Origin of the sequence: Streptomyces canarius (assembly GCF_014650735.1) — a bacterium.
Taxonomy (GTDB): domain Bacteria; phylum Actinomycetota; class Actinomycetes; order Streptomycetales; family Streptomycetaceae; genus Streptomyces; species Streptomyces olivaceoviridis.
Genome location: NZ_BMVN01000030.1, coordinates 1 through 56,897 on the forward strand (window position 1 = coordinate 1; position 56,897 = coordinate 56,897).

Sequence of the window (56,897 nt, forward strand, 5' to 3'; positions counted from 1 at the left end):
CGCGCGGTCTGCTCCGCAGACACGACGCGCCGCCGCTACGACGGCGGCAACTCCCCGGCTCCGCCGGGGAGTTGATACCCCGAAACTCCGTTCCGGGGTATGGAATTGCTCCGCAATTCCAACCAGGAATTCGCTCCGCGAATTCCTGTAAAGCGCGGCTAAGCGGTGCCGGCGGGGTCGGATCGAAAGGATCCGCAGAGAAACTGACAGCCCCTCAGAAACCAGGTAACTTCACGGAGACCGAATTCTTCGATCCCCCTCTCGCCCTGAATACGCCCGACACAACATTCCCGACAACCCATGGCCACAGTCCACGCCTAGCGCGGTACGAACCCAGCTCCACCCCATCAGCAGCCCCACGGGCCTATCCGGGCCCACCTAAGCCCCAGCCCAGCGCGGCGGCGGAGCCGACGCGCAACAGCCACCCAGGCCGCCCCGATCCCCGAGCCGCCACCGCACCCGCACCCGCCCTCATTCCTCACTCATCCTTCAACCCGCGTGGGAGAAGTGGCAGCAGAGGGGATGCCAGCAGGCCGACCACGGGCCCGCAGGGCCTTTACCTGGGGTGACGTAGAAGCCGGCCACCAGGCCGCGCAACCTCCAGCGCAACACCTGACGCAACATCAGGCGCAACGCTGTACGCAACACGGGGCGCAACAGGTCTTCCAATCACTCTTCACATCCACTATTATTTGAAGTCCTGGGGGAGGCGACCCCTGGGAACCGCAGAAGTCCGACGAAGGGGAAGACGTGGAGATCCAGATCTCTGATGGAATCGTCCGCCGGGTGCACGGTGGTAAGGACGCGCCCATGACCGGCCTTGCAATTCAGGCCCGTACGGTCGCAAACTTCCTGCCCCTGCTTGTTCAGCGGGTGGGCGCGAACATCGTGCACAACTCCGACGCCAATTACACGGGAATTCGGTTCGACACCAAGGTTGGCCCGGTGGTGCTGGAAATTCCGACGGGTGACCGTCCTTACCGGCTCGTTCACGAACTCCCGGAGCCGGACAAGAACGGGCGCACCGAAGTGGAGATGCGGCGATTTCCGCAGATCTACAAGCCGCAGGGAATTGCGCACATCACGGCCGAGTTCCTCCGGTCGCGTGGGTTCCTGAAGTAATCCACTCGGGGGTGCCCCGACTGGGGGCACCCCCTCCAACCGGCATCATCGAGAAGAGAGAGGGACAACCGTGGAGAGCACGCGGATTGCGGGGCAGCCCGAGGAGACCAGAGCGCCGCTCACGGACGCGGAGCGGGAGCAGGCGGCTTACGCGCTGCTGGACTTGGCGCGCAGCGAGAGTGCCCCGGACGCGCTGAGGGTGCCGAGTGAGCAACTGGAGTTGATCCGGCCGTTCTTCGAGTTGGGTTGGGCGATGGGTGTGCGCACCGGTCACACGGGCCCAGCCATGACTGACGTACTGGTAGACCGCACCACGGTCGCGCGCGCGTTCGTCCTGCTGATGTCCGAGCGCGTGGCGGATCCACTGGTGATCGCGGTTGCGCGGAGTCTCGACCCGCAGCACGCCGGACCGGTGCTGTGGCAAAGGGTCCAGTACCACGGCAGTATGAGGCATCGTCACGGGGCCTACTGGGTGAACGCGATTCACGCCCACGCCGACCCGTTCGGCGAGGCCCCGGAACTGCGCTACGACCTGTGCGAGATGCACGGTGTCACGCCAGTGCCGATGGTGACGAACGTGCGCCGAACGAGCCTGACGCCGTTGCCTGCGTACCGCATGGGCTAGTGCGCTGGTCAGGGGTGGATTCACTCACCCCCGAAACACACTATTATTGAACTTGTTCGGGGGGTGGTGGCCCGCCCCCCGAACCGCAGAAGCCAACACGAAGGGGAGAACACCACATGACTCAGCAGTTCGCCGAGCGCGCCACGAACGTGGCCCCCACCGGTGCCCGCAACGCCGACCTCTCCGACCTGGTCCGCATCCTGGAGGACCAGAACCGGCGCAAGCTGGACGTGATCGCCCCCGCGTCCGCGCTGCGGTTCCGGGAGGGAAGCGTGCACGTCGAGGGTGTGGAGTCCCTGATCACCGAGGACGGTGTCACGGACGTGGACGGCATCTACCGGCCCACCGCCGTGGCCGATGAGGGGATCGCGGACAAGCTCCGTATCCCGCTCGCCTACCTGCGCCGCATGCGCGCCGAGAACGTCCCGCTGCTGGACGAGAATGTGAACGCGTGGCTGCGTGAGGAGCCGCAGCGCCGTTTCATGCTCCGCGCGTTCCGGGGCGAGGGCGGCCCCGGCATGCCGCCGGCCGAGGGCGTGGCCCGCGCGCTGTTGTCCGACAGCTACAAGCTGATGGACAACTTCGACATGCTGCTGGCCGCCCTGGACGGGGTGCGGCAGTCCGGCCACCCCACGCGCGTCACGGGGTGCGACCTGACCGACCGGCGCATGTATGTGCGCGTCGAGTCCGAAGCCGTCGCCATCCAGGCCCCCGAGTTGCTGCGTGGCTACCGCTCGCCGTTCGACGACCGCAGCGGTGACGAGCTGCCAGTGATCTCCGCAGGGTTCGTCATCACCAACAGCGAAGTCGGTTCCGGGGCGTACACCATCACCCCGCGCGCCGTCATCCAGGTGTGCCGCAACGGCCTGACCGAGACCAAGGACGTCATGCGCGCCGTGCACCTCGGAGGCAAGCAGGACGAGGGCGTTGTGTCGTGGTCCGGGCAGACCCAGCGCAAGACGCTGGAGCTGATCACGTCCAAGACCGCTGACGCCGTGCGCACCTTCCTGTCACGGGAGTACGTCGAGGCCAAGGTTCGCCAGGTGGAGGCCGCCGCCGGGAAGACGCTGGACGAGCCGACCAAGACCATCGAGCACGTCACCAAGACGCTCAGCATCGGTGCCGAGGCCAAGGACATGATCCTGTCGCACTTCGTGCGGGGCGGTCAGATGACGGCCGGGGGCGTGATGCAGGCCGTCACGTCGACCGCGCAGACCCTCACCGACGCCGACCAGGCCGCCGCCCTGGAAGCGCTCGCGCTGCCCGCCCTGACGGCCGCAGCCGCGCACGGCTGACAGACCCCCGTGCGGGCCGGGAACCTCCCCGAGCCCGGCCCGCACGGGCCCCACGCCCCGCTCAAGCGGCGGGCGGGCTTCCTCCCGGACCGCCCGGGGGTGCCCGCCCGGCCCCAGAGCGCGGAGCGCTCCCCCAACCCGGCCATGGAGCGCGCCCGCCCCACCGTCTGCCGCGTAGCGGCAGCGCGACGCGTCTGCGGAGCAGACCGCGCGCCCAGAAGAAGCCCCGCCGCGCCACGAGACACGTGCGCCGGCCCCGGTGCTCACCGCCCCGTCCGCAAGGAGTACCCGCATGCCCGCACGCCCGGAGCTCACCCGCCCCGACGACGCCGCCATAGCGGCCGCCATGAGCCGCACCCTGACCGCGCTTGCCGCCCTGCTCCAGGCACTCGGCGACGGCGAACACACGCTCAATCTCGTGGCCGAGCGCACCGACGACACGTTCGTCTGGGCTCAGGCCGACCTCTCTATCGGCACCGCCCCGCTGCGCCTGGCCGTGCTGGACGAAGACGACTACTGCGCGCTGCGCACGCTGCTGGTGTTCGCGCTGGAGGGCAGCACCGTACGCAGCGCCGTCCTGATCGCCACCACGGCCACCGAGCCCCACCCCCGCGCGTGCGGCTGGACCGTGCGGAACGGATGGCTGCACCCCATGGACACGGCCGAACTCCGGCAGGCCGTCATCCCGTGCCCCGGCGTCCCCACCGTACGACGGGAGGTCTACGACGCGCCGGTCCTGCCCCAGATCACCGACACCGACGAGGAGGGCCCCCGTGGCTGACACGCCCGCCGTCACCGCCAACGGCTACTGCACCAACACCACCCCGGTCCCCGGCACCATCCGCACCGTCAACGCCAAGAACACCGGCCCGAAGTTCTTCCACCTGCACGGCCGCCGCTACGGCGAATGCCCGTGCGGAAAGGAAGTGTCCCTGACCGAGCGGGACAACCTGCGCCGCCACAAGCCGCCGCAGGAGTAACCCACAGACGCCGTCCGCCGCCCCCGTCCCCCCGGCGGCGGACGGCCCGCCCCGGCCAGAGCGCCACTGGCCGAAGACCTGCCGCCCCGCCGCCCGCGCCCTCCCCTTCGGCGAGCGCGGGGCGGCAGGCCCCCGCTCACCGAACCGAACCGCCGAGGAGCCGCAGCCCATGACCAGCCCGAGCCTGACCGTCGACACGCCCGCCGGCACCGTGCGCGCCACCGCCGGCCCCCGCCAGGACGACGCCGTCGTCTTCGAGCTGGGCGGGGCGATGCGCGGCAGCGTGCACGTCACCGGCACCCACCACCCCCACCACTGGGACCAGTTCACCGCCGTACGCGCCTGCCTCGGTCCCGTCAACGCCTACCAGACCACCGCCCCCGACGACGCCCTACCGCGGCTCACCCGCTACCACGGCAGCCTGACCCTCTACCCCGACGACTACGCCGACCGCCCCCAGGTCAGCGTGTACCCGATGACGTCCGCCGACGGACACGAGCCGCCCGAGAAAACGGCAGCGACGCTCACCGCCGTCCTGCGCGCCTGCGCCGCCCATGTCGCACAGCGCGACGACCTGCCCGTGATCCTGGACGTCTCCCGGCAGCGGGACACTGCCGCCCTGCTGCGCTTCCTCACCTGGTCGGCCGCCCACCACCAGGCCGAAGCCGCCCGCTTGGAGCGGGAGGCACGCGCAGCCCAGCCCGCGCGGCGCGCCGCCGTGGCCGCCTGGTGGACCGTCGCCCGCTGGTTCCTCGCTTCCCCACACCCGGTCCTGCTGCTGATGCTGGCCGACCTCCCCTACTCGGTACTCCCCAACTCGCTGGCCCGCACCGTCGCCGTGAAGCAGTGGTGGGCCCCGTCCTGCCTCACCGCGGCCGCCCGAGAGCACGAGCACGCCCGCCGCGCCCAGGCCGAAGCCGACTCCCTGCGTGCCCAGCAGCGCTCACGGCGCCCGGCCCGCCGCCCGCAACTGTCCGCGCACGCTGCCCCGCACGCGGCGCGCCTGGAACTGGAGATGTCGTGACGATGCGCTGGTTGATGACCCTTGGAGAGCGCACCCGCCCCGAGACGCCCACTTACGCCGAGTGCCCGGGCCCGAACGAGGCCCGCGCCGTCGCCCTGGTCGACGACTGCGGCCAGCTCTTCCCCGTCCTGCTGGCGTGGCGGCGGGCCCTCGGCTGCGAAGTGACCGGCTGGGCCGAGCAGGTCGAGGCGGACGACGTCGAGAACCTCCCCCAGGACGTGACCGACGACTGGGGGCCCGGTCTGCGGCTGGACACGATGCCCGGCGGGTACGTGAAGGTCTCGGACTACCGCGACCACCAGCCGCCCGACGCGGTCACCGCCGGTCCCCGCATGCTCATGCGTTGATCTCGGCCTCAAAAGCCGCAGGTCAGGGGCGGGTTCACACCACCCTAGATCACACTATTATGGATGTTGCGGGAGGGGGGTTTTCTCCCCCACACCGCCCCCTCCCGCACCCAAGCGCCGACCGAAAGGGCCGCGATGCCCGAGGAGTTCACGTTCCCCCGCAACACCGGTTCGTACGGCTACCAGGTCCTCGACCGCCAGGACCCGAGCACCAGTTACGGCGTCGTCTGGCACGACCCGGAAGTGTGCCAGTGGGTCGCCGAGTATCCGTGCAACCGCCCGGGCAGCGGCGGCGGGATCCCCGGATTCGCCAGCCGGAAATGGGCCGCGCGCTTCCTGTACCGCTACCGCAAGCCCCAGCCGTCCGGCCGCACCTGACCGGCCGCCCGCCCGCCGCACACCGTCGCCAGCCACAGAAGGGACCGCGCATTGGCCACCTTCGGTCACATCACCCGCGAGCGCTGCGCCCAGCTGGGCCGCGCCCTCACGGCCGCCGGCCTTTCCTGGAGGGACAACGGCCGCCAGGACAAGCCCGAGTTCCTGACCTACACCGCCACCGACGCGCACGGCCGCGAGTGGAGCATCAGCCCGGCCACCAGCAACCAGATCACCCCGTCCCGGCCCGCGAGTATCTGGCAGGCCCGGTGCACCGAGCCGATGCACCGGTCTCCGGTCCTGTCCGCCCGGGCGGTCGTCGACCACATCCGGGCGTTCCCCGCGTGACCGGCCCGCTGCGGCCGTGGCGCCCCGAAGACTTCGACGACTGGTGCGAGACGTGCGGCGCAGCACCGGGCCAGTTCTGTAAGCCGGCGTGCGACACCGGCTACACCGCCGAGGACTTCCGCCGAGACGCCGAGCCCCGCGACCAGGACGCGCCCGCGCCGCCCGAGCCGGGCACCCACCACCCTCCCGAAGGAGTGAAGACGCCGCCATGCCGCAGGAGTTGACCACCCAGGAGCAATTCGACGCATTCGCCGACGATGTGGCGCGGGAGCTGGGCACGCACTGCCGGACCGCCCCGCTGCCCGAGTACTCCCGCGGTCTGGCACGGCTCATCGTCGACGGCGACGGCCGCGCCGTACGCCTGTGCCAACCCGACGACGAGCAGCCCAGCAGACTCAAGGTCTACGCGGCCCTCCCGGACGAGGCCCAGGTGCAGACCCCGTCGATCAGGGTCACAGCGATCAGCGCCCGCCATGTGGCACGCGAGATCACCCGGCGGCTCTACCCGTTGCACGCCGAGGCCGCCGAACTGGCCGCCCAGATCGCCGCCCGGCAGCAGGCGGAGGCCAGCGCCCGCGCCGCAGTCGCCGAAGCCGTGGCCGGCGCGCTCCCCGGCGCCCGCATCGAGGAGCAGTACCGGCGCACACGGATCATCTGGCAGCACGACGCCCGCCCGCCCGGACAGCAGGGCCCCGTCCAAGTGGACAGCGTGTGCGTAATCGTCGGAGCCTCCGGGGAGTCGGTGACCGTCGAAGTATCCGGCTGCCCCGCCCGAGTGATCTCCATGCTGGCTGCGTTCGCCCAACCCACGCGGGAGTGAACAACCAGGTCAGGGGTGGGTTCCCAGCCCCACTAAACACACTATTATTGAATATGCGAGCCCCGGGGGCCCCATCCCCGCAGGGACCGCCGCCCGCCCGCCGCACGCCCCCGACGACCGGCCAACGCGAGCGGGCCGCTCCTGCCATCCGTCCCCGCAGAGGCGGTCCGCTCAACTCACCCACGAGAAAGGCGCGCACGTGACCTACACACCCCCGCCCTCCGAGTGCCACCCGAACGAGCCGGACGTCGACCGATCAAGCACGGGAGGAGACGCGGCGCGTACCGACCGCCAGACGATGCGCCGCGTTCTGCGCCGCGAAATCTCGGGCACCATCGGGCTGCTCACCGATGAGCACGACTTCCGCGCCATGCGGCACTACCGCAGCTTCGCCTTCGACGACTACGCGACCTACCTGGCAGGGGTTGAGGACCTTCTCAAGGCCCGCGCCTCGCAGGGCATGCACACCATGCTCGCCCTCTTCGACCCCGAGGAGTACGCCGACTTCTGCGCCGACACCGGCCTCGACCCCGACAGCCCGTCCAGCCGCGCCCGCTTCACCGCCGAGACCGCCACCACGGGCCCCACCATCCCGTACGACGGCGAGCCCCTGGCCGACCTCGTCCCGGCCCTGATCGACGAAGCCGTCCGCAAGGCCACCTGGGAATACGCCTCCACACTCCTGGCCCGCCTCGGCGCCTGCGCCGCCTGCGGAAAGGACGTCGGCCACGAGGCCTTCGCCCGAGCCCGAGACCCCCTCGTCCGCATCCTCGACACCGCCGACCCGGGCCACCGCCACTTGGTATGCAGCGTCTCGGCCACGCCGGAGACGCTGGTCTCCGTCCTGCACGCGGACACGGACCCCGACGGTGCTACCCACCTCGACGACACCGAGGCCCTCGAATTCACCACGGTCCTCGCCCTCGGTCTCGCGGCCCTGCCCGGCGCACTCGTCATGAGGACCCGCAGCCCAGGCGCCCCGGACCGCGTCTACGGCTGGCGGCTGCGAGCGGGAGACCTCGAACCCCTCACGGCCGGAGAAGTCTTCGACGCCTACTGCACCGACATCGACTCCGGCGACCCCATCTCCCCGGAATCGGACGTCGACTACTGCGCGCCGCCCGACCTCAGCCCGGACGGCCCGACGCCGGGCCACCACCACTGAACGAGCCGGGCCGCCGCCGGCACTCGCCCGCCAGGGCGACGGCCCCAGTTCTCAGGAGTACACCAGGGCGGCGCCCAAATCCCTGGCGTCGCACACACGCCGAGGCTCTGACCTCGCGCACTCCCCTCGTTTACGCAGGTCAGGGGTGGGTTCACACGCTCACAACTCACACTATTATTAGTAGTGAGGTTCCGGGGTCGTCACCTCACTCATTCCGTGGCGACCCCCTCCCCCTTCCAGCCCCAGGAGTTGCCATGCTTCGAACGCTGCGCCGCGCCCTGCGATCGGCACGCCTCCGGATTCCCGCCCGCCGGTTCAGCGCCGGGATCGCGGCGCTGCCGCCCACCGCACGGGAAGCGCTCGGCACCGACGTCACTGCCGAGGAAGCCATCGCCTACAACCGCAGCCGCGTCGCCACCGCAACCGCCGTCGCCCTCTACCGCAGCGGATACACGCCGCCCATGCGCGACCTCGACCTGGACGACGCCGTGCACGCCCTGGACTTCCCCCACTCGGTACCGAGCCAGGAGACCCGCGCCGCCATCCGTGCCGCGCTCGCCGTCCTGGACGCCGACTACACCGTCACCGTCACTCACTGACCAGCCGTCAGCCCTGACCTGCGGGCCGCCCCGTCCGGGTGGCCCGCGCCGGAAGGAGACCCGGTGTTCCTGGTCGTACCCGACCATGCCCACGGACTGGTCGCCGCCCCAGGTCCTCTGACGACCTCACGCCCGGCACCGAGGAGACCCTCACAGCCCAGGGATTCGCCTGGAACAGCGAGATCGAGGCGTACACCCGCCCGACCGACAACAGCCCCGCGGCCGTGGAACTCACCGCCGGCGCCCTGCGCGAACTGGGCCACTACGTCTTCTCCTCCTACACGCCGCTGCCCACCGCCTGACCGGCGGCCCTCCCCGGCCGGGCAACTGCCCCGACCCCGCAGGCCCCTTGCACGGATGGAGTTCCGTCATGCCCCGACGCCGCCCCCAGCCGCCCGTCCGGTACGCCGTCACTGGGCACGAGGGAGCCCACCAGGTCGTGGACCAGCTCCACGGGTACACGCTCAGCAGCCACACAACCCGCCCGGCCGCGGAGGACGCAGCGCGCGAACTGGCCTGCAACCCCACGGCCGCCATCGCGGCCGTGGAGGCACTCGACGCCGCCCAGAACGGCCCGGCGGCCACCGAGCGACGCATCCTGCGCCGGTACGGGTACGCCTGGAGCCTGCGCCAGGACGAGATGCTTTCCCTGATGCGGGAGTTCAGCCACCGCCGCCTGGAGACGCTCGTCTCCAACGGCCACCTGTCCATGGTGTTCACTCCGGCCGGCCAGCCGTACTACACCACGCCCGAGCGCTTCGATGAGCTGTCACCGCGCTGGGTGCGCGACGGGGACGAGTCCTTCCCGGCCGCCGAGCCCGCCCGTCTCGAGCGCCCCCGCCCAGCCCTTGAGCTGCTGCCGCAGCGCAAGCGCTGGGAACTGTGCGAGCTGCACGGGATCGCCCTTGGGCGCTGCCTGCTGTGCGGGCCGCGCGAGGACTTCGAGTGCCAGTGGGGCGAGTGCACCGCCAACCGCGTAACGGCGTACTGCGAGCGGTGCGTGCGGCTCGACCCCCGGCGCAGCTTCCCGCTGCCGCCGCACGGGGACCGCGAATAGCAACAAAGCAGCACGTCAGGGGCGGGTTCACATCCGCCGTAACCACACTATTATTGACGTTGTTGGAGCTCTGATGGCGAGCACGGCCACCCAGCCGCATTCGAGGAAGGACACCGCCGATGAAACCCCTCGATCTGGCCCAACTGCTGGCCGCGCCGACCGATCCTCCGGTGCGCGACGCGCTCCGCCGTCTTGCACCCAGATCCCTGGATGCGCTGATCATCGAAGCCCTCTCAGCTACCGAGGAGGCGTGGCGGCAGGTCGCCGTCGACCGAGTCCTGGAGTTCGTGGCGGAGCAGCCCGGCGACGGCCGCCCGGTGGTCGCCGCGTACTTCACGACGACGGAGCGCCGGACCGCGGACGGCATGCACGTCGGATGGAGCCCGTTCGTCGCGGCGCTCGCGAGCACCGAGGACGTTCCGGATCTCAGGCACACCCGCACCACGGCGGTGGCCGTGCCGGTGGGCGAGGCGGCGCTGGCCGAGGAGGTGTTCGCCGACCCGGAGTTGACCGATGCACTCAACCGGCTCGCGGCACTGGACCCGCCCGGGCACGAGGACGTCCTGCGCATCCACCTGCCAACCCGCCAGGTCACCCGCGTGAAACCCTGACTGTCGATCCGTGCGGGCGCTGCGGCGCCCGCACGAAGGAGGTCCGCGCCATGCCGGTTCCGATCCTCTGCCACATCTGCCACGGGGGCCGCTACGAGCCCCGGGATCCGGGGTCCTACGCCTGCCGGTCCTGCGGCAACCGCGCCACCGAGTCGACGTTCCCCGTACAGAGCGACGAACGGCTCGTTGTGCTCGCGGGCGTGCTCCAGGTCCTCGCCGTGCCGGACGGCCACCAGGTGATCACGCCCACCCGGCGCTGCCACGCCCCGCACCTCGGCGCGAGTCTGGTCCTCGCCCTGCGGCTCAACCGGACCCACCCGGTGTACCGGCGTGCTGAGGACGTCCAGGCCGTCGAAGACTTGCTGGCCGCCCTGGACGCCGACGAGCAGGGTCCTTGGGTGCTGTCCCCCGCGCAACTGGGCGTCCTCACCCGGGCTATGGACGTCCGCGATGCACTGCTGCCCTCGGCATCCCGGCAGCACCCGGACTTGGACGCCGAGATCCGGGCCGCCCACCTCCGCAGCCAGCGCCCGTCCACTGCCTGAACCCGGCCGCCGGCCACCCCCGGACGCCCCACGCCACCCGGGCACCGAACGGACGCCGCTCGCAAGGCAGTTCGGAGGCGCAGGTAGCACACCAGACCGGCATTTCCGCTGGTCAGGGGGTATCTAGCCCTCACCAAGAACCACACTATTATTTGTACTACAAGGGAGTTGGTTCCCTCCAATTCACCGATGAGGCAAGGAGAAGGAGAGCCGCATGGCCACCGCCGTCTCGACCCCGACCGACAAGAGCGACGAACACGAGGAGGCCGCGCCGCAGGTCGTCAAGCTCGACCCGGCACTGCTGGTGCGCGACGAGTGCAACGCGCGCGAGCACGACACCGAGCCGGACGAGAAGCTCATCGCATCCGTCAAGGAACTCGGCGTCGAGGAGCCCATCAGTGTCCGGCCCCGGCCTGACGGGACCTTCGGCGTCTTCAAGGGCTGGCGGCGCGCCCAGGCGGCGCAGGCCGCGAACGCCGCCGCCGAGCAGGACGGCCGCCCCGTACGCCTGGTCATGGCATACGTGCGGGAGGACCTGGTCGGCCGCGACGGCTGGACGCGGTTTCTGTCCCTGGTCGAGAACGACCACCGCGAGGGCATGAGCGAGCGCGACACCCTTCGGGCCCAGGAACTCGCCCTGATCGACATGACCGACGTCGACCGGCGCACGGCCGCCAAGGCCCTCGGTGTGGGCCGCAACGCAGCCAAGCAGGCGAAGGCGGCGCAGAAGCTCAACGACGCCGTCCTGCGCCGGACAGCGGCGGCAGGCATGGACCTGGAGCAGACCGCCCAGCTCGCCGAGGTCGCGGGCGTGCGGGGCGCGGAGGACCGGCTCATGCGTGCGCTCTCACGCGACCACGCCGAGGGCAAGGGCGGGCGCGGCCACTGGGATCAGGAGATGGCCCTGCTGCGCGCCGAGCAGGCCGACGCCAAGACCCGTGCCAAGGCCGAGGAGGAGCTGAGGGCGGCGAACATCCCCCTGCTGGGCAGGGTGCCGTCTTACGAGAAGGACCCGTCCCGTCCCCTGACGGAGCTCACCAGCGGGCTGGGCAACCCGCTCACCGAGGACAACCACAAGAACTGCCCCGGCCACAGCGCTCGCCTCGACGACGAGCACCGGGCCGTGTGGCACTGCGCCGACCCGGCCGCGTACGGCCACAAGGTCCGGGCCCAGCCGAAGAAGCCCAAGACCGAGGAGGACGAGCACAAGGCCGAGGAGCGGGCCCGGATCGTGGCGTGCAACCGGGCCTGGAAGGCCGCCGCCGGACCGAGGCAGGAGTTCGTCAAGCGGCTGGTGCGCGGCAAGACCCTGCCCGACGAGGCCCGGCTGTTCGCCCAGCAGATCCTGATGGACCTGCCCCGCTTCTACGGCAAGTGGGCCGACAAGCAGCGCACCCAGACCGTGGCGCTGCTGCTCGGAGCCAAGGACCCCGAGAACGACTCGGCCTCCGAGACCGCCGCCAGCTTCCCCAAGAACCGTCTGGCCAACGTGCTGTTCGCCCAGGTCGCCGCCGCGTTCGAGGACGCCATCCGCGAGCCCAAGCAGTTCGACACCGCCCGGATGACGCACGTCTACCTCTGGGAGTCCCCCGACCGGCTCCAGGCCGCCTACCTGCTGCTCCTGGAATCCCTCGGACAGGCCGACGACGGCAGCTACCAGCTGTCCGAGGTCGAGCAGCAGGCCGTCGCCAGCCACCGGCCCAAGGCTGCGGCCTGACCCACGCGGATCCGGCGGGTGCCGACATCCGGTGCCCGCCCCGGAACGCCAGACCGACCCCTCGGCCCCATCACGAACCAGGAAAGAGGCGCCCCATGCCCACCCTTGCCGAAATCCGCACCTTCGTCAGCGGACTGTCCGACGTCGGAGCTGTGGTCGCTCTCCAGGAGGCGGCGGCCACGCGTCTGATCGAACTGGACGCTGCCAAGCGCCCGGTCCTCCTCCCGGGCCGCATCGGCCGGATCAACACCACGATCACTCCTGCCTGCCTGCGCCGCCTGACCGGCACCGTCGGACAACCCAACAAGACCCGCAGCCGTTTCGACTTCCTGCTGGACGAGGACTCCACCGACCAGCTGCGCCGCGACCCGCACAACACCCGCTTCACCGTCCCCGACGGCGAGAAGCGCTATCGCATCCCGAAGGTCCCGGCCTTCTGCATCGAACTCACCGACATCCCGGCCGACTCCTAGACCGCCCGGACTGGGGCTGAGCCCGCATACCCGCCCCACCGCGCCGCCTCGAATGGCTCCTCCACCCCACGGCCGGGCACACCCCGTGCCCGGCCGGTTGTCCACCCCTCCACGCAGAGAGGCGAACCAGCATGTCCATCACCATCGACGACGTCCGGGACTTCATCCGGCAGTTGCCCGACGCGGCAGCCGTCGCACAGGTACAGGAAGCCGCCGCACAGCGGCTCCGCGCCATCGACAAGGCCGCGTTCGCTCACATCCAGTCCGGGCGCCGGGCCCGCATCACCCCCGCCCTGCGCTCGAAGCTACTGCGCGGCCTGACCGGCGCCGTGCAGGAACGCAACCGCACCGGCAGCCGTGCGGGCTTCCTTCTCGACGAAGAGTCGACCCGGCAGCTGCGCGCCCACCCCCGCAACAGCCACTACCGCATCCCGCAGAACGTCCGTCGCTTCCGGATTCCCGGCAACGGTGTCCCGATCTCCTGCCTGGAGCTGATCGAGGACTGACCCGCGTGCCTGCGTCGCACCGCCTCGTGCGGCGCAGGCGGATCCGGACCCGCGCGAGGCGGGACAGCCCGTCTGGCTATCCCACCCCCTCACGAAAGCGACGTGTCACCCACCATGTCCGCCTCCGCACAGGCCTTTGAGGAGAGACCCCACCAGCCGGTGCTGGTCATCAGCGACCGCCTCGACGACGACCCGATCGGGTTGCTGCCGTGCCCGGTCCCTGTGAAGCACTTGCCCTCACCTCTGTTCACCTCCGAGGAGTACCAGAGCGCTCCGCTCGTGCTCCTGGATGACCGCAGCTACACGAGCTTCACGCTCCGCCACATGCCCCACCGGCCGGGCCTGATCGTGGCGGCCGCCGACCCCGATGACGGCACGGCGTATCCGCGGGCCGCGGCCATCGGCGCCGAAGCCGTCCTGCGGGCCGGGCAAGACCTGGCCTGGCTGCACCTGCGCCTGCACGCCGCCACCGACTGCCGCTACGCCCACTGGGAAGCGCTCCTGACCGGTCCGCCCCCTCCGGAGGACAGCTGATGCCCGGCCGTCGTCGCTCCCAGCCGACCCACATTCCCGCGATCCGAAGGACGTCACCGATGCACCCGATCCCTCAACGCTGTGCGCGCCGGCCGCTGGCGGGCGGGCTGGTAGTGCCGTGGGTGTCTCTGATCCACGGCGGCCACGCGGCATTCGGCAGTCTCGACGCCGAGCGGGCCCGTACCGCGTTCCTGCACCGCCTGTGCCAGATCTGTGGCCAGCACCTTGACGAGCGGTGCTTCCTGATCGTGCGCCCGGCCGACGTGACCCAAGGTTGCTCGCCGGAACCGGCGCTGCACCCCGAGTGCCTGCCGTACGCCGCCGCGCACTGTCCCATGCTCAACGGCACGGCCACGCACTACCGGCAGCGTCCCGTCCTGGCCAGCCACCCGGCCGGGCGGCCTTGTACCGATCCATCCTGCCCGTGTCCGTCGCTCTCGCCCGACGAGGGCCACGCCGCCCGCAGCGGCAGCCCGGCCGACCGGTACGAGGCATGGATGATCCACACCCGGAACTACCGTCTGGTCTTTCCGCCGGAGCAGCCCGATGTTCCCGCCGGCATCAGCCTCGACGTGCCCGTACTGCGCAGGCGCGTCCTGCGCACCGCCCAGCTCACGGCCGAGCAGGAACGCCTGATGGGGCTGGTGCGCAGCCTCCTGGACGGCAACCCGTGACCCCCACTCGCCCCACCATCCCTTCGTTGAAGGAGGCTTCCGTGATCACGCCCGACCCGGCCACGCCCGAGGGTGCAGCCGTCATCGACCTGTACGAGCAGATGAACGCGCTTCATGAGCGCACCGACGAGTGGCCCGGTGCGGACACCGTCGACATCCTCGGCAAGTGGCTCGCCCGCTTCGACTTCACCGGCCCGGTGCCCCGCACGCGGCTCGTCGCGGGCAGCGTCTGGGTGCTGCGCCGCCAGGACCGTCACGAGGACGAGGTGACGCTGTGGAACGACGAGGACTCCGCGCTGGCCGCCCTGGCCGGGCACGTCCGCAGCAGCTGGGACAACCTGCTCGGGGACGACGGCATCCCGGAGCGCCCACCCCTGAACGACCGTGAGGCCGTCGAGCTGTACTACGGGGCGGACCAAGAACGTGGAGACGAGCACTACTCGCTGTACGCCAACGAGGTCGGCCGGCTGGTGCGGACCCTGCCTGCTCCGGACGGCTTCCGCTTCGCGGACGAGGACGTCTGCGTTAAGGTCAACAGCGCAGCCGTCTTCCACCCGATGGCCAGCCCCGACGACGAAGGCCTGCCCTGCATCGAGATCGCCGGAGTCCTGGTCTTCGCCTACCTGGACGCCGACATGCAGGCCGTGCGGGTATCGGTTCACCTCGACACCACCGACGAGTTGCTCGTCCAGCCCGGGCAGACGGTGCCTTTGCACGTGGAGGTCGAGGACTCCACGGTGTTCAGCGGGAGCGCCACACCGGCGCCAGCGGCAGCCGGAGGGTGGCGGCAGTGGCTGCGACGGCTGGGCCGCTGGATGCAGCGGACGAGGGGGGATTGACCCACCCTCAGAACACACTATTATTTGAGATAGGAGGTGTTCGCATGGCCCCGTCGATCACGCACGTGTCCGGCACCGTCACCAGCGACGTCGAATGCCGCTTCACCGAATCCGGCATCGCCGTCTGCCGCTTCCGCCTCACCGAGACCCCCAGCCAGTGGGACGCCGCCACCCAGAAGTGGCGGGACGGGACCCCGATCCCCTACGTGTGCACCGCCTGGCGGGACCTCGCCCGCAACGCCGCCGAATCCCTCACCAGCGGAGTCACCGTCCTGGTCAAGGGCCGCATCACCGAGATCAAGGACAACTCCATCTACCTGAGCGTCGACGACCTCGGCATCAGCCTGCGCCAGCGCATCGCCTACACCGAAGCCAGCCTGCCCAGCCCGGCCGCCGCCGCTCCCGTCACCCCTCCCCCGACGCCTCAGCCCGCCGCTCCGAGCGCGCCCCGTCCCCCCACCAGGCAGCCCGGCAATCCTCCCGCCTGGTGGGAAAAGCAGAGGTCCTCCGGCTGGTCCAGCACCGCCACCTCAGGAGCCGACGGCTCTCCCCTTCACGTCGGCCGCTGACGCTCTGCCCCTTCTTTCCCTTCACCGCCCACCCCGGCGCGGTACCGGTTCGCCTGCCGGTGCCGCGCCATGCCCGAGAGGCCGCCATGCCCGAGCCCGCCCTGCCCGAACGTGCCGCCCGCGCCGCGCTGGCCGCCCACTTCGCCCCGGACCAGGTCGCCGCCGACCTCGCCGACTACTCCCCTGCCGAGGTCTGGCAGCGGCGCCTGCGCCGCGACAACAGCGGGCGCCTGGCCCAGTACAAACCGCGCGAGGAACTCGACAACGCAACACTGACCTGCCCGTTCGTCATCCACTCGGACGAGGTCTGGCCCACCGCCCTGGCGGACCTCGGGCCCCACTGCCCGCTGGGCCTGTGGGTCCGCGGCGACGACCAGCTGCCCCAGCTGACCGCCTGCTCCGTCGCCGTGACCGGCAACCGGAACGCCACCGAGCAGGCCATCACCCGCACGCACGCCTTCGCCGCGGCGATCGCCGAGGCCGGCCACACGGTCACCGCCACACTCGCCTACGGCGTCGACTCCGCCGCCCACCGGGCAGTTGCCCAGGCGGGCCGGGCGACGCTGGCCGTCCTGCCGCGTGGACTCGACCGCGCCCACCCGCACGACCATGCCCAGCTGCTGAGTTCCATCCCCGCCGACGGCGGCGCAGTGGTCAGCCTCTACCGGCCCGGCACCGCAGCCAGCGGCGCGACGCTCCAGGCCAGCGCCCGCCTGCTCGCCGCACTCGCCCGCGCGGTGATCCTCATCGAGGCCCTCGACCACGCCGAGGCGACCCGCATCGCCGAGTCCGCCCTCGCCCTCAAACGGCCCCTGCTCGCCGCGCCCCCCTGACGGCGACGTCCGCTCCAGCGGCAGCTCCCGCCTGCTCGCCGAGCAGCGCGCCGTCCTGGTCGCGGACCCCGCAGCCGCGCTCGCCCTGCTCTGAGACCTTAACCGCCTTCCCGTGCCCGGCCATTCACGGCCGGGCACAGGCTAGGGAGAGGACCGTGCCGTGCCTGAGCACGTCGACTTCTTCGAGGCCGTCGTCACCGCCTACCCCGACGACGCCGACCACGCCCCACTGCTCGCCGACCCCGTTCACGCGCGCGTGGCCCGCGCCAGCGACGTCGTCGAGGGCGACCTGATCCTGGCCGCTGTCTCCCTGCGCGGCGCCGACTACTTCAACGACCAGTACACCGCCCACCCCGAGCCCTACGACCCGGCCTGCCAGTGCGGCGTGTGCTGCCACCTCACCCACGAACCCGGCCCGGTCGTCGTGCTGTCCAACGGCCATCCGTGGCCGACCTGCGACCCGTGGCTCACCGACGCCCTGGTCCTCATCATCCCCGCCCAGCCCCTGCCCGACCGGATCGCGAAGGAGTGACGCACCGCCATGCCTAGCACTGCGTTCACGCCGTCGCTGCCCGGCCTCGCCGCCGACGACGAGCTGGACACCGTCATCAACTGGGGGCTCGGCGCGGACTCCACCGCCTACCTCGCGCGGATGCTCATCGACCCCGCCGCGCACGGCATCGACCTGGCGCGTACCGCCGTCCTCTACATGGCCACTGGCAGCGAGTGGCCCGAAACCCGGCTGTTGTGCGAGGAGTTCATGCTTCCGCTGCTGCGCTCCCGCGGCGTCAGGATCGTGCAGCTGGCGCGGGCCGGGCACCTGAAGGCCGACGGGATCACGGTCCTGGACGACTCCCGCCGTCCCGAGCGGCTGTTCGCCCGGGGCCTGTGGACGCTGTGGGACGAGCTGGAGTCCGTGGGGTCCGTCCCGCAGCAGGCCGGCGTCCGCAAGTGCAGCCTGCGGGCGAAGGGCGAGGTCGGCGACCGGTGGATCACCCAGGTCTTCGGCGGCCGCCCGTTCAGGCAGATCATGGGCTTCAACGCCGACGAGGAAGGCCGCCGCTTCGGCGACCAGGCTGCCTCGAAGGTTCCCGGGCGCACGGGCGTGTTCCGCTCATCGACTGGGGCTGGGACCGGCAGCAGTGCGAGGCCTACCTCCTGGACCGGTTCGGCGTGCACTGGCCGAAGTCGTACTGCACCTTCTGCTGCTTCCCCACCTCCATGGGCGCGCTGCCCGCCCACCTGGAACGCATGCGCTCCCACCCGGACATCGCCGGTGAGGTGCTGCGCCTGGAGTACACGGCGATGAGCCTCAACCCCAACGCGAAGCTCTACGGCCGCAAGACCCTCCTGGAGATGTTCGACCCCTCGCGGCCGCGGGACCGGGCGTGCCTGGAGGCGTTCGAGCGGGAGCTCGACATGCCGTGGGCGCTGTACCACGTGCGCCGGCTGTTCCTGCTGTCCGACTCCGGAAAGCGGCGGCCGGTGATGCGCTCCACCGAGCGCATCGACCTCGGCCGCCCCCAGCAGCTCGCCCGGCGACTGATCTCCGTCTCCGAGCGACACCACGTCGACGTCGAGCACGACCCCATCTACGGGCGCGCCCGCTCCTGGGTGCGCCGCCGCGCGAAGGCGTGGCCGATGGCGGAGGAACTCTTCGCCACCGCCCCCGCCCGCGTGATCAACAAGCAGGACGAGGCCTTCGAGGAGGAGTGGGACGCCCTGCTCTCCGGTGCCGCCGCCCAGCTCCCGCTCGCCTGAACCGCCCGACCGCCGACCTTCGGAAGGACCCGTCATGCGCGCACCCATGTCCTTATCCCCTGCCCGTGCCTCGCTCCCGCGCCGTGCTGTACCTGGCCACGCCGTCCGGAGCTGACGTACGGGCCGCCATGCAGGCCGGCCTCCTGGGCTGCATGACGACCCCGGCGCAGGTCAACGTGATCCCGCCCGGTGCCCTGTACGCCTGCGACAACGGCAAGTTCGGCAAGGGCTGGCCCGGCGCCGAAGCCTGGTTCGCCTGGCTGAAGGCGACCGTCGACCGCTACGGCCGAGACCGCTGCCTGTGGGCCGTCGCCCCCGACGTCCCCATGGACGCCGCGGCGACCTTGGCCGAGTCGCTGCCATGGCTGGAGCGGATCCGCGCACTGGGTGTTCCGGTCGCTTTCGCCGCCCAGGACGGCAGCGAGAACGGCCTCATCCCCTGGGACTTGATCGACGTGCTGTTTCTCGCGGGCTCCACCCAGTGGAAGACCTCACCGGCCGCGCACCGCCTGGCCCTGAGGGCGCAGGAGCGAGGCCTGACCGTCCACATGGGCCGCGTCAACTCCCGCCGGCGGCTGCGCATCGCGCAGGCCTTCGGGCGCACCAGCTGCGACGGCACCTATCTCGCCTTCGGACCCGACACCAACCTCCCCCGCCTTCTCGCCTGGATGAACGAACTCCACACCACCCCAACTCTGTTCGGAGACGAGACATGACGACCTGGCTGCGCCTGATCGGCGCATCGATCATGGGCATCCTCGACCCCGTCCCCTCCAGCGTGACCTCCCCGATGACCGAGGCGGAGGGCGCCTGGGTCCGCGCGAACGCCTGGACCAGGGGACTGCGCAAGATCGAGGACGCCTACCCCCATGGCTTCCACCGCTGGTGCTCCTGCGAGCGGGGCATCTGCCACCCCTGCGGCTCCGGTCACCACGCCCAGTGCGTCAGCGCCAGCGGCCCCCGCCTCGACGACTACGCCGGCACCATCACCGACCGCGGCGGCTTCGTCGTCGCCGTGATCCACCACGGGCTCGGCCAGCAGCCCTGCCGGTGGTTATGCCCCTGCCCCCACCCTGCCGACGGCACGGACCCCGTGGACACTCCGGCCGCCCCGGAGAAGAGGCCGGTGCGGCAGCGACGCGGTTCCTCCGTCTCCGACGATCAGCTCACCTTGCTTCCCGGCCTGGATGCGGACCTGTCCGAGAAGACCGCAGCAGACGGGGAGGGACAGTGAACCTCCCGGTCCAAGAGACGCTGCCGTTCGAGGACTTGGCTGAGGCACAGACAGCGTCGCCCTGGTGCCAGCGGTGGCGGGCGGGAAAGCACTCCTGGCGCCACGTCCGCGATGGTGGCTTCGATGCCCAGAACTACCGCGTGGACGTCATCCCCGAGAAAGAGCCGGCCAAGACGTTTGTGGTCGCGCACCACTACTCCCGGTCGTACCCGGCGGTGAAGGTGCAGTTCGGCCTGTATGACGTGTCCGGCAGCAGGCGTCGGCTGTGCGGCGTTGCCGTGTTCGGGGTTCCGGTCAGCACAGCTGTCCTCACCAAGCCCCTGCCGGGGCTGCGCCCTTACACGGAGTCGCTGGTGTGCTCGCGCTTCGTCCTGCTCGATGAGTGCCCCGGCAACTCGGAGTCGTGGTTCCTCGCCCGCTGCTTCGATGCTCTGCTCGCGGACGGGGTACGCGGCGTTGTCTCGTTCGCCGACCCCGTCCCGCGCCGCACCGCCTCCGGCCGACTGGTGATGCCCGGGCACGTGGGAACGATCTACGCGGCAACGAACGCGGTGTACGCCGGCCGGGCAACCGCCCGGACGGTGAAGCTTCTGCCGGACGGCACCGTCTTCCACGACCGGGCAGCGCAGAAGATCCGCCGCGCCGAGCAGGGCCACGAATACGCCGCTGCTCAACTCCTTGCGCTCGGAGCTCCGCGGCCGCGGCCCGGCTGCGACCCAGCTCTGTGGCTGCGTGAGGCCCTGGTCGCGGTTGGCGCCCGCAACGTCCGGCACCGCGGTGTGCACCGCTACGTGTTCCGGCTTGGCCGGACCCGCCGTGAGCGGGAGGAGATCGAGCTAGGTCTCCCCGTGCTGCGGCCCTACCCGAAACGTCCAGACGCCGAGCCTGCAGCGGCGTGAGGTGCTCGGGCACCGCCGCCCGCGATCGGCCGCCAGTCCTGCCGCCCCCCCGTTCTCGTCTCCTTGGAGCTGCCATGCCTTCGCGTACCGTCCACCGCCCGCCTCGCGCGCCCGACTTGACCTCCTACGACCTGCTCGCGCCCCAGCTGTCCGGCGGCAAGGCCAGCGCGGTCATGATGTTTGTGTTCATGGAAGCCGCCCGGGCCGCCGGCGTGGCCGACCGGGTGATCTCCTACCACTCCAGCCTCGGAGTGCTGGAGTGGCCGCCGGTCGTCTTTGGCGGCATCCGTTATCCCGGAGTGTCCGAGCTCGCCGCGCTGCAGAGCGCTGCCTTCGGGGTGCCGGCCGACCGGCACCTGGAGGTCACCCGCACGATGCCGGGCCCGGACGGCACCCGGATGCCGCGCAGCCTGCTGACCGAGATCGCGGCGTACGGGCGCTTCCCGCGCATGGGCAGCCCGTACTGCCGCAAGAGCGCCAAGGAGAGCGTGGTCTCCAGCGCCTGGACGCCGATCGTCAACCGTCTGAAGCGCGAGCTCGACCGCCCGGTGCGGATCCTGAAGGTCATGGGTCTGCGCAGCGACGAGGGGCCCGACCGCAAGAAGCGGGAGGCGTTCCGTACGGTGCAGGCCAACAGTGCGCGCGTCGTCGACGAGTGGCTGCCCGTCAAGGACTGGTCGACCGACGCGGTCAAGGAGTGGCACGCCGACGCGCCGGTGCCGTACTGCTGGACGTACGATTCGGCGCCCGGTGCGGGCGACTGGGGCGGGACCTCCCGCTGCTCGTGCTCGCTGTGCGTCTTCGCCTCCCGCCACGACGTGCTGCTCTCCATCGGCCGGCGGCCGCGGCTGGCCGACCTGTACGCCGAGGTCGAACAGGTCCGAGGCGACAGCTTCCGCGCTGACTGGCGCATCACCGATCTGATCCGGCACGCAGCGGCCTGCGGAGCGCCCGACCCCGGCGTGGTCTGCTCCGACGACGGCCCGGAGTTCACCGCCCTCGAGGAGCAGGTCCGAGCGGCTCTGGAGGAGGAGCCCCGCAAGGAGCCCGACCTGGCCCGGCGGACACGACGATCTCCGTGCGATGGCTGTGCCGCTCCGCTCTGAAGATTTCCCACACCTCTCTGATCTTTCTTGAAGGGCATACTGCTGATGATGACGACGACCACCCAGCGCCTCCTCGACCTCGCCGCGGCCGCACCGGCCAGCCACGACGAGGACCTGGTGCTGCTCCTGCGCGAAGCGAGTGAGCTGTACCAGCAGGGTTTTGCAGACCTGCGCGACACGGTGGCGGCCCGCTTCGCCGGGCTGTCCGGCGGGGATCTGGTGGCGGCCGCGACCGCGGCCGGCATGCCGTGCGATGCGTCCCAGGACCGCGACGAGCTGGTCCTGCTGCTCGCCCTGGCCGAGTGGGAGATGACTCCGGCAGCCCTGGCCTACTCGGAGATGGCCCAGGACGCGGCTCGCCGCGGTGTGTGCCTGATCCCGGAGGAATGACTTCTTCCTCGCACCGGCCGGGAAAACCTGGGCAGCGTACTGGACCCCCGCCCCAAACTCCTGCCATTATGTGAGTTGTGAGCCGGGCAGGCCGGCTCACCTCCGACAGGACGGACGGTTCTGCCATGACCTCGCGCCGTGAGCCTCGCCTGGCCGACGCTGCCGAGATCGCGGCTGAACAGGGCCTGACGCCCGCGCGGATCAGCGGCCTCTACAACGACCGCGCCGAGAACGGCTTCCCCGAAATCGCCGACATGCGCGGCCGCGCCCGCCTGTGGGACCACGCGAAGGTCAGCGAGTGGTTCGCGAACCGCCCGCCGGCACGCCTGCGCGAGCACACACCGCCCGCCCGTGACCCGCAGGACCTGCTGAACGCCGCCGAGGCCTCGAGGTTCCTGGGCTACAAGAACCCCAACCAGGTCACCACCTTCGTCCGCGACCACCCCGGGTACTTCCCCGACCCGGACGTCGTCGAAGAGCTGGGCACCGCCGAAAACCCCTACCGCCGACAGCTGTGGCGCGTGCAGACCCTGCTGGACTGGATGGCCACCCGGCCGGGCCGCGGCAAGCACGCCGGCGCGAAGCGCACTGCCCCCGCACTGCCCGACGTCCCTGTCGACGGCGACCCCGACGAGCTCCTCGGAGCGACTCAGGCCGCGGCACTGCTGGGGTTCAAAAGCGTCAACTCCTTCTCCAGCAGCCTGTCCCAGGGCAATCTGCCCCTGCTGGAAACCGCCGACGCTCTCACGGAGAAGGGCGGGCGCCGACGGTGGACGCGCCGGCGCATCCTTGAGCAGGCCGCCCAACCCCGGGGCAGAAACCGGCGGTGAGCGCCCCTTCGCCCACCGCCCCATAGACGCGGCATCCGGTTACGGGTCGTTGGTCCCTTGCGGGCCGGGTGTCGCACGATGGCCGGCATGGCGTGGCTCGCCACCACGCCCCGCAGCAGCCCTCGGCTGCTGCGGACCGGCCATCGCCGAACTTCTCTTGGGGCCGCCCTCTTCCTGGTTCACCCCCAGCCCCTTGCCGTAAAGCTGGCGAACTCCCCGGCAGGAGCAAGCTGCTCTGGCGCGCGGGCGCGCCCCGTGGTCGGGGCCATGGACGTCAGCCACGGCGCAGATCGCGAGGCTGTTTCGACTTCGTGACCATGGTCGGGGCTTCGTGGTCGGGGGTCAGGTCGGGGCCCGCGGGTTTCCTGAAGCAGCAACCGACGGTCTCCGCCGGAGACCGCCACGGCCGCGGAAGGAAACGTCTCATGAGCAGCGCCGCACGGAGCACTCCGGCGACGAAACCGGCCCCCAGCCCCGCTGAGACCTTGGCCCACCAAGTGCTGGCGGGGCTCGCCCAGCACCGCATCGTCACCACCAGCCAGTTGCGCCGAATGCTGCGCCCGGACGGAACGCGACAGCTGATGTCCCGTGTTCTGAACAGGCTGCGCTCCTACGGCTTCGTCGACTGCACGGTGCTGCCGGACGCGAACCGGACCCGTACCAACGCCTGGTACCTCACGCAGGAGGGCGCCCGGCTGACCCGGGACCTGCCCGTCCTGCGGGGGCGGCCGCCCTACCCCATCACCTCGACCACGGCAGCGTCGCTGAAGACCCCGCACACGCTCGCCGTCGTTCGCGCTCACCTTGCTTTCGCCGCAGACGCCCGCCGGCTCGGGCACGAGCACGGCCCATGGGACTGGACCCCTGAGGTGTCCCACTCCATCGGCGAGGGCGAGCGGATCGTGGCCGACGCAGTGATGTACTACACGGTCGTCGAGAGCGAACACCGGCGAAAGCTGCGCGCGTTCGTGGAAGTCGATCGCAGCACCATGAGCAGTGAGCGACTGGCCGTGAAGCTGATCGAATACGCCCGCCTGTTCCAGTACGAGGCCCAGCCCGTCGGCCGGCGGAGGCAGGCCACCGCAGGTCCCGCCTGGCTGCGCCGGTATCCGGTTTTTCCCCGGGTGCTCTTCGTGCTCACCGGTGCCTCCCGGGCCAGGCTGGAGAATCGGATGAGCGATCTGCAGGCAATGGTCGCTCAGCACCCGCTCGTGGCGGGTCTCGCTCGGGAGGTCCGGCTGGGAGCCGCCGTGCTGGAAGACCTGGAGCAGCACGGTCCCTCCCAGGACGTGTGGATGCCTCTGGTCGGCGGTAATCCTCGCCCGTGGACGGACCTGTGATGTGAACGGCCGGCGGCCACTCAGCGGGGAGGCCGCCAGCGGGTGAACACGCATTGGTCGGGGCCGGCGTGGATGCCGAAGGGCAGGTCGATCCGGTCGAGAAGGAACCCCTCGCCGGGGGCGTGCACGGTGTATCCGCAGCCCTTATAGAAGGCGCCCAGGTCCCGCTCGGTCTCGAAGGACCCGTACAGCAGGAAGTAGTCGAGCTGGTCGTAGACCTGCCAGGCCCGCTTCAGCAGGAAGCTGGCGAGGCCCTGGCCGCGGGCCTGCTCGGCTACCGCCAGGCCGTGTACTTTGCCGATGGCCACGCTCAGGGTCACAGCCTGCACGTTGCTGTACCCGTGCTCCAGAGCCCGCTCGATGATGGTTCCGGGGGCGGTGACGGACAGAGCGCCGATCGGCCGGTCCCGCTCGTCGACCGCCACGAGAGTCAGGCTGACACTGGCCATCGAGTCGGCCATCGAGTGCCCGATGGTCCGGCGCGCGAAGTCCTCGAAGAACGTCTTGGTGGTGCCGTCCAGACCGTCCAGGAGGGCGGCACCTGCCGTGCCCTGCTCGATGGAGGACCGCAGAGCCGGAATGAGCCGGGCCCCAGCCGTATCGAGCAGCGCGTCGACGGTGTCCGTGTCCGCTGCCGTGGCGAGCCGTACGCGGGTGCCGGCGGGGCCGGGCCAGCCCTTCCGTAGCCGGTCGGCGGACAGCCGTACTGGTCTGCTGCTGCCCTTCTTCGCGGTGCGCTTGGCCATGGACAGCCCCTGGGGTCGGCATGAACTGGGACGACGCTGAGCGCCACGAGGGATGCTGTCCACCGCGAAGGCCGTTCAAGGACCGTTTCCCGGCCGAATGCTCATGCTCCGTGGGCCAGTTGGAGCCTGCCTGGGTGGGTGATGATGACGCGGTGAGTCTGGATCTGAGCAACTACGAGCTCCGCTGGCCGACGTCGCTGTTCGTGTCCGAAGGCGAGCGGGTCCTTCGGTCGTCGAACACCTCGTGGGAGGAGCAGGCGGTATGGCTGCTGACGGAGGCCCTGGTCGGCACCACAGCGGCGGCCGACTTCGAGGACCTGCCCGAGCGCCCCGCACCCTCGGACGATCCGTGGGCCAGCACCACCCCCGGCTGGGGGCAGCGGGGCGGGATGGACAAGCGGGAGTGGCTGAAGGAGCTGGTCAGCCGCGCAGCCGAACTGCGGCATGCGGCCGAGCCGCGACCGTACTGGCCACAGCGGCAGGGCCGCAGCCTGTCGCACGACGGCAGCACAGCACGCGACACCCGCCGTGACTTCACCCGGATAATCAGCGACTTCGCCGACAACGGCTACCTGGCGGAGGTCTTCGGCGAGGAATGCGTCGACGACCCCACCGAGCTGCCGGACGCCTCACGAGTGATCGAGCGGCGACTGGGCATCCCGGACCTGTGGCCTCTGACCCCGGAAACATGGGACGAGGACACCTTCTTCGGTCTGATCGAGGTCTTCCACGACCTCGTCAGCCGGCCCCGCACCCGCCGCTTCCACTCCTGGAACAACTGCGGGTGGCACCACTCGGAGTTCCACAACGGGCCCGCCCGCATCCTGTACCGGGGCAAGGTCAACGAGCTACTGCGCGAGGCCGGCATCGAGTACAAGCTGGCTGCCGAAGGCGAGGACCTCGGGCGCCTGGTAGCCGTCACCGACGACGCCCGCAGCGCGCTGGTACACCAGGCGCTCAACGACAGCGCCCCGGACATCACGACCCGGGTCCGCCACGCGATCGCCCTGTTCCGCGGCCGGGACACGACGGTGGAGAGCAAGCGGTCGGCGATCGTCACCCTCGCGGGCATCCTCGAGGAACGCCGCGCCCTGCTCAAGGACAAGCTCGGCAAGGACGAGGGGGCACTGTTCGAGATCGCCAACCGATACGACCTGCGCCACCGCAAGGCAGACCAGCGCGGCGACTACGACGAAGCGTTCCTGGACTGGATCTTCTGGTGGTACCTCGGAACGGTGGAGCTCACCAACCGGCTCATTGCGTCCCGGATCGCTGGCTGACCCTCGCGCACCATTACCCGAACCCATGGTCGAAGCCCTTCAGGACCGGGGCAAGCTCGGCGGCGGCGCCGCACAGCGAGCACAGTCGCCGTCGCGAGCGTTAAGTGTGGATCAGCCTGCCGCCCCAGGACGCCGGTCCTGGGACGGCAGGCGTTCGTCTGAAACGTCGTGGTCCCTTGATCAGCGTTCTGCTCCGACGTTGCTGTCAGACGCTCTGGCACAGCGGCGGCAGGAGTCCGTCGCCCGGCCAGAAGGGTTGCTCGGCCGCGAGGCCGGTGAGGAACATGCCGACCTCGGTCAGGACCTTGGTGCGGTCGGCCGGTCCGTAGACGGTGAACTCCCCTGCTGCAGCGTCGAAAGCGCGCACCTGGCTCTCGGGGCCGGTGCAGATCAGGGCCCGGGCGACTTCGGGGAGCCCGAGGCTGAGGGCATCGCACATCTGTGTCTTCACCAGGTGCACCAGGTCGACGGTGACGCTCTCCCAGTCGCCGACCGTCGGCCAGTCGGCGCCGCCGTTCAGTTCGTGGGTAAGGGTGGCCAGCGGGATGATCTCGCCCGGCCGCCGTCCTTGGGTGAGAAGGGCGTGGATCCGAGTGCCGTCGGGCTGGAGTACCTGCGGATGGAGCAGGGTGTCGGCGGCAACGAGGGTGGTGTTGATCTCCTGTGTACCGGGGCCGGGGTAGTAGGGCTCGTGTGCGAAGAGCAGGTAGACCGCTGAGGTGCGGGCGGCGGTGTTGGGTCCGGGCATGACGAGTGCTCCCTCCGGTGGTGAGGTGCCGGGCGTGTGCTGAGGTGCTGGCAATGTCGTCGACCGGGCGCCAGGCGGCCGCCCCGGTTTGCGGGCCTGGTCCGCGTGGTCCGGCCGGGCCTGGGCGGGTGCGTGCTTGAGGATCCGGGCGACCTGGTCGGCGAGCTGGAGCATCAGCCGTTCGCAGGTGATGAGTGCGCATGAGGCCGAGCGTGTGTCTTGCGTCTGCAGCATGTCGGCGGCGTCCCACAGCAGGTGCTGGCCGATCTCGGCCGACCGGCGCAGTTCGTAGCGGTCGCTGCCGGCGGCGGCCTGGATGAGGCAGGTGTGCAGGGCGGCGAGGCGCTGGAGGTAGCGGCAGGCGCTGGCACCTTCGACGCTGCGGACGTGTTCGCGGGCCCGGGCGTCCAGCGTGGCCGGCAGGTGTTCGGCGAGCAGCGGAGCGAGCAAGATCGCTGGCAGGGCGACGTCGGCGGGGATGCCATCGGCCATGGCGAACAGGCCGGCGACCAGGCTGAAGAATGCGACCGCGACGGTGCCGAAGCGCAGCGAGGCGCGGATGCCGGGGGCCAGGCCGATGCGCCGGGCGGAGCGCCTGGTCAGCCAGCGCAGGGCCATGCGCTGCGTGGGTGTGGCCGATGGGGTGAGGACTCCGATCTGGTGGGGGAGTTCAGGCCGTGAACCGTCGCCTGGGACCGTCCAGGCGAGCCAGCCCCACCGGGTGCGCTCGTAGACGAGCACGGGTTCGCACTCGGCTGTGCAGGTGTGGTCGCGGACGTGGCCGGTTCGCAGGGCGCGTGCGTGTTCCGCCTCCCACCGGCCCGGGGCAGCCGCGAAGGGGTGCAGGTGCTGGGCGAAGCCGGGTGGCGATGGTGTGCGGCGAGTGTCGGTCACGGGCTGTCCTTCCGGTTGGTCGGTCAGGCGGAGGCGCACGTCGTGCAGCGGCCGTCGCCGTCGGGGTGGGCTCGCTTACGAGTCGGGCCGGGGCAGGTGCGGCACAGCGGCCAGCCGAGGCAGGTGGGGCAGAGGTCTTCGCCGGGGGCGGTGGCGGGCACGCCGCAGCCGGCGCACTCGACGAGGGCCCGGTAGGCGAGGGCTTGGGTCACGGAGCGGGCGGCGGCCGCTGTCGATGACCTGGTTGCCTCCGCGAACGGTTCGTCCAGCGGGGCCGCGGCGGGGCGGGCGGCGGTGGCGGGCGGCGGGTAGGCCTGGGCGGCGCGGAGCCGGGCGGCGATGATCGCGCCGATGGAGGTGCGCACCGGGTTCGGCAGCGGCCGGTCGGTGATGACGTGGCGCAGCTGCTCGGGACTCCAGCCGGCCTCCAGCATCACGGTCGCCACGCGGCCTTGATCAGTCAGTGCCGGCCCGGTCAGCAGCAGTTCGGGACGGCTCGCCCCGATGTCCAGCAGCAGCCGGATCCCCGCGTGCATCTCGTCCGCCGGAGGCGGTGGCTTCGGCGACGTTGTCGCGTGCGAGGGGGCCGTCCGTGCGTTCGTGCGCGTGGCGTCGCCGCGATCGCACGGACGGAGGGGGTTGGTCTTCTGCTTGTTGGTCTTCTTAACGATGGTGTTCTTAGTGCCGGGATCAGCCAACACTGGCTCAGCCAATCCTGGATAACCCGACTCTGGTTGTGAGCTGGGGTTTTGCAGGGCGGGCAGGTCGGTGATGAAGTACAGGGCCTGCCCGAGCGTGCCGTCGGGGTTGCGGTCCCGGTCGCGCAGCAGGAATCCGTGGTGCTCCAGTTCCTCCAGGCCGGTGGTCACCGCGTCGACGCGTTCGCGGCCGTGTCGCGCCAGGTTGGCGACGGTGATCTGCCAGCCGTCCCGGTGGGTGCTGATGTAGCCGAACAGTCCCTTCGCCTTGAAGGAGATCCGGCTGTCCCTAAACAGCGCGTTGGCGATCTGCGTGAACTGGTCTCCGGCCATCACCCCGCGGCGGATGCCCGCGCCGAAGTCGGTGTCGCTGCCGGCTTCCCGGAAGGTGGATGCTGGGTCGATCGGGGGAACGTCCGGAGCGGCGGGACGGTCGGTGATGCTGTAGACGATCTCTCCGAGGGTGCCGTTGGGGCGGCGCACTCGATCGCGGACCAGGTAACCGAACTTCTCCAGCTCGTTCAGTCCTGCCCGCACCGCGTCTCGCCCGTCGGGGCCCAGGGCGACGAGGGCGGCGATGGTCACCAGCCATCCGTTACGGTGGGTGCTGATGTAGCCGAAGAGGCCCTTCGCTCGGTACGAGATGCGGCTGTCGCGGAACAACCCGTTGGCGATCTGCGTGAACTGATCGGCCGCCATCACGCCGCGGCGGACCCCGGATCCGAAGCCGCTCATCGCGCCGTCCGGTATGCAGGCCGCGTGCGGTGGCCACGGCAGCGCACCGTGCCCGCCGGGGTGGGACGGCCGGTGGGCGCGAAGGCGGAGGCGTACGTGCGTTCCATGCCGTCAGCTCATCCGCCGGCCCCGACCAGGCTGACGGCCATGAGCCCCGACCATCGGTCACGATCCGGCAACGCAGCCTTCTAGCTGCCGTGGTCGGGCCGACCACGCCGTGCCAGCACGGTGCGCAGTCGTTGCGCAGCCCCGATTGCGCAGCCTTCGTGGGCGTTGCGCAATCGGCCTGCGCAACCGATCGAGGGTCGTGCGCAGTCGGGTTGTGTGCCGCGGGTGCGCAGTACGGCCCGCGGATCCCGATGTCCTGTTGCGCAGGGTCGGGTGTGCCGATGCGCAGGCTGCCCCCGCGGGTCTGGTGGTGTCCTTCTGCGCGCTCGCGTACGGCGCCGGCCGGGTGCGGCAGACGGGCGCCAGCGCATCCGTCGGCGGGATGCCCGCGGATGACGCGGTGAGCGCCCACAAACCCAGGTTGGCTCCATGGTCGGGTCTGTGGTCGGGCCGACCATGACCCCGACCACGGGCTTCGTGTCCCCATCGTGACCGTGGTCGGGGTCTCGTGGTTGGTGGTCGGGTCGGGGTCGGCGGGTTTTCTCAAGGTCAGCAATCACACGTTCTGACCTGGGAGTTTGACCATGTCTCCTGGCAAGCAGGCCTCACAGAGCGAGGCTGCTGCTCCGATGGCGGGTGGCGCCCGGCTGGAGGCGATGCGGCGCCGCGTCCGGCTCTCGCGCTTGGCGGTCTGGACGGTCATCGCGGCCGGCCCCGTCGCCCTGGCCGTCGCCGTCGCCTCCACCCCGACCACGGTCGAGGCGGCTACTCCGGCCAAGCCCACCGCCGTGCGCACCGCGGCGGCCGCCGCCAACCCGGCCGGCTATGCGCAGTTGTTCGTCAGCGCGTGGCTGCGCAGCAGCGCCGATGACGCGACGACTGCGCAGGCGCGGCTTGCGCAGTCGATGGCGCCGGACGTCGAGCTGCCCAACCCGGCAGCGGGTGCGCAGTCGCGGCCTGCGTCCGTGACCGCGGTGCGCAGTGCGCAGCGCGCGGACGGCGCGTGGTCGGTGACGGTGGCTGCGCAGTACGCCAACGGAACGGTGCGCTACTACACGGTGCCGGTGGCCGCCGACGCCTCGGGTGCCTCGTTCACGGTGACCGGCGCGCCCGGCGTGGTGGCCGGCCCGGGCCGGGCCGAGGTGCCGAAGTCGCCGTACGGCGTGAACGTCCCGGAGGGTGAGCTGTCCTCAGCCGTAGGGGAGTTCCTCGCCGCCTACCTGACCGGTGCCGGCGAGGTCGACCGCTACCTCGCGCCCGGTGTGCAGATGTCGGCCGTCTCCCCCGCCCCGTACACGGCGGTCTCCGTCGAGCAGGTGTCCGCGGTCGAGGAAGACGCGGCCGCCGAGAAGGTGCCGGCCGACGGCACGGCGGTGCGGGTCCTCGTCCGGGTGGAAGCCCGGGACGCCGGTGGTCGGTGGCCGCTGGCGTACGAGCTCACGCTCAAGGCCCGCTCCGGCCGGTGGGAAGTCGCCGCGCTTCAGTCCGGAACCGCTCAGGGCGGGGGTGTCCGGTGAACACGATGCACAGCCTGGTGCTCGCCGGGCAGCTCAACGACCTCGGCGACTCGTGGATCAACATGTTCAAGGAGTGGGCGACCAAGGGTCTGCAGGCCGGTCTCGTCTGCCTCGTCGTCGTCATCATGATCCAGAAGTTCAGTCTCAAGGCGGGGATCGGCGCCCTGCTGCTGATGATCATCGCGCTTGGGCTGTACAACTCCCGCGAGAGTCTCGCGAACATGTTCGAGGACGAGGTGAAGAACCCGGCCAAGGGCGCACCCGTCGTCCCCGGCGTCGTTCAGTCCGAACTCCCGTCCTCTCGTGACCACTCGCGGGGCGTCGGGGGCTGGCTGTGACCGCGGCAGCGGCGCGGGTGGGCCGCTTCTACACCGCCGCCCGACGCCACCCATGGGTGCTGGGCAAGGTCGCCGACTGGAAGATCCCGCTCGGCCCCTACACGCCCGCGCAGATCGCGGTCGCCGTCGGCGGCGGTTTCCTCCTGATCAAGACCATCAGCTGGTGGTCGTGGATGGGCCCGGTCCCCATCGTCGCGTGGCTGCCGGCGATCTGGGCGGTACGTCGGCCGAAGATCCGGGGCCGTGCGCCGATGCAGGCCGCATTGGGCTGGGTGCTGCTCGGCTGGCAGCCGAAGGGCGGGCGGATCGGTGGGCGGGCGGCCCGTGACCGCGCTGCCCGCCCGCTGCTCGGCGGCTTCACGATCGAGGGCGCGCCCGCGCTGGACCCGGCGGTGAAGGCCAGACCATCCTCTGCGACTCGGCAGAGTGCTGCCTCTCGGGCGGCGCTTGCGCGGACGGCCGCCGGTCGCTCGTCCGCGCGCCGCCCCACGGAGCCGGTTGCTCCTGTCATGCCCGCGGGGCCGGTCTCTGGTGTGCAGCAGCTGCTCGCGCTCGCCCAGCAGGGGGGTGCGCGGTGAGGGTTCCAATCCGTCACATCGCCGGGCACCTCGTGTGGTCGACGCACGGCAGCGTGTGGGCTGTCTACCGCCTGCACCCTGGCCCGGACGCGCAGGGCCAGCGTGAGGAGACCGTTCAGGGCACGTACGTACCCGCCGCGGTCCGCGACGAACAGCTCGCCAAGGTCACACATCTGGTGCGCTCCCTGTCCGGGGCCCCGCGGCTCTTCGGCATGTGCGCGCAGGTCGATCCGGGTGAGATCGCCCTGAAGATGATCGAGGGCATCGAGCCGGCCGAGCAGGCGCCCGGTGCGGGCTGGCACCCGTGGGTAGAGAACGTCGAAGCCACCCTGGAACTGCTGGACGACCAGGAGATGCACCACCGCACCCTGTGGCTGGCCGTGCCCCTGCAGACCGAGACCGGCGGACTGCAGATGTCGGCGTCTCTTGGTGCGGCGTGGGCCGAGGTCGCTCCGATGCTGGGCATGCGCCCGGCGCCGGTGGCGCGGCGCGAGGTGACCGCATACCGCGAGCAGGCCTCCCGGGTGGAGGCCGCGCTCGCCGGCGGCATCGCCTTCCGCCCCGCCCGCCCGGCGGAAATCGTGTGGATGATCCAGCACGCGCTCCACCGCGGTCTTGCCGAGCCCCTGCTTGCCGAGGCCGAGACCAGCGAGTTGTACGGCGGGCAGATCCGGGACGGCGTGCTGCGCTCCCCCAGCTACGCCGACCTGGGCCAGGTCCGCCTGCAGGAAGGCGGCATCGACCCCGACCTCGACGACGTCGACGACCTCAAGACCGCGGGCCGGATCACCCGGTCGGGCCGCAAGGCCTGGTGGCGGGTGAACACCGGCTCGCCGCTGGGACGGCGCTGGCTGCAGGTCGAGTCCGACGCAGGAGTCGGCTACCAGGCGCAGTTGGCGCTGGCCGAGTGCCCGCCCGCGGTCAGCCAGGACGCCGCGGACCTGTTCGCCCAGCTGGAGATGCTCGACTTTCCGGTCGACTACACCATCGACCTGACTCTCGTGCCCGCGGAGAAGGCACGCGAGCAGGTGCGGCGCAAGAAGAACGAACTGATCGACCAGGCCGACCAGTACGACGCCCGCCCCACCGGCATGCCCGCCTCGCTGACCGAGGCCGCCCGCGACCTGGGCGAGCTGGATGCCCGTCTGTCCCGCACGTCGGTCGAGGTTGAGGTGCAGTCCGTGACCGCACTGACGGTGTGGGGGCCGACCGCCGCCGTCTGCGACGCCCGGGCCCGCGCCCTGGCCGCACTGCTCGCCGGCGCTGACTACCGCGCGGTGCGCCCGGCCGGCCTGCAGGAGGCCCTGTTCACCCTGGGCCTACCCGGCACCGTACGCCCGGGCGTGGTGCGGGAGTTCACCCAGCACCAGATCAGCGAGGACTGGGCGTTGGGCGGCGCCTTCACCGTGGGCGAGGTCGGCGACCCCAACGGCATGTTCCTCGGCATCGACCTGGACAGCGGCACCACCCGTCCCGTGATGATCAACGTGGCAGATGCGCCCAAGGTCGACGCGTCCGCCTCGATGGGGATCGTCGGGGATCTCGGCGCGGGCAAGAGCGTCCTGCAGAAGCTGATCACGGAGGCGGTGTGGGCGCGCGGCGGCTGCGCGATCTGCATCGACCGCACCCCCGTCCGTGAGTGGGCCACCTTCGCTCGCACCGCGGCCAAGGCCCGCGCCCAGATCATCGACGCCGCCCAGGCCGAAGTCTCCATCGACCCGCTACGCATGTTCGGCGGGCCCGAGGGACGGCACTACGCCCTGTCCTACCTCACCCTCCAGCTCGGTATCGGCCCGATGAGCACCAGCGGCGAGGTCCTCCACCATGCCGTCGAGCAGGCCGCCGCCGGACCGAAGCCGTCCATGCACCGCGTCTTGGAGGTCCTCGAGGAGATGGCCACGCACGAGGTGGGCAAGCGGAAGGACGCGGCCTCCACCCTCGCCGGCCTCATCCGCGTCGTTGCCACCAACTCCCTGGCCCGGATGGTCTTCGACCCGACGCTCCCGCCGGTGCGGCTGGACGCCTCCAGCACCACCGACATGATCGTGATCACCACGACCGGTCTCAAGCTGCCTCCCAAGGCCGCGTTCGATAAGCCCGAAGTGCTGCACCAGCAGCCGCTGGAGACGCTGATCGGCCGCGCGGTCCTCTACCTGATTGCCGCGATCGCCCGGCAGACCGCGTTCGAGGACCCCGAGCGGTTCACCCAGGTGGTCCTGGACGAGCTGTACTGGCTGACCTCCTCTGCCGAGGGAACCGCCCTGGTTCACGAGATCCTCCACGACGGGCGCAAGCACGGCGCCGGGCTCCTGGCGGGCTCACACGACGCCGAGGAACTCGGCCCCGACCGCGGACTGATGGCGTACCGCGCGCTCGCCCGCACGGCTGACCGCGAGCGGGCTCGCCGCGGGCTGGAGTTCGTCGGGCTCGACCCAAACGACCCAGAGCTTTTGCGGCTGGTGACCACTGGCCTGTCTCCCGTGGGTCAGAAGGGCCGAGAGGGCGAATTCCTGCTGACCTGCCCGCGGCAGAACACCGGCCGTATCAAGGTCTCCATCCCCCGCATCCCGCGCATCACTACCTCCATCACCACCACGCCGGGACGCCGTCCGAGCGCTGCACGGCCCTCAGCAACTGAGCCGCTCGCCGGTGAGGCCGTGGACGCGCGTTCGAAGGAGCACGTCTGATGACCACGTCTCCCTGGGACCGCTCCCGCCGCATCGCAGCGGCCGCGAGCGTCCTCTCCGTGATCGCCGTTATTGCAGGCGCGGTCATCGTCGCCCTCGGGATGGGCGTGCTGGACGCGTGGTGGCCGCATACCGGACAGGCCTTCGTCGTCGGCACCCGCGCCGCGCCCCACTACCCCTGCGCCTTGATCGTCAGCCTGGCCAAGGCGTACTGCCAGCGCGGCTCCAGCACAACCGCCTCCGCAGAGCGGCCGGACGTGGCGGGTGCAGCGTGGAGGCTGGTGCCCGCTGGTGCGGGTGCGGCTGCCCTGGTGGCGTCGCGGGCGCGGAGCGCCGCAAGTCAAGGGAGGCGCTGAAGTGTTCCGCCCAGACCGCGCGACCCTGCGTTCGGCTGGCTTCGTCGTGCTGCTCACCGGCGTGTTTGTCCTGGTCAACAGCCAGGTCGTGTATGCGGCCAGCAGCAACAGCGAGACCGGTGACCTGCTCGCACCGCTGAACATCACCTCTTCCGAAGGGGTACCAATCAACGGCTACGAGCTGAGTGCCGAAGGCGGCTCCATCATCGACTTCAAGACGCAGGCGCTGGCCTTCGCCCTGTCCGGTTTGTTCGCGCTGATCCGGCTGCTGGTGGGGCTGGCCGGATGGGCCATCGAGCTGGCCTTCCGGTTCCCGCTGCTGAAGATCTTGATCCGGCCAGCGCAGAGGGTCGCTGACACCTACAACAGTGTGGTCGTCGACACGCTGGGGCTGAAGGGTCTGTTGCTGGCCTGGGCGTTCGTGTTCGCCGGTTTCATGATCGTGCGGGGCCGGGTGAGTCGCGGTCTGGGCGAGATCTTCCTGACCCTACTGATCGCGGCGTTCGCTGCTTCCGCATTCGTCCGCCCGGACTATCTGCTCGCCCAGGCCGGACCGCTTGGCCAAGGCCAGCAGGTGGCCGCCGAGGTCGCGCAGCAGTCGGTCAACGCCTACGACTGGGGCGGGAAGATCGCCAGCAAGGGCCCCTGCGACGGTCTGGCGGGCAACGCCGAACTCAAATGCCTTCAGCGGCTGGGACAGGGCCCCGTCTCCGCCCAGGAGGTGACCCGGCCGATCCAAGACTCAATCACCAACGCCCTGATCGTCAAGCCGTACATGCTGCTTGAGTACGGTCGCGTCCTCGACCCGGCCAAGTCATCCGACCGCAAGGCCTACGCCGTCCATCTGAAGTGGATCAGTGGTGGTTACAAGGCTTCCGGGGGCGACGACGGCGACAGCGGGTGCGACCTGCTGGCACCGCCCGCACGGAAGTACTGCGAAGAGCGGAAGGAAAAGAAGGATGCGTGCAGTCTCATCCGTGGCGAGGCCAAGAAGTACTGCGAACGCGACACCCACAGTGCGCCCGGCAGCAACACACTGCCGTCCCTGACTCCAGGCGGGCAACTGCTGGATGCCTCGAATGCCATCGTCAGCGACGAGGACAGGGAGTTCGCGGCCTTCCTCGCAGACATGAAGAGAGCCGGCCCCGTCGGTAAAGCGTGCGCCACGTACGCCGAAAAGCCCACCTGGTGGCGGGTCGGCGGCGCCGCCCTGCTCGTCATCGCGGCACTGTTCATCTGCGGCTTGCTCCTGTCCAGCGCCATCGTGATGCTCAGCACTCAGGGCATCTGCGCGGCGGCCGCCGCCGCAGGCGGCGTCACCTTCATTGCCGGCATGCTGCCCGGGCCCGCACGCCAGTCGGTATGGAAGTGGCTGTCGCTGTGGGGGATTGCGATCCTCACCCTGGTCGGCGTGTGCGCGTTCGTGCCGTTCTTCGGCATCGCCGTGGACGCCACCATCACCCACGGCCCCGACTTGATGGTCGAGCGGATCCTGCTGCTCGACGTCCTCGCCATCGCCGGCGCTGCCGGACACCGCCGACTGCTCACCGGCATCACGTCCTTCGGCCAGCGCATGGCGCTGCGGATGCGCTACGCCAAGGTCGGCGGCACCCACCTGCCCGGCGACACCTCCGAGCTGGGCGCCGCTCTCGCCATGAACTCCCCCGCGGCCTTGGGCGGGTACGGTGGCGGGCTGCGCGCCTTCACCGGCGGCGGCCTGTACGGGCTGCTCGGCACCCGCCACCGGCTCATGAGTGCCCTCACCAGCATGTTCGACGGAGCGGGTCTGCCCGTGGACACCGGCAGGATGCTCACGGACGCCACCGCCGAGGCCGGCCGCGGGCTGGCCCCGCTCACCGCGGCGGCTGCCGTGGGCGGATTGGGGGCACGGCTCGGCGTGAAGGGTGCGCACTGGCTGCTCATCGGCAAGCGCCCCGACAACGAGCGACTGGCCAAGTGGCGCAAGCCCACCGCCGACGGCGATCCGCCTCCCGGGGGTGGCCCGGCGGCCGGCGGACCGGCCGCGGCAGGGGGCGGACCACACAGGCCCGGCGGCCCGCCCGACCGTTACCGCAGCGTCGACGGCCAGATCATCGACCGCGCCTCCGGGAGAGTGCTGCACGACGAGAACGGCGACCGCACTCTGCTGTCCACACGCGCCCACAACCGGCTGGTCCGCCTGCGCGGCTATCGCATCCTGCACCGCGGTGCCCGCACCGCCTACGGGGCAACCGTCGGCATGCCGGCCAACGTCCGCCGGGCCCGGACGGCAGGCTCGCGTTTCTCCCAGGACGCCCGCCAGCAGGTACGGGTGTGGGGCAACACCCTCCGTGAGGACGCCCGCGCCTGGGCGGACACCGGACGTCACGTCTCCCAAGTCCTTCACGAGGCACGCTCGGACGACCGCGGCGGACCGGGCCCGTTCGTCGGCCGGCGCCTGCCGACCACCAGGTCCGCGACGACGGCCGCCCGACCGGTCACTGGCCTGCACCCGGCCGCATCCGGCGGACCCACTCCTCATGCGGCCGCCGCTGCCGCGACAACACAGCCCTCCGCCGGGCCGTCCCCCGAGCGGCTCCAGCAACTGCTCGACGACCCTGCCGAACTACAACGCGAAGTCATCCAGCAGGTCGCCAGAGTCGACCCTGACCTGGCGCAACGCATGCAGCCCAGGAGGACCAGCCCTCGCCTTCCGGCAGATCCCGCGCGGAACAGGTCCCGGCCAGTCCTTCCCGGAGGTGGAGGCGTTCACAGCAGCACCAATGACGAGGCACGGGCTCGCTTCCAGGAACTGATGCGCAGGACCGCGCCCGACGCCGAGCGCCTGCGCCAGGAACAGGCCAGGCAGACACAGGCCGGTGAGGACGAGTGAGGCCGAAGCAGCGCCGCCCGGCGCTGTGGGGATGCGTGGTGGTGCTGTTGCTGTTCGCCGCCGTGTGCTGTGCGGCACCGGTAGGGAATGCGATCAGTTCGTACGTCGCGCTGAAGACGGGTGTACAGGACGACGGCGGGATCGCCGAAGGGGGCAGCGCTGCGGACATCCCTGGCCGGATGCTGGCCGCTTACAAGAAGGCCGTCCAGCAGGTCGGAAAATACGTGCCCGAGTGCCAGGGCATGCGCTGGCCGATCCTGGCCGGGATCGCGAAGGTCGAGTCCAACCACGCCATCGGCAGGAACATTGCAGACAACGGCGATGTCCGCCCGAAGATCTATGGGGTGCTCCTCAACGGCTCCGGCCAGGGCGGCAACACCACCGTTTTCTCCGACGCGGATGGCGGCAAGTGGGACGGCACGGCGAGCGGGGAGCGCGCCGTCGGTCCCTTTCAGTTCCTGCCCTCCACGTGGGAGGGAATTGGCAAGGACGCCAACGGTGACAAGATCGCCGACCCGCACAACGCCGACGACGCCGCGCTCGGCGCCGCGATCTACCTGTGCGGCAACGGCAGTGACCTCACGAAGCGGTCGCATCTGAAGGCCGCAACCCTGCAGTACAACCACTCGAGCGAGTACGTCGCCAACGTGCTGGGATGGATCGATCAGTACACGGCAGCCGCCAAAGACCCGGACCTGAAGAACGTCAAGGGCAAGGTCCGCACCGTCATAGAGGCCGCGCTCTCTCAGCGCGGTGTCCCCTACTCGTGGGGCGGGGGCAACGCGAACGGCAAGTCGTACGGGTTCTGCTGCTCGCCCAGCGGCAAGAGCGGCGCGAACATCAAGGGCTTCGATTGCTCCGGGCTGACCCAGTACGCGTACGCGAGGGCCGGCATCAGCCTGCCCCGCACCGCGGCCGCCCAGGCTGGTGTCGGCAAGCGGATCCCGGCCGGACTCGGCACAAGCGCGCTCAAGCCAGGTGATCTCGTCTTCTACGCCACCGCTCCCGGACGCGATTCCACGATCTACCACGTCGGGATCTACGTGGGCAGCGGACAGATGGTCAACGCCGCCCGACCGGGCACCGTGGTGCGCCTGGACGCCGTCAACGCGGTGTCCGGCTATGCGGGGGGAGCGCGCCTGCTGTGACCAGCACCCCGCGCTCACCGCGCCTGCTGTTGCTGAGCACCGCCCTGCTCGCCGTCGCGGGCGTCGCTCTGCTGGGTATGCCGCACGGTCAGGAGCCGACGGCCCCAGCACCGGCCTCGACCGCGCATGCGGCCACGGATTCGTCATCGGCGGCTGCTCCGCTTCCCGCCAGCGACCCGGCCGTCGGCACGGCTCCCTCCGCGGCACCCGCTGCATCGACGCCGTCGGCCGTCGAGTCCGCTCTGCCGCCGCACGGCGAGGGTGTGGCCGGCGACTGGGCCATCCGGCGGAACCTGGAGGCAGCCTGGCCCGCTGACCTTCCCGCCGCCGACCAGCGGGAGTTGCTCACCGCCGGTCGTGCGCTGCTGCGCGCGGACGCCACCGGAGTCGGCCGCGAGAAGTGGCCGGGCGTCTTCGGCGACTCAGGCCAAGCGGTGGCCCCGGCGTTCGCCACCGCTCGCTTCCGCATCCAGGCCGCGATCGCCCGCCGCGACGGCAGCCCGAACAGGACGGTGGTCCACCTGGTGTGGGCCGGCATGGACCACGGCGGCACCTTCACCGACCTGCGCATCACCGACTGGTTCTTCACCCGAACTATCAAGAAGGGAGCACCGACGTGGACTCCGCAGCCCCGTACCTGAGGGACCGGGCAGATGACACGGCCGCTGGTCAGGTACTCGGCCTGGTCGACGCCGCCGACTGGCTCTACGACCACTGGTACCTGCTCGCCCTGGCCATCGCCGTCTGCTGGGGCGTGGGCGAGCTGGTGGTACGCCGGCTCGCGGCGCACGCCTCGGCCGAGCGGATGGCCCTGGAGCTGGTGTCCAACCGGCACTTCGCCCCGAGCCTGGAGGAGATCTTCCGCCGCGGCGTGCAGCTCGCTCGCGCTTCCACGGCCATGCCCTGGTGGGCGCCCCGCCGGGCGAAGGCCGTGCAGATCAGACTGCGTGCTGACGGCTCCAGTCCGCTGCGCTACCGCATCGAGGGCCCGGCCGGCGGCCAGCGGCTTTTGTCCATCACCCCCTTCGGACCGGACGTCACCGTCAACCGGGCCCGGCCGATCGCTGACGAGCCGCGGACGCACACCGTGCGTGCGGAGTTCATCCTGCGCGGCAAGCCCACTGCTCCGCTGCGCGAGGTGCCCCTCACCCCAGACCCGCTGCAGCCGCTCGTCGACGCCGTATCCGACCTGCGCGCCGAACTCGGCGACCTCGCCGAAATCCGGCTCGCCATCCAGCGCGCCCCCAAGTGGGCACTGCGGGCGCGCCGCCTGCAGCTGATGGGCGCCGCGCGCCGCTCCGAACGCCGTGAGGCCCAGCGGGCCGCGCGCTGGCTACGGCAGGACGCCAGCGGCATCGAGGACTCCCTTACCTGGCAGCTGCAACAACTGCTCAGCGACAAGCCCGCTGCGGGCGCCGGACGGCGGCTGGTCATGCCGCCGGTGCCCCGACGGGTGGAGCCGGCCGAGGCGCTGGGCAAGCTCGCCGACGACGACCACCTCGTCCGGGTTCAGCTGCTAGTGATGTGCGCCTCGAACACCGAGGGCCGCGCCCAGGCCCGGCTCGCACAACTCCAGGCCGCGCTGGACGTGTTCGGCGGCCGCTCGAGGTGGGCCATGCGCGGATGGCGGCTGGGACCGTGGCGAATCGGCGCCGACCACTGGCCCACCAAGCGTGGGTTCGAGCGCCGCTGGACCCTGGGGCACTGCCAGCCACCTCGCGCGAACTGGGTGAGGCTGGAAGAGCTGACGGGCCTGCTCAAGCCGCCCACCATGCACTGCCGCCTGCCGGTGCTCGCCGGGGACCTGCCGACGTTTGAGTTCGGCGATCCGGAGCTGCTGCTGCAGGGCATCTACCGGGGCCCGGACGGCCGCAAGCGCCTGGTCGCCACCTACGCCCAGGAGACACTGTTCGAGGTTGGGGTGGGCAAGGCCGGCGGCGGCAAGACCGAGCGGGCTTTGGCGCAGGCGATCGGCTGGGCGCATGCCGGGGGCGGGCTGCTGTTCGTCGACCCGCACCGTGACTCCTGGCCCCGGGCCACCACGTTCCTCGCGCACGACGCCCTCATGCGGCGGATCGCGCTCGTCGACCTCAACGGCCTCGGCGCCAACCCGCGGGTGAGCTCATGGAATCCGCTCGGCATGCACCAGGGACAAACGGCGCACGAGGTCGTCGAGGCGATCACCGACGGTTACGCCTCCGCCCTGGCCTGGGACGATGCGACCGCACCCCGGGCGATCACCATCCTCACCGCCGCGCTGGCCGTCCTGGTCGCCGTCAACGAGGCCGCCTGTCAGGCCGGCCGCCCCGAGAACCAGGCCACGATCTTCCACGTGCGGGCGATGCTCACGGATGCCGCGTTCCGTAAGTCAGCGCTCGCCACGGTGGCCGACCGCCTGGACGAGGAGGCTCGGTCCTGGTGGCAGGTGGTCTTCCCGACCTTGCCGCCGGACGCGTTCGCTGTGGTCCTCAACCCGATCGCCCGGCTGGCCGCAAATCCCATCACGCGTGCCTTCCTCGGCCAGCCGGTCGGTGTCTACAACATCCGCGCGGCGATGGACTCGCGGATGGTCGTGTGGGTGTGCCCGGGCGGCAACGGGCCCACCGACCGGCTGGTGACTGCGCTGCTGGCCCGCGATCTGCTGCGGGCCGTACGCTCCCGACGTGACACCCCGGAAGCCAAGCGGGTGCCGTTCCGCCCGTACTTCGACGAACTGATCACGTTGACTGGCGCGGCGCCGGAGACCATCGCGGCCATGTTCGAGGACTTCCGGAAGTACAGGTGCCAAGTCCACGGCATGACCCAGCTGCTGGCACGCCTTCCCTCGTCGGTGCGGCTGTCCCTGGTGCAGAACTCCTCCACGCTCGCCACCACCGCCGGATCGAAGTCCGCGATCGCACCGATCACCGCCGAGTGGGGTGATGACCCAAGCCCGGACCGGGTGGCCACCATCGAGCGGTTCGAGCACTACGTGTCCATGAACGTCCACGGGCGCCGGGTGGGGCCGGTGCTACTGCGCGGGCCCCATCTCGACGCGGTCTTCGCCGCTCAGGCCCGCCCGCAGCAGGTTCCCGCGCTGGAGCAGGCCGCCCTCGCGAACGCCGGAGCACTCCCCCTGGATCAGCTCACCGACCGCGCAGCCGAGCAGATCGGCCGTGTCGCCGCCTTCCTCGCCGAACGCTCCCCCGCCACCGCCGTACCTCTGACGAAGGACGAATACGAATGATCGTCGCCCGGCCGCACGACCGCAGCCCCCGCCCCTCGGAGCGCGCAGACAAATGTCGCAGCCTTGCAACTACCCCCGAACCCCCTTGAGATTTGCTGTCGCGAACATCTAGTTTACTTCCACGCAAGGGAGACTCGGCTGTAAAACCTCTGCGCATGCACGACGTTAGGGGATGTCACATACCTCAAACTCTTGGTGAAGTGGCAACATCGCAACAGTTGCCGAGGGAGAGTGGCCATTCGGACGCAGGCCGTCACGCGCGTCAGGCGTACCTGCGTGGTCCGGGGGAGCAGCGACTTCAACGTTGGCGACCTGGTCATGCTGCGCGGCCACGTTCCCTGACCGGCACGTCACCCTCGACGGCGATGTGATCACGGCGTGGTCGTCGATCCGGCGGCACGAATGAGGCCTGCCCGGCCCCGCCCCGCACCGCATCGACTTCCAGTTTCGAAAGTGACCGAAAGGAAGCGGAGTTGTACGAGTGAAGTTAAGCAACGGTTGGGAAGGCGATTGGCATATGCGTAACCTAGCGATCACGCAACGCGTTATAGCAGCTGGGACAGGCCGCAGTTGCCGGCTGCCGCATGCCGGAGGCCAGCAGCAGCGTCGACCGCACCGCGTCGTACGGGAGGCATCGTGACAGCTACGCAACGACGCTCATCCGAGCACAAGATTGCCGCCGTTCGCACCCAGAAGCACGCAATCTCACTGCTGCTCGCCAGCAGTCTGTTGGCACTCGCCGGGTGTAGCGACAGCGACTCGGACACGTCGTCCAGGCCCAGCCCCACCCCCACGACTCTCTCGCCGTCCCCCAGTTCCACCGCCGACGCCAACGAGGCCGCCATCCTCGCGTCGTACAACAGTTCCTGGGACGCACAGACGAAGGCCTACAGCAAGGCCTCCTTGGCGGGCACCGACCTGAAGAAGAGCACCACCTTGCGAGCCCTGTTCGATATCGAGCACGACCTTGAGGTCATGCGGAAGGCTGGACAGGTGACCACAGGCAAGCCAGTGATCAATCCAAAGGTCGTGAAGGTGACCATCGGCAAGATCCCCACGGCCACAGTGACGGACTGCATCGACACCACGCACTGGATCCTGATCGACAAGGCCTCTAAGAAGCCAGTCCCGCTGCCCTCGACGCGGCTCATCAAATACGTCAGCACCGCAACGCTTGAAAAGTGGGGGAAGACGTGGATGGTCACGGAGTTGACCGCTCAAGAGCAAGCCTGCTAATCCGCCGCCTCGCTGTACTTACCGGCGCCTACACCCTGGCCTCGGCAGGTATCGCACACGCCGGGGATGCTCCTGACGTCGGTTCTGGTAAGTGCCAGGTCATCAAGTTCTGCGTCGATGTCGGCGTCAGTGATGAAACCGGCGGAAGCGGCGGACAGGCAGGTGGCTCGCAGGGCGGCGGCGACAGCGGCGACGGCAAGGTGGAGTGTAAGTACACCAAGGTGGACCCGAAGCCTCCGGCCGCATGGCCGGGGTGGAAGGGCGCCGACCCCAAGAAGAACGACGTGTACTTCTACGGGTGCACGGACGGCGGTCAGAACGACCCTGACGGTTTTGTCGTCGTGCCGCTGGGGCAGCCTCCGGTGCCGCAAGTGGACCCCCGGGTGCTGGCTCAGCGTGCGGTGGACTCCATGACGCTGCTCGGTCCGGACATTGCCAGCCCGCGCGCGGCCGGGAAGTACACCGTGGGTGTCCCGATATGGATGTGGGTCAACCAGAGCGCCACAACCTATGGCCCGAACACCGCGTCGGCCACGGCGGGCGGGATCACCGTCACCGCGACCGCGAAGGTGTCGAAGATCGTGTGGACTATGGGCGACGGTGCCTCGGTGACCTGCAACGGCTCGGGCACGCCCTACACGTCTTCCCAGGATATGGCCGAGTCCCCGACCTGCGGACACGTGTACTCCAAGACCTCGGCCGGTGCCCCAAGCGGCAAGTTCCCGGTGACCGCGACCTCGACGTGGACGATCAACTGGCAGGGCGGCGGACAGGCCGGCCAGCTCACCGAGGTGCGGCAGACCAACGTGCAGGTAGCGGTCGGCGAAGTCCAGGTCGTCAGGTAACGCCGCCGGAAGGATAAAAACGGTGAGCAAGACCCAAGAACGTGTAGACACAGCCCCGAACGGAGTCCCCCAGCAGGGACGCACGGCCGGACCGGTGGCGCCACCTCGGGTGTCGGCTCGCAGGCGACGACCAGGGGTCATCGCCTTGTCGCTGGCGCTGATTGCCGCCGGTGGAGCCGGGGTTGCCGTCCTGCTGCTCCAGGTCGGCAACCGCACGGACGTAGTGACCGTGGTCCGCGATGTCCAGGTCGGTCAGGTCCTCACCGAGGACGACCTGGGCAAGGCGTCCGTCGCCCTAGACCCGGCCGTCAAGGCGGTGCGCGCCGACAACCTGAAGTCGGTGATTGGCAAGCGGGCCGCCGTGGAACTCAAGCCCGGATCCCTGCTCGTCTCCTCACAGGTGACGACCGACTCGCTGGTGAAGGCCGGTGAGCAGTTGGTGCCGATCGGCCTGGAGCCCAAGCAGATCCCCGCCTCCGCGCTGGTCCCGGGCCAGAAGGTGCAGCTGGTGCACGTCCCGGCCCAGGGCACCACGGAAACCGGCAAGACATCCGACACTGCTCCGCAGAGCATCGACGGCCGTGTGGTGAAGGCGTCCGGCGCCGCCCCCGGTACGGGAATCGTGGTCGTCGACGTGGCCACGTCCGCGACCGACGGCCCCACGGCCGCCGCATGGGAGGCGGCCGGCACCGTGCACCTGGTCCTCGCTGCCCCGGACGGTAACTGATGGCTGTAATCGCGCTCGCAGGCTGCATCGGTGCGCCGGGGGTGACCACGAGCGCCCTGGCCCTGCTTTTGTCGTGGCCGCTGGAGGCGGGCCGGCGGATGATCCTGGCCGAGTGCGACCCGGATGGCGGGGCCGTGCTGCACGGGCTGCTGCAGGGCTCGCTCGGCGACCGGTACGGGCTGCGCAACCTCTCAGTGGCCGCCCGCAAGGGCGAGTTCAGCGACGCATTCTGGCGGCAGCTGATCGATCTGAGCAGCGAGGACAGCAAGCAGGAATCACCGCGCGACCGGCTGCTGCTGCCCGGCATCACCGACCCCTCACAGGCGGCAAGCCTCGGCCAGGTCTGGAAGATCCTTGCGCAGATGTTCCGCGGCATCGAGACCGAGAGCGGCCATGACGTCCTGATCGACCTCGGCCGCCGCGGGGCCTACGGGCCCTCCGGCGTCCTGGCCGAGCAGGCCGACGCCACCTTCGTGGTGGTCCGCAACACCCTGCGTTGCCTGCAAGCAGCAGAGGGCCGGGTGCGCGCACTGGAAGAACGCGTCGGCGACGTCAGCGTCCTCATGATCAACGAGGGCCCGTATCCCGCAGGTGAAGTGCAGCGCGTACTGCAGGTGCCGGTGATCGCCACTTTGCCGTACGCGCCGAAGGACGCCCGTGTGCTGTCCGACGGCGCCGAACAGCCACGCCACTTCACCCGGTCGCCGCTGATGAAGGCTGCCCGCACGGGCAGCACGCTGCTTGTCCAGCGGGCCGCCATGCGCCGGGCCCGCCTCGATCCACGCGCCGCGCGTACGGCAGGCGGGGAGGTGTCCCATGCACGCTAGGCCTTTGCACCCGGACCCCACGGTGGCCCCGCCCCAGGAGTGGGTGCACCAGACCAACGGCGCACCGGCGCCGGCCGGTGCTGCCTCGAGTACACAGGTGCTTGGCACGGCGGCTCCTCAGATCACTGTCGATTACCGGGTGGCCCGGGACATTGCCTCCCAGGTCGCCAAGCAGCGTGAGGAACTGCTCAAGACAAAGCCCGACGTGGACAGGGCCAGCGAAGAACAGCGCTGCTTGAATTGGATCGCCGAGGCCGTCGCCTTGTGGTCGGACGCCCAGGCGATGACGCCGCAGGAAGATGAGGCGCTGCGCCGCGCCGTGTACGACTTGCTGTTCCGGGCCGGCCGGCTCCAGCCGTACCTGGACGATGACCGGGTCGAGGACATCATCATTCAGGGCCCGCACGAGGTGTGGCTCGATTACGGAGACGGCGAGCGCCGCCGGGTCGGACCGATCGCGGACTCCGAAGAGGAACTTCTGGAATTGCTGCGGGAGTTGGCCCGGGGGTCCGGGCACAGTGAGCGCACGATCTCCACCGCGAATCCCACCCTCGCGTTGTCTCTGCAGGACGGCTCCCGCCTACAGGCCATCACCGGGTTGGGGCCGATGACGTACGCGGTCATCCGCCGGCACCGGGTCTCCCAAGCGAGTCTCGACGACCTCGTGGCGCTGGGCACCATCGACCCGATCCTGCGCGAGTTCCTCGGCGCGTGCGTGCGCGCCGAGAAGAACGTCATGGTCGCGGGGAAGCAGAAGGCCGGGAAGACCACGCTGATGCGGGCGATGCTCAGGGAGTTCGACCCGGAGTGCCGGTTCGCGACCATTCAGACCGAGGACGAGTTGTTCTGTCACGCCAACGGCTACCACAAGCAGGTGGTGTCGCTGGTGGGCCGTGAGTCGAACGGGGAAAAGGACGTCACCGGGCGGGGTGCCGGTGAGGTCACGCTCCTGGACCTGATGCACCCGGCGCTGCGGATGTCGCTGGAGCGGATCGTGGTCGGCGAGGTCCGCGGTCCTGAAGTCGTCGCGATGATGCAGGCGTTGACGAACGGCTCCGGCGGTAACCTGTGCACCATCCACGCGCGTCGCCCGGACGTCATCTTCGACCGGATCGCCGAGCTGTACGCGCTCGCCCAAGAGAATCTGTCCGAGCAGCTCGCTTACCGGCAGACCGCGAACGGTCTGGACTTCATCGTGTACGTCGAGATGACGGACGAGACGCAGATCGGCGGCCGCCGCCACCGCTACGTCTCTCACGTCCTGGAAGTGACAGGGATGGGCGAGAGTGGCAGGCCCGCCACCAATGAGATCTTCTCCCCCGGCCGCGAGTGGGGGGAGTTACGGGCGGTGCCGAGGATGGACCCCGAATGCATCGACGACCTGCGCCGCGTCGGCTTCGATTCGACGCTGCTGCAGCAGCCCTACGGGGCCTGGCCGGCGCCGCTGCCGCTGAAGGTGGGGGTGAGCCGATGACGCTGCTGTTCGGGCTGCTGAGCGGCATGGCCGTCGTCGGCGGGCTGATCGGTGTCGTGGCCGGTGTCGTGGGCACCACGGCGCCGCGGCGGGCCCCACTGCGTCAGCGCTGGCGGGCCCTGCTCGGCGGGAAGAACCAGAGCGAGGACGCCAGGATGCGGCGGCGGACCCTCACGGTCGCGGCCGGCGTGGTCTTCGTAGCCGTGTGGCTGGTATCCGGGAACTTCGTCGGCGGGGCTCTGCTGGGCGCGGCCGTCATCGGGGTGCCCTGGCTGATCACTCCGGCACAGACGGCGCAGGAGCGCATCGGACAGTTGGAGGCGCTGAGCGAGTGGACTCAGCGGCTGGCCGGCCTGCTCCGGCTGGGCATGGGCCTGGAACAGGCGATGATCACCAGCCGTCAAGGAGTGCCGGACGAACTCGCCCCGCAGGTCATCAACCTCTCCGACCGGCTGAGATTGGGCTGGCGCCCGGAAGGAGCGCTGCGCGCGTTCGCCGATGAACTGGACGATGTCACTGCGGACAAGGTGACCGCGGCGCTCATCTTGTCGGTCAACGACCGCGGCCCCGGACTGGCTCAGGCACTGGAGGACCTGGCGGGCACCGTCCGTGAGGAGGTCGCTCGCAAGCGCGCCATCGAGGCCGACCGGGCGAAGCCGCGCACCACCGTGCGGTGGATGGCCATCATCACCGTGGGCGTCGTGGTGGCCGGGTTCTTCGTGCCCAGCTATACCAAGCCGTACTCCACGCTGCTGGGACAGCTCGTACTGGCCTTCCTGACGGCCGGATTCGTCGGAGTGCTTGCCCTGATGCGGCAGTTGGGTTCCTTCCGCCGCATCCCCCGCTTTCTGGTCACCGACCCGGCCAGCACCGTCCGGCTGCCTGCGCCCGCGCCGGAGTCGGAGAAGCAGGTCGCGGCCCGCGAGCCGGAAGGAGCCGCATCGTGAACCTGATCCCCGTCGTTCTGACCGGCGGCACGGTCGGCGCCGGCGTCGCATTGCTGATCCGGGAACTGCTGCAGCCGCAGCCTGCGTTGGGGCCGGCCCTGAAGCGCAGTGCCCCGGCCACGTTGACGATGCCCGAGCCTGAGCTGGACCGCGAGGAGGTGTGGGGCCGGTGGCTGCTGGCCCGTCTGGAGCGGCTTCCGGGCGTGAGGGTGCCCTCGATGAACCTGGCCCTGCTCGGGCAGGGGCCGGGCCAGTTCATACTCAAGAAGGTCGCGCTCGCCGCGCTGGGGCTGCTCTGCCCCGTGATTTCGACGATTCCGTGGATCATCGCGGGCGTAGGCCTGCCGTTCTACGTGCCCGCCGGCGTCGGACTCATCGTCGCAGCACTGCTGTTTATCACACCCGATCTCGCCGTGCGGGACCAGGCCAAGCGGGCACGGGAGGAGTTTGCGCATGCCCTGTCCGCCTACCTCGACCTGGTCGCGCTCAAACGGGCCGCCGACGCAGGGCCCGCCGAGGCGCTGGAGAAGGCCGCCGAGGTCGGCGAGGGCTGGCCCTTTCTGTATCTGCAGGGCGCGCTGCGCCGGGCACGGCTGGAGAAGATCGCGCCGTATCAAGCACTCACGGAACTCGCCCACGAGTACGACCTGCCCGTCCTGGACGACGTCGCCGACATCATGCGCGGCAGCGCCACGGACGGCGTTGCCGTGTACAAGGCGCTGCGGGCCCGCACCGCCGCGCTGAATGCGGAACTGCTGGCTAATCAGGCCGCCGAGGCGAACGCGGCCAGCGAGAAGATGACCGCGCCGGGAGCTCTCTTGGCCGTCTTGGTGATGCTGCTGATGGCTTTCCCTGCGGTGATCCGCATGCTGACCGTCTAAAGACCACACCGACTCGTTCAACGCTTAAGAGAGGCACGGAACATGAAGCACACCGCAGCCCGCACCCGCCGTGCTGTGCTCCGGGAAACCGCGCACCCGCACACCGGCCCGTACACCGCGTCCCGCAGGCCGAGGCGTGGCCGCCGGGGAGCGCGTGCCTGGGCGCGCGCCAACGGTGTGGTCCTGCGTCTGACCACGCGCGTGCAGGAAGGTCTCCAGGAGGCCGCCCGCCGGCCGGACCGCGGCGACATCTCCACCACGACCGTCATCATCTGGGTGGCCGCTGTCACCGGTGCCGTCCTGATCGCCGGGAGTATCGCCGTGGTGATCGCCAAATACAACGGCAAGCTCAACGGGCTGTGACCGAGCGGCTGAAGGACTGGTGGCAGGGGCGAAGATGGCGCGACGACCGTGGTGACACCAGCATCCAGATGGCGATCGTCTTCCCGTTTGTGCTGCTCGTCACGGTCGCCGTCATCCAGGCCTCCATGTGGTACTACGCACGGCAGATCGCTCTGACCGCTGCCCGCGAAGGCGCCACCGCGGCCCGTTCCTACCCGTCGAGTCCGGCCGACGGCGCGGCCCGGGCGCGGGCCGTGCTGGGGCGCACTGCGGGTGACAGCCTGAGTGGCTACAGCGTTTTCGCCAGCAGCGATGGGCAGCGTGTGCGGGTCCAGGTATCCGGGACGGCCCTTTCGGTGATCCCGGGTCTGTCGGGCCTGCGGGTCACGCAGTCGGCGTCCGGCCCGGTGGAGCGCTGGACTGTCCGGGGGGAGTGAATGACGTGCGAGACATGGCCGGCCTGGTCGACAGGCTTCGCAGCGACGAGGGCAGTGCCGCGATCGAAGCGGCCGTCATCCTCCCTTCGCTGATCATGTTCCTGTGTCTGGCGATCGCCGGCGGCCGGATCGTCACCTCCGGCGCGAAGATCGACTCTGCGGCTGAGGACGCGGCCCGGGAGGCCTCCATTCACCGCACGGCGGCGGCCGCCCAAGGAGCCGCACAGTCAGCAGCCGCGGAGTCCCTCAACGACCAGGGCATCACATGCGCGTCGACATCCGTCCGCGTCAACACCGGCGGCCTGAGCGTGCCGGTAGGGCAGGTCGGCACGGTCACCGTGACCGTGACCTGCACGGTCAATCTGTCGGATCTGCTGCTACCGGGGATGCCGGGAGCCAAGACGCTCACGTCGACGGCGACCTCGGTAGTGGACCAGTACAGACAGCGAGGTGAATGATGATCTTGCACCGGATACAGCAGGCCCACGGTGACGACCGAGGCGGCGTCACCGTGTTCGTCGCCGTATGCGTGTTCGCGTTGATCGGCATCATCGGCGTCGCCGTGGACGGCGGCAGCAAGATGCGCACCACCGAGCGGGCCGACTACATCGCCGGCGAGGCCGCCCGGGCCGGCGGGCAGGCCATCGACCCCGCCGACGCCATCAGCGGCACCGCGATCACTGTCGATCCCCAAGCGGCCGCCGCCGCGGCGCAGGCCTACCTGAGCTCCGCCGGCGCCACCGGCACGGTCAGCGTGTCCGGCGACGGCAAGACCCTCAACGTCACCGTCACCGGCTCGTACGACACGAAGTTCCTGTCGGTGGCCGGGATCGGCTCTCTGTCGGTGACCGGCCATGGCAAGGCCACCCTCCTGCATGGCGTCACCGCTCCCGAAGGAAATTGATGCGCACCACCACCCGCTCGCCCGCCGCAAAGGTGGGCCGCACCCTGGCCCGGGTCTGCAAGGCCGTGATGAGCCTGCTCGTCCTGGTCGCCGCGGTCGCCGGGCTGCCGCTGCTGCTGGCCTGGGCCACCCCGGTCATCTGGGCTGCCACCCACGACGACCTCACCCACCTGCTGGACCGGCAGGACACCGGCAGCGTGTTTCTGCTGCTGCTCATCGCGGTGGGCTGGATCGGCTGGGCGCAGTTCAGCTTCTGCGCGGTTCGCGAGCTGATCGCACAGCTGCGGGGCCGTACCTGGCACGCCCCGCGGGGGATGGGCGCCTCGCAGCGTGCCGCGGCCCTGCTGATCGGCAGCATCTTGGTGCTGCTGCCTACGAGCTCGGCGCTGGCCTCCGATGCCCAGGCCGCGCCGGCCCCCACGGCGGGACTCGTGGCGGGTCAGGCCCCCCAGACAGCCGCCCAAGGCGACCAGGCCTCACCCACGTCCTCCGCGAGCACGCCAGCGTCGCGCACGTACACGGTGCGCGAGACGCGGCCTGCGGAGAGCCTGTGGGGCATCGCCGAGCGGGAGTTGGGGGACGGCGAGCGGTGGCGGGAGATCGCCGATCTGAACGAAGGGCGGATCATGGCCGACGGCACAGTCTTCCGCGCGAACAGCTTTCTACAGGCCGGCTGGCAGCTTCAGATGCCGGAGACCGCCACGGCTGCAGGAGGCGTCCGTACCCAGCTGGGTGAGCGCACCCCGGCTGCCGACGACAAGGGCGGGCACGTCGTCACCGTCCACTCCGGCGACTACCTGTCGAAGATCGCGGAAGAGGAGCTCGGCGACGGCGACGACTGGCCACAGCTGTTTGAGGCCAGCCGGGGCAAGCCGCAGCCGCACGGCCTGCCCGAGATCACCGACCCCGACGTCATCTACGCGGGGCAGCAGGTCACCGTGCCCGGAACCCAGACCGATCAGCCGCCAGACCAGGGCCACGGTGAGGAGTCCGGCAGTCAGGAGACCACTCCCCCGACCACCCAGAACCCCGACGACATCCAGAAGCCGGGCGACAGCACGGGGAATGCACCAGCGCCCGCACCCAGCCAGACACAGGCGCCTGCACCGCAGTCGTCGGCGCCCACCGCGCCGTCCAGTCGCCCGGCCGAGCAGCCCGGACAGGATCAGTCCTCACCGTCCGCTGCGGCGTCCGCGACACCCGAGCCCAGCGCCAGCGCCTCGGCTTCTGCCGCCACGCCGTCGGCGTCGGCCGACCCGTCCGGTACCACTGCCTCCTCCCCCGCGCGCGAGGCCCCGGCGACGGCTGCGGCCAGCAGCCCGCTGAACCTGCGGATCGTGCTCGGCGCCGGCGCGCTGCTCGCAGCCGCCGTCACCGGTGCGCTCGCCCTGCGCCGGACGCTGCAGCGCCGACGCCGCAAGCCGGGCGAGAAGATCGCCATCGCAGCGGAGACCTCCCCAGCGGAGGCCCTGTTGGCGGCGGCCGCCGAGCCCGGCGGTGCTGCCCGCCTTAACGTGGCGCTGCGGACCCTGGCTCACCACGTGGCCCAGCAGGAGGAGGACGACGCGGTCCTGCCGCCGCTGCGGGCCGCCCGGATCGGGACCCGCACGGTTCAGGTGCTGCCCGAGGACCTCGCCCAAAAACCGGTGGCGCCGTTCACCGCCGGGCGGGGCGGCTGGTGGGACCTCCCCGCTGAGGCCGCCCTCCTGGACGAGGAGGCCGCCCGCGCGGTGCCCGCACCGTATCCGGGGCTGGTCACAATCGGCAGCACCGAGGCAGGCGACCTGCTGCTGCTCAACCTCGCGCAGCTGCCCGCGCTGCTGCTGGATGGCAACCCGGTCCACATCACCGAGGTGTGCACCTCACTCGCCCTGGAACTCGGTATGAGTCCGTGGGCGGCCGACGTCGAGATCGTCACCGTCGGGTTCGGCAAGGACCTGCCGCAGCTGCTGCCCACCGCGCGGATCGCCCACATGCGCCAGGGTGCGCACGCGCTGCGCGATCTGAGCGAACGACTGCTGGAAGCGCACCAGGTGCCCGAAACCCAGCATCAGCCGTATCTGCTGCTGTGCGCGTCCGTCCTGGACGAGGACACAGCCTGGCAGTTCGCCGACGTGATCTCTCGGGCGGGGGCGGTACCCGTCACACTGATCGCCCCGGCGAGCACGGCGGCCGCCTGCTTCCCCGAGGCGAAGATCCTCAACGCCTCCCTCAGCGAGCCGCAGCCCCTCGACTACGCCGGCACCGACATCACGGTGCAGCGCCTGGAGCACGCCGCCTACCTTCAGATCACCACCGCGTTGAAGGTATCCGGGCAGCCGTCCCACCCGGCCGAGGGCCCCTGGGAAGACGTCCCGGACGAGCCCGACAGCAGACAGCAGCCCGAACAGGCATCGCCGGAAACGTCGTCAACCGCAACGACTGCCGCCTCGATCCCGTCACCGTCGGCGGCAACGGATGTGAGCAGCGAGGTCTTCCCGGCCCTGCTCGCCGCCAGCACCGATCCGTCCGGGCTCCGTCTCCTCTCCCCCACCGCATCATCGGCCCAGCTCGACGACGAAACCGGACCGGGCACCGAAGCAGCGGTCTCTCCAGCCCCGGCGTCCCCAACCGCTGTGGACTCCACCGACACGGCAAAAGCTGCGGAGGCTCACGCCCCGGCGGCCTCCGCCCCCGAGGAGCCCACGGTGCCAGAGGGAGAACAGTGCAAGACGCAGGACCTGAACGCCCCGGAGATCCGGGTGCTCGGGCCGGTGGAGGTGACGGGCGTGGACAGCACCGGCCACGGCCCCAGAATGGCGCAGCTGGCCGCCTTGCTGTACTTCCGACCCGGCCGCAGCGCGGACGTGCTGTGTGCCGACATGGATCCCGTCAGCCCGTGGTCGACGAGCACCCTCAACGCACGGATGCAGGGCCTGCGCAGTTCCCTGGGCAGCGACTCGTCCGGCAACCTCTACGTGCCACGCCGCAAGACCGGCGAGGACCCCTATCGGCTCTCCCCCCAAGTACGCTGCGACTGGACCCGCTTCCTTCAGCTCGTCCAATCCGCCCTGCCACAAGGCCCGGCCGGCCTGACCGATCTGGAGAACGCGCTCGCCCTGGTCCGCGGAAAACCCTTCGGGGGCAAGCCACTGCCCTGGGCCGAGCCCTGCCAGCAGGAAATGATCACACGGATCATCGACGTGGCGCACACCGTGGCCACCTACCGCACACCCCCGGGCCCCCACCACAACCTCAGCGCAGCCCGCCAGGCCATCGCAACCGGCCTCGAAGTCGACGACACCGCAGAACTGCTGTACCGGGACTGGCTCCGCATCGAACACGCGGCCAGGAACCGGCAAGGCCTGCACACCGCCATCACCCGCCTCCAACAGGTCAACCGGGCACTGGACTGCTCACTGGAAACCGAAACCGAACAACTCATCAACGCACTCCTCAACAGCCCGGGCACGGCGGAACCCAACGTTGTGTGAGGCGGCGCGCCCAGACGCACAGCCCACCGCTGGCTGGCGACAAAGTCCCGGGCCTTGCAGGCGTACAGAGCGGCCTCGTTGGACGCGGACAGCCGCGTGCGCCACTGGCTCAGTGCTCCCGTACGGTCTACGCAACCGCGGGCGCATGCGGTGACCAGGCCACTCTCCAGGGCAACTGCTTCCTTCTCCCTGAGGGCATCCAGAGACAATGACCGGCCCGGGGATCGAGTGCAAGGTGATGCCCAGCCATGCGCTCGCCACCGGCTGCTCTGTCTGATGTATGGGGCCAGGGCTCGGTTCGCCACCCGGCATTCAGGCATCAGGCCTCGTTTCCGTCCCTCCCCAGGGAGGCCGGCCAGACCCACGCACACACGGCGCGGCGTCTAAGCTCCGTGCGGTGGAGACGTTCTGGATCACCGCAACGGCGGTCCTGTGGGGCGCCGGTGCTGGCCTGCTCATACCGCGCGCCTCCTACCGGCTCTCTGTGCCCCCCGGGGAACCGTGGCGGAGCGCGTGTCCTGCAGGACATCCGCTCACCGGCATCGGGAACGGATGGCTGGGGCGGGCCAGCTGCTGCGAGGGCGACAGGTACGGCCCGAACACACCCATCCTCACCGCCGTCACAGCCACAGCCTGTGCCCTTCTGGCAGCCGCCGTCGGCGCTCGCCCCGAGCTAGTGATCTGGCTGCTGCTCGTCCCGGCCGGCGTGCTGCTCGCCGCCGTCGACTCCAAGGTGCACCGGCTACCCGACATTGTCACCGTGCCGTTCACGGCGGCCGCTCTTGTCCTGCTCGGCGGCGCCGCGCTGCTGCCACACGCCGGCGGCTGCTGGACGACCGCGTTGCTCGGCTCCCTCACACTCGGGGCCTGCTACCTGCTGCTGTTCCTGATCAACCCCAAGGGCATCGGCTTCGGCGATGTCAAACTCGCCCCGGCGCTCGGCGCGGCCTTGGGCTGGTACGGCTGGAATACCCTGCTGCTCGGCACCTTCACCGGATATCTGTTCGGTGCGGCGTACGGTGCCGGTCTCATCCTCACACGCCGCGCCGCAGGCACATCGGCCATCCCGCTCGGCCCATTCCTCATGGCCGGCACATTCACCGGAATCCTTTTCGGCTCCCACACCATCTGAACGCCCGACCCCCGGTGGATCTGCTCCCCGGCTACGACGTGCCGATGTGCCCCGGTGGCGGGTGCGAACCCGACGAGGACCCACTGGCGGCTGCGCGCCGGGAACTGGTCGAGGAGGCCAGCATCCGCGCCTCCGAGGTCGAGCTACTGACGATGATGTGGCAGATGCCCGCCGGCGCGCGTACCCGTGAGCACCTGTACCTTGCCCGAGGTCTGAGCATCGGTGAGCACCAGCGAGACGCGAGCGAGGCCGACATGGAGCTGCGCTGGGTCGCGTTGGAGTAGGCGGTAGCGATGTGCAGCGACGGCCTGATCACCGAGGCCGGGACTCTCACGGCGGTCTTGCTGACCGCGCAATGCACCACCGTCTAGCCCAAGCCTCTGGCCAGCAGGCCACAGACGCCCGTCCGCCACGGTCACAGGAGTCCACCGCCGGTCCGACCCCCTCTCGCAAATCCGTCGCGGCCCACCCGAATCCGGGGTGGGCCACCGACGCGTGCTGACGGCACTCAGTCAAGGCGCGTGCAGACGCTGCGGCGCAGATACCGCTTTGCAGTCCAGCCCTTGGTGTCTGCCTTCAGTCCTGACGATTTGCGTGTGCCGTAGTGGCTGCCGGAGTCGTAGGCAAGGCGGACCTTGTACCAGCCGTGCCGGGCCTGGACGGCATAGACCGCATCGCCCTCGTGGAGCAGCCCGAGCACGGTGTAGCGGGTGCCAGGACCGGTCCGCAGCCGTACAGCATCTTCTCGTACCACGTAGCCGCACTCGTTGAAGTCCGTCCGCGCCATCGCGGGTGAGGACTGCTGCTGGGGTGCGCCGGCCGACGCCTGCGGGATGGCAATGGCGCTGGAGAGCGCGGCGGCTAAAGCCGCAATGAGGATCAGTCGCTTCATGCCCGGCCCAACGTCCCGTGCCTCAGCGGGTGTCGGCGTGGGGCGGGAGATCACTCGCGCGAGGCACGACTGTGCCCCGGACCGGGGGTGCGGGGCACAGCGGGCCCGGACTCGGCCGCATCCCCGACGGCGGCGGCCACAAGGTCCTCGGCCGCGCAGCCGGCCGGGCCAACGAGGACCGCCGGGGCGGCACCGGATACGCGTACCTGCACACCGCCCTGGACGACCACT

The 56,897-nt window shown here is 70.4% G+C and carries 62 protein-coding genes and 1 pseudogene (1 of these 63 running past the window's edge); 59 read left to right on the plus strand and 4 right to left on the minus strand.

Going from position 1 to position 56,897, the window contains the following annotated elements:
* The first annotated feature begins 750 nt into the window (after positions 1-750).
* The 34 genes from IE294_RS31800 (at position 751) to IE294_RS31960 (ending at position 24,618) form a co-directional block, all read left to right on the plus strand.
* Complete coding sequence (locus IE294_RS31800; RefSeq protein WP_189891805.1) at positions 751-1,122, plus strand: hypothetical protein; 372 nt, start codon at positions 751-753, stop codon at positions 1,120-1,122.
* 70 nt (positions 1,123-1,192) lie between these two features.
* Entirely contained in the window at positions 1,193-1,747 is a 555-nt protein-coding gene (locus tag IE294_RS31805) for a hypothetical protein (protein ID WP_189891807.1), read from the plus strand.
* A gap of 116 nt (positions 1,748-1,863) precedes the next feature.
* Positions 1,864-3,042, plus strand: a complete 1,179-nt coding sequence (locus tag IE294_RS31810) for a DUF932 domain-containing protein (RefSeq protein WP_189891809.1) — start codon at positions 1,864-1,866, stop codon at positions 3,040-3,042.
* Between the two features lie 292 nt (positions 3,043-3,334).
* Positions 3,335-3,823 carry a hypothetical protein gene (locus IE294_RS31815; protein ID WP_189891811.1) on the plus strand — a complete coding sequence of 163 codons (489 nt, stop codon included), beginning with the start codon at positions 3,335-3,337 and terminating at the stop codon, positions 3,821-3,823.
* A complete protein-coding gene (locus IE294_RS31820; RefSeq protein ID WP_189891813.1) occupies positions 3,816-4,022 on the plus strand; it encodes a hypothetical protein in 207 nt (68 codons plus the stop codon). Before IE294_RS31815 ends, IE294_RS31820 begins: the two co-directional genes overlap by 8 nt.
* Positions 4,023-4,191: 169 nt before the next feature.
* Entirely contained in the window at positions 4,192-5,046 is an 855-nt protein-coding gene (locus IE294_RS31825) for a hypothetical protein (protein WP_229917452.1), read from the plus strand.
* 14 nt (positions 5,047-5,060) lie between these two features.
* Positions 5,061-5,393 carry a hypothetical protein gene (locus tag IE294_RS31830; protein WP_229917453.1) on the plus strand — a complete coding sequence of 111 codons (333 nt, stop codon included), beginning with the start codon at positions 5,061-5,063 and terminating at the stop codon, positions 5,391-5,393.
* Between the two features lie 135 nt (positions 5,394-5,528).
* Positions 5,529-5,771 (plus strand): hypothetical protein, encoded by a 243-nt coding sequence (locus tag IE294_RS31835; protein WP_189891815.1) that lies wholly within the window; start codon positions 5,529-5,531, stop codon positions 5,769-5,771.
* A gap of 51 nt (positions 5,772-5,822) precedes the next feature.
* Positions 5,823-6,116 carry a hypothetical protein gene (locus tag IE294_RS31840; RefSeq protein ID WP_189891817.1) on the plus strand — a complete coding sequence of 98 codons (294 nt, stop codon included), beginning with the start codon at positions 5,823-5,825 and terminating at the stop codon, positions 6,114-6,116.
* A gap of 208 nt (positions 6,117-6,324) precedes the next feature.
* Positions 6,325-6,936, plus strand: a complete 612-nt coding sequence (locus tag IE294_RS31845; protein WP_189891819.1) for a hypothetical protein — start codon at positions 6,325-6,327, stop codon at positions 6,934-6,936.
* Positions 6,937-7,234: 298 nt separating this feature from the next.
* The gene (locus IE294_RS31850; RefSeq protein WP_189891981.1) at positions 7,235-8,101 is read left to right on the plus strand and encodes a DUF8829 domain-containing protein; all 867 of its coding nucleotides are present in this window, start codon (positions 7,235-7,237) and stop codon (positions 8,099-8,101) included.
* A 254-nt stretch (positions 8,102-8,355) separates the two neighbouring features.
* A complete protein-coding gene (locus IE294_RS31855) occupies positions 8,356-8,700 on the plus strand; it encodes a hypothetical protein (protein ID WP_189891821.1) in 345 nt (114 codons plus the stop codon).
* Positions 8,701-8,738: 38 nt separating this feature from the next.
* The gene (locus IE294_RS31860; RefSeq protein WP_229917454.1) at positions 8,739-9,002 is read left to right on the plus strand and encodes a hypothetical protein; all 264 of its coding nucleotides are present in this window, start codon (positions 8,739-8,741) and stop codon (positions 9,000-9,002) included.
* Positions 9,003-9,070: 68 nt separating this feature from the next.
* Positions 9,071-9,757, plus strand: a complete 687-nt coding sequence (locus IE294_RS31865; protein WP_189891823.1) for a hypothetical protein — start codon at positions 9,071-9,073, stop codon at positions 9,755-9,757.
* Positions 9,758-9,876: 119 nt separating this feature from the next.
* Complete coding sequence (locus IE294_RS31870; RefSeq protein ID WP_189891825.1) at positions 9,877-10,368, plus strand: hypothetical protein; 492 nt, start codon at positions 9,877-9,879, stop codon at positions 10,366-10,368.
* Positions 10,369-10,418: 50 nt separating this feature from the next.
* Positions 10,419-10,913, plus strand: a complete 495-nt coding sequence (locus IE294_RS31875) for a hypothetical protein (RefSeq protein WP_189892017.1) — start codon at positions 10,419-10,421, stop codon at positions 10,911-10,913.
* Between the two features lie 214 nt (positions 10,914-11,127).
* Positions 11,128-12,630 (plus strand): ParB/RepB/Spo0J family partition protein, encoded by a 1,503-nt coding sequence (locus tag IE294_RS31880; RefSeq protein ID WP_189891827.1) that lies wholly within the window; start codon positions 11,128-11,130, stop codon positions 12,628-12,630.
* Positions 12,631-12,725: 95 nt separating this feature from the next.
* Positions 12,726-13,103 carry a hypothetical protein gene (locus tag IE294_RS31885; RefSeq protein WP_189891828.1) on the plus strand — a complete coding sequence of 126 codons (378 nt, stop codon included), beginning with the start codon at positions 12,726-12,728 and terminating at the stop codon, positions 13,101-13,103.
* A 131-nt stretch (positions 13,104-13,234) separates the two neighbouring features.
* Positions 13,235-13,609, plus strand: coding sequence for a hypothetical protein (locus IE294_RS31890; RefSeq protein ID WP_189891830.1), 375 nt, complete (start codon positions 13,235-13,237; stop codon positions 13,607-13,609).
* A gap of 102 nt (positions 13,610-13,711) precedes the next feature.
* On the plus strand, positions 13,712-14,143 hold the full coding sequence (locus IE294_RS31895; protein ID WP_229917455.1) for a CpaE-like family protein: 432 nt from the start codon (positions 13,712-13,714) through the stop codon (positions 14,141-14,143).
* Positions 14,144-14,202: 59 nt separating this feature from the next.
* Positions 14,203-14,817: a cell envelope biogenesis protein OmpA gene (locus IE294_RS31900; RefSeq protein ID WP_189891832.1), complete on the plus strand. Its 615-nt coding sequence runs from the start codon at positions 14,203-14,205 to the stop codon at positions 14,815-14,817.
* Between the two features lie 41 nt (positions 14,818-14,858).
* On the plus strand, positions 14,859-15,656 hold the full coding sequence (locus IE294_RS31905; RefSeq protein ID WP_189891834.1) for a hypothetical protein: 798 nt from the start codon (positions 14,859-14,861) through the stop codon (positions 15,654-15,656).
* A 44-nt stretch (positions 15,657-15,700) separates the two neighbouring features.
* A complete protein-coding gene (locus IE294_RS31910; RefSeq protein ID WP_189891836.1) occupies positions 15,701-16,225 on the plus strand; it encodes a single-stranded DNA-binding protein in 525 nt (174 codons plus the stop codon).
* Positions 16,226-16,311: 86 nt separating this feature from the next.
* Entirely contained in the window at positions 16,312-17,058 is a 747-nt protein-coding gene (locus IE294_RS31915) for a DNA-processing protein DprA (RefSeq protein ID WP_189891838.1), read from the plus strand.
* A gap of 160 nt (positions 17,059-17,218) precedes the next feature.
* Positions 17,219-17,590, plus strand: coding sequence for a hypothetical protein (locus IE294_RS31920; protein ID WP_189891841.1), 372 nt, complete (start codon positions 17,219-17,221; stop codon positions 17,588-17,590).
* A gap of 9 nt (positions 17,591-17,599) precedes the next feature.
* The gene (locus IE294_RS47965) at positions 17,600-18,367 is read left to right on the plus strand and encodes a hypothetical protein (RefSeq protein WP_229917456.1); all 768 of its coding nucleotides are present in this window, start codon (positions 17,600-17,602) and stop codon (positions 18,365-18,367) included.
* A complete protein-coding gene (locus tag IE294_RS47970; RefSeq protein ID WP_229917457.1) occupies positions 18,310-18,819 on the plus strand; it encodes a hypothetical protein in 510 nt (169 codons plus the stop codon). The genes IE294_RS47965 and IE294_RS47970 overlap by 58 nt, the downstream gene beginning before the upstream one ends.
* Positions 18,820-18,884: 65 nt before the next feature.
* Complete coding sequence (locus IE294_RS31930) at positions 18,885-19,535, plus strand: hypothetical protein (protein WP_229917458.1); 651 nt, start codon at positions 18,885-18,887, stop codon at positions 19,533-19,535.
* The gene (locus IE294_RS31935; RefSeq protein ID WP_189891843.1) at positions 19,532-20,053 is read left to right on the plus strand and encodes a DUF6248 family natural product biosynthesis protein; all 522 of its coding nucleotides are present in this window, start codon (positions 19,532-19,534) and stop codon (positions 20,051-20,053) included. Before IE294_RS31930 ends, IE294_RS31935 begins: the two co-directional genes overlap by 4 nt.
* Positions 20,050-20,952, plus strand: coding sequence for a Mom family adenine methylcarbamoylation protein (locus IE294_RS31940; protein WP_229917459.1), 903 nt, complete (start codon positions 20,050-20,052; stop codon positions 20,950-20,952). Before IE294_RS31935 ends, IE294_RS31940 begins: the two co-directional genes overlap by 4 nt.
* A 74-nt stretch (positions 20,953-21,026) precedes the next feature.
* Positions 21,027-22,058, plus strand: coding sequence for a phosphoadenosine phosphosulfate reductase (locus tag IE294_RS31945; RefSeq protein ID WP_229917460.1), 1,032 nt, complete (start codon positions 21,027-21,029; stop codon positions 22,056-22,058).
* A gap of 48 nt (positions 22,059-22,106) precedes the next feature.
* The gene (locus IE294_RS31950) at positions 22,107-22,448 is read left to right on the plus strand and encodes a hypothetical protein (protein WP_229917461.1); all 342 of its coding nucleotides are present in this window, start codon (positions 22,107-22,109) and stop codon (positions 22,446-22,448) included.
* Between the two features lie 125 nt (positions 22,449-22,573).
* Complete coding sequence (locus IE294_RS31955; protein WP_189891847.1) at positions 22,574-23,278, plus strand: hypothetical protein; 705 nt, start codon at positions 22,574-22,576, stop codon at positions 23,276-23,278.
* Positions 23,279-23,703: 425 nt separating this feature from the next.
* On the plus strand, positions 23,704-24,618 hold the full coding sequence (locus tag IE294_RS31960; RefSeq protein WP_189891848.1) for a replication-relaxation family protein: 915 nt from the start codon (positions 23,704-23,706) through the stop codon (positions 24,616-24,618).
* Positions 24,619-24,638: 20 nt separating this feature from the next.
* On the opposite strand, the gene IE294_RS31965 is transcribed toward IE294_RS31960, so the two are convergent.
* Positions 24,639-25,364 (minus strand): GNAT family N-acetyltransferase, encoded by a 726-nt coding sequence (locus tag IE294_RS31965; protein ID WP_189891850.1) that lies wholly within the window; start codon positions 25,362-25,364, stop codon positions 24,639-24,641.
* Positions 25,365-25,516: 152 nt separating this feature from the next.
* Here IE294_RS31965 and IE294_RS31970 point away from each other — a divergent pair, with 152 nt between their 5' ends.
* Entirely contained in the window at positions 25,517-26,644 is a 1,128-nt protein-coding gene (locus IE294_RS31970; RefSeq protein ID WP_229917462.1) for a hypothetical protein, read from the plus strand.
* Between the two features lie 205 nt (positions 26,645-26,849).
* On the opposite strand, the gene IE294_RS47975 is transcribed toward IE294_RS31970, so the two are convergent.
* Together IE294_RS47975 and IE294_RS31980 are read right to left on the minus strand one after the other, a co-directional pair.
* Positions 26,850-28,286, minus strand: a complete 1,437-nt coding sequence (locus IE294_RS47975) for a hypothetical protein (protein ID WP_229917463.1) — start codon at positions 28,284-28,286, stop codon at positions 26,850-26,852.
* Positions 28,287-28,309: 23 nt separating this feature from the next.
* Positions 28,310-29,719 (minus strand): hypothetical protein, encoded by a 1,410-nt coding sequence (locus IE294_RS31980; protein ID WP_189891854.1) that lies wholly within the window; start codon positions 29,717-29,719, stop codon positions 28,310-28,312.
* Positions 29,720-30,411: 692 nt separating this feature from the next.
* On the opposite strand from IE294_RS31980, the gene IE294_RS31985 reads away from it, so the two are divergent.
* The 23 genes from IE294_RS31985 to IE294_RS32095 all read left to right on the plus strand — a co-directional run bounded on the left by IE294_RS31985 (position 30,412) and on the right by IE294_RS32095 (position 56,058).
* On the plus strand, positions 30,412-31,344 hold the full coding sequence (locus tag IE294_RS31985; protein ID WP_189891856.1) for a conjugal transfer protein: 933 nt from the start codon (positions 30,412-30,414) through the stop codon (positions 31,342-31,344).
* Entirely contained in the window at positions 31,341-31,682 is a 342-nt protein-coding gene (locus IE294_RS31990; RefSeq protein WP_189891857.1) for a hypothetical protein, read from the plus strand. The genes IE294_RS31985 and IE294_RS31990 overlap by 4 nt, the downstream gene beginning before the upstream one ends.
* Positions 31,679-32,260 (plus strand): hypothetical protein, encoded by a 582-nt coding sequence (locus IE294_RS31995; protein WP_189891859.1) that lies wholly within the window; start codon positions 31,679-31,681, stop codon positions 32,258-32,260. Before IE294_RS31990 ends, IE294_RS31995 begins: the two co-directional genes overlap by 4 nt.
* Positions 32,257-34,947: an ATP-binding protein gene (locus IE294_RS32000; RefSeq protein ID WP_189891861.1), complete on the plus strand. Its 2,691-nt coding sequence runs from the start codon at positions 32,257-32,259 to the stop codon at positions 34,945-34,947. Before IE294_RS31995 ends, IE294_RS32000 begins: the two co-directional genes overlap by 4 nt.
* A complete protein-coding gene (locus IE294_RS32005) occupies positions 34,947-35,303 on the plus strand; it encodes a hypothetical protein (protein WP_189891863.1) in 357 nt (118 codons plus the stop codon). Before IE294_RS32000 ends, IE294_RS32005 begins: the two co-directional genes overlap by 1 nt.
* A gap of 1 nt (position 35,304) precedes the next feature.
* Positions 35,305-38,175: a hypothetical protein gene (locus IE294_RS32010; RefSeq protein WP_189891993.1), complete on the plus strand. Its 2,871-nt coding sequence runs from the start codon at positions 35,305-35,307 to the stop codon at positions 38,173-38,175.
* A gap of 38 nt (positions 38,176-38,213) precedes the next feature.
* Positions 38,214-39,323 (plus strand): C40 family peptidase, encoded by a 1,110-nt coding sequence (locus tag IE294_RS32015; RefSeq protein WP_229917464.1) that lies wholly within the window; start codon positions 38,214-38,216, stop codon positions 39,321-39,323.
* Complete coding sequence (locus IE294_RS32020) at positions 39,320-39,964, plus strand: hypothetical protein (RefSeq protein WP_189891866.1); 645 nt, start codon at positions 39,320-39,322, stop codon at positions 39,962-39,964. The genes IE294_RS32015 and IE294_RS32020 overlap by 4 nt, the downstream gene beginning before the upstream one ends.
* Positions 39,940-42,549: an ATP/GTP-binding protein gene (locus tag IE294_RS32025; protein ID WP_189891868.1), complete on the plus strand. Its 2,610-nt coding sequence runs from the start codon at positions 39,940-39,942 to the stop codon at positions 42,547-42,549. The genes IE294_RS32020 and IE294_RS32025 overlap by 25 nt, the downstream gene beginning before the upstream one ends.
* A gap of 636 nt (positions 42,550-43,185) precedes the next feature.
* The gene (locus IE294_RS32030) at positions 43,186-43,785 is read left to right on the plus strand and encodes a hypothetical protein (RefSeq protein WP_189891870.1); all 600 of its coding nucleotides are present in this window, start codon (positions 43,186-43,188) and stop codon (positions 43,783-43,785) included.
* Positions 43,731-44,630, plus strand: a complete 900-nt coding sequence (locus tag IE294_RS32035; protein ID WP_229917465.1) for an ATP/GTP-binding protein — start codon at positions 43,731-43,733, stop codon at positions 44,628-44,630. Before IE294_RS32030 ends, IE294_RS32035 begins: the two co-directional genes overlap by 55 nt.
* A gap of 109 nt (positions 44,631-44,739) precedes the next feature.
* Entirely contained in the window at positions 44,740-45,357 is a 618-nt protein-coding gene (locus tag IE294_RS32040) for an SAF domain-containing protein (protein WP_189891997.1), read from the plus strand.
* Complete coding sequence (locus IE294_RS32045; RefSeq protein WP_189891871.1) at positions 45,357-46,184, plus strand: CpaE/TadZ family protein; 828 nt, start codon at positions 45,357-45,359, stop codon at positions 46,182-46,184. The genes IE294_RS32040 and IE294_RS32045 overlap by 1 nt, the downstream gene beginning before the upstream one ends.
* A complete protein-coding gene (locus IE294_RS32050) occupies positions 46,174-47,658 on the plus strand; it encodes a TadA family conjugal transfer-associated ATPase (protein ID WP_189891873.1) in 1,485 nt (494 codons plus the stop codon). Before IE294_RS32045 ends, IE294_RS32050 begins: the two co-directional genes overlap by 11 nt.
* On the plus strand, positions 47,655-48,605 hold the full coding sequence (locus IE294_RS32055) for a type II secretion system F family protein (RefSeq protein ID WP_189891875.1): 951 nt from the start codon (positions 47,655-47,657) through the stop codon (positions 48,603-48,605). The genes IE294_RS32050 and IE294_RS32055 overlap by 4 nt, the downstream gene beginning before the upstream one ends.
* Complete coding sequence (locus tag IE294_RS32060; protein WP_189891877.1) at positions 48,602-49,486, plus strand: type II secretion system F family protein; 885 nt, start codon at positions 48,602-48,604, stop codon at positions 49,484-49,486. Before IE294_RS32055 ends, IE294_RS32060 begins: the two co-directional genes overlap by 4 nt.
* Before the next feature lie 42 nt (positions 49,487-49,528).
* Complete coding sequence (locus IE294_RS49835; protein ID WP_189891879.1) at positions 49,529-49,849, plus strand: hypothetical protein; 321 nt, start codon at positions 49,529-49,531, stop codon at positions 49,847-49,849.
* Entirely contained in the window at positions 49,846-50,265 is a 420-nt protein-coding gene (locus IE294_RS32070; protein ID WP_373315877.1) for a TadE/TadG family type IV pilus assembly protein, read from the plus strand. The genes IE294_RS49835 and IE294_RS32070 overlap by 4 nt, the downstream gene beginning before the upstream one ends.
* A gap of 14 nt (positions 50,266-50,279) precedes the next feature.
* Positions 50,280-50,723, plus strand: a complete 444-nt coding sequence (locus IE294_RS32075; RefSeq protein WP_189891881.1) for a TadE/TadG family type IV pilus assembly protein — start codon at positions 50,280-50,282, stop codon at positions 50,721-50,723.
* Positions 50,720-51,169, plus strand: a complete 450-nt coding sequence (locus IE294_RS32080; RefSeq protein WP_229917466.1) for a TadE/TadG family type IV pilus assembly protein — start codon at positions 50,720-50,722, stop codon at positions 51,167-51,169. Before IE294_RS32075 ends, IE294_RS32080 begins: the two co-directional genes overlap by 4 nt.
* A complete protein-coding gene (locus IE294_RS32085; protein ID WP_189891883.1) occupies positions 51,169-54,642 on the plus strand; it encodes a LysM peptidoglycan-binding domain-containing protein in 3,474 nt (1,157 codons plus the stop codon). The genes IE294_RS32080 and IE294_RS32085 overlap by 1 nt, the downstream gene beginning before the upstream one ends.
* A gap of 676 nt (positions 54,643-55,318) precedes the next feature.
* Positions 55,319-55,774: a prepilin peptidase gene (locus IE294_RS49370; RefSeq protein WP_306433485.1), complete on the plus strand. Its 456-nt coding sequence runs from the start codon at positions 55,319-55,321 to the stop codon at positions 55,772-55,774.
* Between the two features lie 14 nt (positions 55,775-55,788).
* On the plus strand, positions 55,789-56,058 hold the full coding sequence (locus IE294_RS32095) for an NUDIX domain-containing protein (protein ID WP_229917468.1): 270 nt from the start codon (positions 55,789-55,791) through the stop codon (positions 56,056-56,058).
* A 224-nt stretch (positions 56,059-56,282) separates the two neighbouring features.
* Here IE294_RS32095 and IE294_RS32100 read toward each other — a convergent pair whose 3' ends face one another.
* Positions 56,283-56,666 carry an SH3 domain-containing protein gene (locus tag IE294_RS32100; protein ID WP_189891886.1) on the minus strand — a complete coding sequence of 128 codons (384 nt, stop codon included), beginning with the start codon at positions 56,664-56,666 and terminating at the stop codon, positions 56,283-56,285.
* A 110-nt stretch (positions 56,667-56,776) separates the two neighbouring features.
* On the opposite strand from IE294_RS32100, the pseudogene IE294_RS49840 reads away from it, so the two are divergent.
* Positions 56,777-56,897, plus strand: a pseudogene (locus IE294_RS49840) (IS481 family transposase) (its annotated part continues 137 nt past the right edge of the window); the annotation flags it as partial.

Bases quoted from the DNA above. Each gene is read 5' to 3' on its own strand.
- IE294_RS31810 (WP_189891809.1), top strand. From the start codon at position 1,864: ATGACTCAGCAGTTCGCCGAGCGCGCCACGAACGTGGCCCCCACCGGT.
- IE294_RS31815 (WP_189891811.1), top strand. From the start codon at position 3,335: ATGCCCGCACGCCCGGAGCTCACCCGCCCCGACGACGCCGCCATAGCG.
- IE294_RS31825 (WP_229917452.1), top strand. From the start codon at position 4,192: ATGACCAGCCCGAGCCTGACCGTCGACACGCCCGCCGGCACCGTGCGC.
- IE294_RS31830 (WP_229917453.1), top strand. From the start codon at position 5,061: ATGACCCTTGGAGAGCGCACCCGCCCCGAGACGCCCACTTACGCCGAG.
- IE294_RS31835 (WP_189891815.1), top strand. From the start codon at position 5,529: ATGCCCGAGGAGTTCACGTTCCCCCGCAACACCGGTTCGTACGGCTAC.
- IE294_RS31845 (WP_189891819.1), top strand. From the start codon at position 6,325: ATGCCGCAGGAGTTGACCACCCAGGAGCAATTCGACGCATTCGCCGAC.
- IE294_RS31850 (WP_189891981.1), top strand. From the start codon at position 7,235: ATGCGCCGCGTTCTGCGCCGCGAAATCTCGGGCACCATCGGGCTGCTC.
- IE294_RS31855 (WP_189891821.1), top strand. From the start codon at position 8,356: ATGCTTCGAACGCTGCGCCGCGCCCTGCGATCGGCACGCCTCCGGATT.
- IE294_RS31865 (WP_189891823.1), top strand. From the start codon at position 9,071: ATGCCCCGACGCCGCCCCCAGCCGCCCGTCCGGTACGCCGTCACTGGG.
- IE294_RS31870 (WP_189891825.1), top strand. From the start codon at position 9,877: ATGAAACCCCTCGATCTGGCCCAACTGCTGGCCGCGCCGACCGATCCT.
- IE294_RS31875 (WP_189892017.1), top strand. From the start codon at position 10,419: ATGCCGGTTCCGATCCTCTGCCACATCTGCCACGGGGGCCGCTACGAG.
- IE294_RS31880 (WP_189891827.1), top strand. From the start codon at position 11,128: ATGGCCACCGCCGTCTCGACCCCGACCGACAAGAGCGACGAACACGAG.
- IE294_RS31885 (WP_189891828.1), top strand. From the start codon at position 12,726: ATGCCCACCCTTGCCGAAATCCGCACCTTCGTCAGCGGACTGTCCGAC.
- IE294_RS31890 (WP_189891830.1), top strand. From the start codon at position 13,235: ATGTCCATCACCATCGACGACGTCCGGGACTTCATCCGGCAGTTGCCC.
- IE294_RS31900 (WP_189891832.1), top strand. From the start codon at position 14,203: ATGCACCCGATCCCTCAACGCTGTGCGCGCCGGCCGCTGGCGGGCGGG.
- IE294_RS31910 (WP_189891836.1), top strand. From the start codon at position 15,701: ATGGCCCCGTCGATCACGCACGTGTCCGGCACCGTCACCAGCGACGTC.
- IE294_RS31915 (WP_189891838.1), top strand. From the start codon at position 16,312: ATGCCCGAGCCCGCCCTGCCCGAACGTGCCGCCCGCGCCGCGCTGGCC.
- IE294_RS47965 (WP_229917456.1), top strand. From the start codon at position 17,600: ATGCCTAGCACTGCGTTCACGCCGTCGCTGCCCGGCCTCGCCGCCGAC.
- IE294_RS47970 (WP_229917457.1), top strand. From the start codon at position 18,310: ATGCGCTCCCACCCGGACATCGCCGGTGAGGTGCTGCGCCTGGAGTAC.
- IE294_RS31935 (WP_189891843.1), top strand. From the start codon at position 19,532: ATGACGACCTGGCTGCGCCTGATCGGCGCATCGATCATGGGCATCCTC.
- IE294_RS31945 (WP_229917460.1), top strand. From the start codon at position 21,027: ATGCCTTCGCGTACCGTCCACCGCCCGCCTCGCGCGCCCGACTTGACC.
- IE294_RS31950 (WP_229917461.1), top strand. From the start codon at position 22,107: ATGACGACGACCACCCAGCGCCTCCTCGACCTCGCCGCGGCCGCACCG.
- IE294_RS31955 (WP_189891847.1), top strand. From the start codon at position 22,574: ATGACCTCGCGCCGTGAGCCTCGCCTGGCCGACGCTGCCGAGATCGCG.
- IE294_RS31960 (WP_189891848.1), top strand. From the start codon at position 23,704: ATGAGCAGCGCCGCACGGAGCACTCCGGCGACGAAACCGGCCCCCAGC.
- IE294_RS31965 (WP_189891850.1), bottom strand. From the start codon at position 25,364: ATGGCCAAGCGCACCGCGAAGAAGGGCAGCAGCAGACCAGTACGGCTG.
- IE294_RS31980 (WP_189891854.1), bottom strand. From the start codon at position 29,719: ATGAGCGGCTTCGGATCCGGGGTCCGCCGCGGCGTGATGGCGGCCGAT.
- IE294_RS31985 (WP_189891856.1), top strand. From the start codon at position 30,412: ATGTCTCCTGGCAAGCAGGCCTCACAGAGCGAGGCTGCTGCTCCGATG.
- IE294_RS32005 (WP_189891863.1), top strand. From the start codon at position 34,947: ATGACCACGTCTCCCTGGGACCGCTCCCGCCGCATCGCAGCGGCCGCG.
- IE294_RS32045 (WP_189891871.1), top strand. From the start codon at position 45,357: ATGGCTGTAATCGCGCTCGCAGGCTGCATCGGTGCGCCGGGGGTGACC.
- IE294_RS32050 (WP_189891873.1), top strand. From the start codon at position 46,174: ATGCACGCTAGGCCTTTGCACCCGGACCCCACGGTGGCCCCGCCCCAG.
- IE294_RS32055 (WP_189891875.1), top strand. From the start codon at position 47,655: ATGACGCTGCTGTTCGGGCTGCTGAGCGGCATGGCCGTCGTCGGCGGG.
- IE294_RS49835 (WP_189891879.1), top strand. From the start codon at position 49,529: ATGAAGCACACCGCAGCCCGCACCCGCCGTGCTGTGCTCCGGGAAACC.
- IE294_RS32075 (WP_189891881.1), top strand. From the start codon at position 50,280: ATGGCCGGCCTGGTCGACAGGCTTCGCAGCGACGAGGGCAGTGCCGCG.
- IE294_RS32080 (WP_229917466.1), top strand. From the start codon at position 50,720: ATGATGATCTTGCACCGGATACAGCAGGCCCACGGTGACGACCGAGGC.
- IE294_RS32085 (WP_189891883.1), top strand. From the start codon at position 51,169: ATGCGCACCACCACCCGCTCGCCCGCCGCAAAGGTGGGCCGCACCCTG.
- IE294_RS32100 (WP_189891886.1), bottom strand. From the start codon at position 56,666: ATGAAGCGACTGATCCTCATTGCGGCTTTAGCCGCCGCGCTCTCCAGC.